This window comes from Psychroserpens sp. (assembly GCF_034670085.1).
GTDB lineage: Bacteria > Bacteroidota > Bacteroidia > Flavobacteriales > Flavobacteriaceae > Psychroserpens.
The window spans coordinates 57,672-115,342 of sequence record NZ_JAXMOD010000007.1; the positions used below are offsets into that span (position 1 = coordinate 57,672).

Consider the following 57,671-nt stretch of genomic DNA (forward strand, 5'->3'; position numbering starts at 1 on the left):
TAAAAGTTAGAAGTGATGGCTTGCTTTTAGTAGGTTTGGTGAAATTGCAAACATTAGAAATATGTGGTCTACTGTTTTCACCATTTTTGATATACTGTGATTTGTAAACCGTCATCCAAGCACCATTTCGTTTTCCTGGTCTTGGAAAGAAATCGGCATAAAATATAGAAACCAGGTTGCCTTTTAAATCTGTAACTTTATAAGTTAACACATCGTCATGATATTTGTCTATCGTATCAATTTCTTCAAATTTTAAATCATATAAACGTTCAGCAATAGTAAACACACCATTGATAACATTTTCTAATTTGAAATATGGTTTTAGTTGTTCGTCATCTAAACTGAATAATTTCTGTTTTAATTTTTCAGAGTAATACGATCCATCCCATTTTTCTAGGTGATCTATTCCATCTAATTCTTTCGCAAACGCTTCTAGGTTTTTAAATTCTCTTTCGGCAGCGGGTTTTGCCTTTTCTAATAATTCATTTAAAAAGTGTTCAACTGTTTTTGGAGTTTTTGCCATTCGCTCTTCTAGAACAAAATGGGCATGTGTTTGATAACCTAACAGATTTGCTCGTTCATGTCTTAGTTTGGCAATTTGTAACACGTTATCTTGATTATCATTTTCATTGCCTTTAAACGCTTTTGCTCCAGCAGCAATTGCTAGTTTTTTTCTAAGTTTACGATTGCTAGCGTAGGTCATAAACGGAATATAGCTTGGATAATCTAAAGTAATTAACCAGCCTTTCTTTTGTTTTGCTTCAGCCAATTGTTGCGCAGCTTCTTTTGCGCCTTCTGGTAAACCCTCTAAATCCCTTTCCTTAGTTAAATGCATTTCGAAGGCATTTGTTTCTGCTAAAACATTTTCACCAAACTTGAGTTTTAGCTGACTTAGATTTTTATCTATCTCACGAAGTCGTGTCTTTTTGTCTTCGGGAAGATTTGCTCCATTTCTTGAAAATCCTTTATATTTTTTATCAAGAAGTGTATGTTGTTCTGTAGTTAATTCTAAACTGTCTTTACTATTATAAACCGTTTTAACTCGTTTGAATAACATCTCATTTAAAGTAATGTCATTGCTAAATTCTGAAAGTAGAGGAGAGACGTCTTGAGCAATCTTTTGAATTTCATCATTGGTTTCAGCGCTATTCAAGTTAAAGAAAATACTAGAAATCCGATCTAATTGTTCACCTGAAAAATCTAAAGCTTCAATCGTGTTTTCAAAGGTTGGCGCTTCAGGATTATTTGAGATAGCATCTATTTCAGCTTTAGCTTCCTCTATGGCATGTAAAAAAGCAGGTAAAAAATCTTCATTTTTAATTTTTGAAAAGGGAGCAGTTTGATATGGTGTATCAAAAGAAGTATTTAGTATTGTCATTGAGTTTTGTTAATTATTTAAAATAAACAGGTAATTAGTAAAGGTTGTCTTGCAAAAAGGCAAATTGTGAATTACTTTGTTCATTAGTTCTCATAAGTTTTTGAAAATATGATAAAATATATTTTACATTTGTCAAGAATTATTTAAGAAGAGTTAACCAACTCTATACAAATAATTGATTAATAGCTCTAAAAACCTCGTTTATACACGAGGTTTTTTTTATTTTAAATCTTTAGAGGATTCAATCACTTTCGTTTTTAAATTGTCTTTATAAGCAATTATTGTATTTTGAATTGTTTTGTCTGATGCGCCAATTATTTGAGCAGCTAGTATGCCAGCATTTTTTGCACCATTTAAAGCTACTGTTGCCACTGGAACTCCACCAGGCATTTGTAAAATTGATAACACAGAATCCCATCCATCAATTGAATTACTACTTTTTACAGGAACACCAATAACTGGTAAAGGCGATAATGAAGCAACCATTCCTGGTAAATGTGCTGCACCACCTGCACCAGCAATGATAACATTAATACCACGTGAATGTGCATTTTTTCCAAAATCGAACATTTTTTCAGGTGTTCTGTGAGCCGAAACAATATCAACTTCGACGTCTATTTTGAATGCTTTTAAAATATCAATAGCATCTTGCATAACTGGAAGATCACTTTTGCTTCCCATAATAATTGCTACTTTACCCATAATTATTTACTTATAACGTTTATAGTATTCTTTACAATTTCAGCAATTTTTCTTGCTTCGCTTATATTTTCATTAACAATAGTAACATGTCCCATTTTTCGAAAAGGTCTAGTTTGCTTTTTTCCATAAATATGAGGTGTTACGCCTTCAAGTTTCATAATGTCTTCAATATGTTCATACACAACTTCTCCTGTATGACCTTCAGCACCAACAAGATTGACCATGATTCCACCAACTTTACTATCAGTTTGACCTAAAGGTAAATTTAAAATGGCACGAATATGTTGTTCAAATTGTGAGGTATAACTTGCTTCTATAGTTTGATGTCCAGAATTATGTGGTCTTGGTGCTACTTCATTTACTAATATCTGATCATCTTCAGTTTGAAACATTTCTACAGCTAAAAGTCCGATATGATTAAAAGCCTTAGACACCTTTAAGGCAACATCTGTAGCTTTTTTTGCAACAGAATCATCAATTCTAGCAGGACAAATTACATATTCTACTTGATTAGCTTCTGGATGAAATTCCATTTCAACAACAGGATAGGTTGTAATCTCTCCAGTTTCATTTCTTGCCACGATTACGGCTAATTCATTTTTAAAAGGAATTAAATCTTCTGCGATACATTCGCCTTTTGGCAAATCATTTAAATCTGAAAGTTGTCTAACAACTTTAACTCCATGACCATCATAGCCAAATTGAGCAGCTTTCCAAACAAACGGAAATTCTAATCCACCATTATCTACAGCATCTTCAATTTCAGATAAATAAGCAAATCGTGTAAAATCAGAAGTCGGAATTTGATGATCTCTGTAAAACAGTTTTTGGGTCGCTTTATTCTGAATAGTACGCAGTGTTTTAGAAGATGGAAAAACTTTTTTGCCCTCCTTTTCTAAAGCTTCTAAGGCGTCAACATTAACGTTTTCGATTTCAAAAGTTAAGATATCGACTTGTTTTCCAAAGTTGTAGACATCATCATAATTCATTAAATCTCCTTTAACAAATGTATCACAAGCAATCTTGCAAGGCGCTTCGTCGCTAGAGTCCATAACAAGAGTTGTAATATCAAACTTTCTAGTTGTATACAACATCATTTTGCCTAATTGTCCACCACCAAGAATACCGAGTTTGAAATTTGAAGAAAAATAGTTCATCAACTTTAGTTGTTTTCGTAAAAACGGAAATCGTTTTATAGGTTTAAATATCGCTTTCGTTTTACAAAAATACATTATAAAATAGAAAGCCATCGCAAAAATGGAATTCAAAAATCGGTAATCGACAATCTATTGATTATCTTTGCTTTTTTAAATTTAGAAACAAGTGATTAAGCTCAACGATTTATACTTTAAACCTTTTATTTCTGAAGCAGAAATAGATGTTGCTGTGCAGAAAATGGTTGATGAAATTGCAAATGACCTTCAGGACGAAGTACCAGTGTTTATAGGTATTTTAAACGGTTCGTTCATGTTTGTGAGTGATTTTGTTAAAAAATATCCTAAACCATGTGAAGTGACTTTTATTAAGTTGGCGTCGTATGAAGGCATAAAATCTTCTGAAGATATTCAAAGACTAATCGGCTTAACCCAGGATTTAACTGGAAGAACAGTTGTTATTCTAGAAGATATTATAGATTCTGGAAATACTCTTGAAGAAGTATATCGCATATTTGAAAATGAAAATGTAAAAGATCTTAAAATTGCGACATTATTTTACAAACCTGAAGCTTATAAAAAAGATTTTAAATTACATTATATAGGTCTCGAAATACCAAATAAATTTATAGTCGGTTACGGATTGGATTATAACGGATTAGGTCGAGATATACCAGAAATATATCAATTAAAAACAACACAACACATGACCAATTTAGTGCTATTTGGACCTCCAGGTGCAGGTAAAGGAACACAAGCAGAATTTTTAAAAGACAAGTACAATCTCGTGCACATTTCTACAGGAGACGTGTTCCGATTTAATATAAAAAATGAAACCGCTTTAGGTATGCTTGCCAAATCTTTTATGGATAAAGGTGAGTTAGTACCAGATCAAGTAACTATTGATATGCTTAATGCTGAAGTAGAAAAAAATGCAGATGCTGAAGGTTTTATTTTTGACGGTTTTCCTAGAACTAACGCACAAGCCGAAGCATTAGATAAATTGATGGATTCTAAAGATTCTCAGATTAATGCCATGATTGCTTTAGAAGTTGATGATGAAGTTTTAGTTGGACGTTTATTAGAACGCGGTAAAACAAGTGGAAGAAAAGATGATGCTGATGAATCAATTATTAGAAATAGAATTACAGAATACTACAAGAAAACAGCTATTTTAAAAGATTATTATTCAGCTCAAAATAAGTATTTTGGAGTTGATGGAGTTGGTAGTATTGCCGAAATTACAGTGCGACTTAATGCTGTAATTGATAAATTATAACAAGACTTAATCGGGTAAACGATTTTAGATAATATTTGAGAACATGACAGAAGGAAATTTCGTTGACTACGTAAAAATGCATGTATCTTCTGGTAAAGGAGGTCAAGGTTCTGCGCATTTACATCGTGAAAAGTATATAGAAAAAGGTGGTCCAGATGGAGGAGATGGTGGACGAGGAGGTCATATCATAATTCGTGGTAATGCTAATTTGTGGACTTTATTGCATCTCAAATTTAAACGTCACGCTAGAGCTGGACATGGATCACATGGTAGCAAAAGTAGAAGCACAGGAGCTGATGGTGAAGATGTTTATTTAGACGTGCCTTTGGGTACTGTTATAAAAGATACAGAAACTGATGAGGTTCTTTTTGAGATTACTGAAGATAATGAAGAACAAATCGTCGCTCAAGGAGGTCGAGGAGGTTTAGGGAATTGGCATTTTAAAAGTTCTACAAATCAAACGCCTCGCTATGCACAACCTGGTGAAGATTTAGAAGAAAAGTTTGTTACTTTAGAACTTAAAGTTCTAGCAGATGTTGGTTTGGTTGGTTTTCCAAATGCCGGAAAGTCTACCTTATTATCTGTAGTTAGTGCAGCTAAACCGAAAATTGCAGATTATGAGTTTACAACACTTAAACCGAATTTAGGAATTGTTGAATATCGTGATTTTCAAACGTTTGTAATGGCTGATATACCTGGAATTATTGAAGGTGCAGCTGAAGGAAAAGGACTTGGCCATTATTTCTTACGACATATCGAACGTAACTCTATCTTACTGTTTTTAATTCCTGCTGATGCTAAAGATATTCGCAAGCAATACGATATTTTATTAGATGAACTCAAGCGTTACAATCCGGAAATGCTAGATAAGGAGCGCATGATTGCGATTTCAAAAAGTGACATGCTTGATGATGAATTGGAAGCTGAAATGAAACAAGAATTAGATAAAACACTTCCAATAGATTACATGTTTATCTCGTCCGTAGCACAAAAAGGAATTACGCAATTAAAAGATAAGCTTTGGAAAATGCTTAATGATTAGTGTATTACACTTTTGATTTTTCATATCTTAACAGTTACATTTGAATTAACTAACCAAGTATATGATGAAGCATAAAATCAAAAGCATCGTAGAAATTAACGATAACAAACCGAGTCGTTATTTTGCATTTTTTATTCAGGCTTTAATTTTAGTATCTATTGTGACGTTTTCGGTTGAAACGATTCCAAACCTTACACCAGAAACCAAAAACTTACTATATGGTATAGAAGTATTTAGTGTTAGTGTATTTACACTAGAATATCTCTTGCGAATTTTTGTAGCAGATAGCAAGCCTAAATTTATTTTTAGTTTTTTTGGAATCATTGACCTACTCGCCATTCTACCATTTTATCTATCATTCGGAATAGATCTAAGGTCATTGAGAGCTTTACGTTTTTTGAGATTATTCAGAATCTTAAAATTAGTGCGATACAACAGAGCAATGAATCATTTTACACGTGCAATAAAATCGGCTAAAGAAGAAATTCTACTCTTTGTTTTTATTACACTCATTCTTATTTATTTTTCGGCAGTGGGTATTTATTATTTCGAAAATGAAGCGCAGCCAGAACATTTTACGTCTATTTTTGATAGCCTTTGGTGGGCAATTATTACGTTAACAACGGTTGGTTATGGTGATGTGTATCCAATAACTGTCGGTGGAAAAGTCTTCACATTTTTTATCCTAATGATCGGATTAGGAATTGTGGCAATTCCAACAGGAATTATTTCTTCAGCACTTACAAAGTCTGTTGATACGAAAGAAACGGAATAATTTTTGCTATCTTAGTCATGCATCAATTTGTTTAAATTGATAATGTAGAACTCATTCAAATTAGAAATGAAATATTTTTCAATCCTTTTCTTAATATTATTTATAACGTCTTGTGCGCCAGTTCGAGTGAACTACGATTACGAGAAAACCACAGATTTTAAAGCTTATAAAACGTATAATTATTACGCCGATTTAGATACAGGAATGAGCGACTTGGATACTAAGCGATTATTAAATGCACTTGATAATGCATTAGAAGCTAATGGATATTTATTATCTGAAGCTCCAGACTTTTTTATCGATATAAAAAGTAGTGAATACCAAGAAGCCGCTCGAAATAATGTAGGTGTCGGACTTGGAGGAACAGGCGGTAATATTGGAGGAGGCATTTCAATTGGAATTCCAGTAGGTCAAAACAAATTAAATAGACAAATCATTTTTGAGTTTGTTGATGAAAATAAAATTGGCTTGTTTTGGCAAGCGGTTTCTGAATCAAGTTTTTACCCAAACGCATCTCCAGAAAAGCGTGAAACTCAATTTATAGCTATTGTAACTAAAGTTCTTGAAGGGTTTCCTCCAGAAATAAAATAGAATGCTTTAAGCGTTAAGGTCCTGTTAAGGACAATAAATATTGGTTAGCAATGTTCTATTTTTAGTTAGAATAAAAAACTACAACCATGAAAAAACTATTAGTACTACTTCTGTTATTTGCTTTTAATTTTACAATTATTGCACAAAGTAAAATAAAAGTACCTAAAGGATATTCTAACGATATTGGTCAAATGATATCCATGTTAGATAACTTAAAATCACGAGTTGAACGTAATGTTGCCAATTTAGATCAAGAGGGAACAGATTATCTTTTAGACGAAAACGCCAATTCTCCGGGAGCCATAATTTATCATCTTGCTGCCACAGAAGTCTATTACCAAGTGTATACATTTGAGGGAAGAGGTTTTAATAAGGAAGAAGCTGAAAAATGGGAAACCGCTTTAAACCTGGGTGAAAAAGCCAGAAGAGAATTTAAAGGAAAACCATTATCATATTATTTAGAATTATATGATGAGGTCAGGAAAAAAACGAAGAAGTTACTTAAAACAAAAGATGATGAGTGGTTTAAAGAAATGAGCGGTAATATGAGTAATCATTGGTGTTGGTTTCATGTAATGGAGCATCAAGCAAATCATATGGGTCAATTGGCATTAATAACAAAACGAATCAAATAAAAAAAAGAGGTTTATTTAAGCCTCTTTTTTTATTGAAATTCTTCGCTTCATTGCATTACATTCAGAATGACAGATTAGATTTTTCGCTTAGTTCTCAATGCCATTTAGATTATTTTTGACTATCCACCAAAACTCTAACACCTTCGCTATGGCTACTAAATTCGGGAGCATACATGCTTTGAATGGTAGTAATCCCATTACTCATATTACCTGCATTATTAACTCTTAAATCGTATTCAAAGACATAAATTCCTTTTGGTAAGTAATCAAAAAAGAAATTTGTAGACGCATCTTTTGTGCTTTCGTAATAGCCTAAACCGTCTTGCCATTTGTATTGCGAAATCACATTAATAGGTTCTAAACCTGAAGCTCGCATATCCTTCATGTGAATGAATTCCATATGGCGATCACTTCTTAATTCTATTCGAACGCGAACTAAATCACCAATATGTAATTTAGTGTCTGAAGTGATTTCAGTAATCTGCTCTCCGGTATCAGTATTAGTTTTTTTAAAGAGTTTCTTCTTTAGTTTTAATGGTGTTTCTGCTGAAGTAATTTTATCCAAATCTTCAAAATATTGCCAGTATAAACTTCCCCAAGCAATACCTTCGCCTTTTTTAGTAAGCTCAACACTCGCCATAGAAGGATTGATGTCATCACTAGACCAAGACGTTTTGTAATACCCTGTTCCAGCTTCAACTTCAACATCTTTAAGTTGCGATGGAGCAATCACTTTTCCACCTATAACCACATCAACCATGTCTGTTACACTTAACCAATCGCTTCCTTGTAACAACAAGGCATAAACAGCTTCGGTTGTGGCTTTTGTTGTTTTCCATTGATTGGTTTGTTTGTTCTTCAATAACCAGATTTTTAAATTGTCTACAGTTTCAATATCGTTTGGATGAATTTCTGAAAAAGCTTCAATAAGCAAAGCTTGGGTTTCAATTGGTGCTTGATACCAATACCAAGAATTTGTGTTTTCTTTCCAATACATGCCTAATTCATCTGAAGTAATACTGTTTTCTTCTAAAGATTTTAAAATCTTATCAGCTGTCCCTTTTTCATTATGTCTATTCATCACTAAAGCCATTAGACCTTTAGAGTACAATGATTTATTTAGCCAATATGTTTTAATCTGATCTTGATAATAGTCTATAATGCCTGAAACTTCTTTAGACTTTTTAGTATCAGGAAGAAAGCTTCTTAAGTAGAGATATTGAAGCTGAGTATTTGTTAAATGATCTTTAGATAAGTCAGCTTTTGGATTGTATTTTCTGATGTCTTTATATTCCTTTACAAATTCGGCATCTAAATACTTGATGGCTTTATTTATCATAGATGCTTCGCTATCGCTCAACGTGACATTCAGTATGTCAAGATGAGCAAAACCTGTAATGATATGTTGAGTGATGTAACGATTTGGTTTTCCACCTTTAAACCAAGGCCATGCACCATTTGGCATTTGATTGTTTTGCAATTTGCGTTTTGCGGCATCTAATTCGTAATTCATTTTGTTTAAATCGAATAATAAAGCAATACGTTTTTTCTGTTCAGTTTCACTTTGAGCATCTCTCAACCAAGGTGTTTCTTGAATTAAGATGGACTTTAACTCTTCGTTTTTCTCTAAGTTTGACATTAAGGCATCCGTATTTTTCCATTGGTTAAAAACCGCTTGAATTTTCGGATTGCTATTCGCTATATGACTTGCCAACGCATTAGCGTAATAGCGACTAAAGGTTTGTTCGTTACACTCATATGGATATTCCATTAAATATGGCAACGCTTGAACAGCATACCAAGCAGGATTTGACGTCATCTCTAAAGTCAGTTTATGATGCTTAAGCGAAGTAGATGTATTTGTTCTCAATTTATCAAGTGTGAATGTTCTTGATTTGTTACTTTTAATCCACATTGGCAACGTTTCCGTAACCAACATTCTATTGGTTAGAACAGGTAATGCATTTTGCTCTCCATCACTAAAATCTCCAGCTATGGCTATGACTTTATATTGTACAGCTTGTAATCCTTCAGGAATTTTTAAAACCCAAGAGACTTGAGTGTTGCCTTTAGCATCTACAGAAAAAGCTTCATTGGCATGGTATTTTAGTGCCATAGCTTGAAATCCTATAGGCTTAACGACTAAGTCATAAGACAGATCTTCATTTGTAATCGGATTCGTTACAATTAATTCAGCCAGACCTTGTAATTTTTCATCTGTAAGGTTTGCAATTTTAGTACTTATTATAATTTGATCTCCTTCTCTTAGGAATCTAGGTGCATTTGGAATTACCATCAACTCTTTTTGAGTTACAGATTCTAATTGCGTTACAGCACTTTCCATGGTTTTGGTATGCGCTAACAATTGTAGTTTCCATTTGGTTAAGGCCTCTGGTGTAGTAAAATTGAAACTCACATGACCTTCGCTATCAGTTTGTAACTGTGGAAAGAAAAATGCAGTTTCTTGAAGGTTTTTACGGATTTGGATGGTTTCTAATTTTTGTTCCTCATCCTTTTCTTTTTCTGAAATTTCAGATAATATTGTTCCTCCACTTTGCTCTGTTGTAGAACTATAAAGCATTGCAGGTTTACCAACAGAATCCATAACCATAACAGCATCTACATTTTCATCTTCTAACATCATCATTGCTTCTTCTTGGACACTTTCATTAGATACAGAAGCATAGTTTTTTCTTAAGTACATTGTTCTTCCGTATTGAAAGAAAAACCCAAACCAATTAAATTGATCATATTGTTGATTATAATAACTAGGATAATTATAGTGTTGATTATGAACTCTAAATCCACCAACTCCAAAACTCTGTCTAGCATTAAGTCCGTATCTAGAATAATAGCTTGGCTTTTGTATCGGTTTGAAACTCCACGCATGTGGTTTAAATTGATCAAGCGACATGTCGTACATGCTTGCTAATATTTCGGCAGCGACTTTTTCACCTTTCGGACCTTTAATTTTAAAACTCCAAGTTTCATCTGCACCTGGTTGTAACTTATCTCGAAACGTGCTGGTTTCAATGTCTAAATCACTTTTTGGATAAGGCACATTAATTTGTAATGTGTTGCCAGAAAAACTATTGAAAGCTGCATAACTGTAATGAATTGAAAATCCACCAACATCGCCTTTGTTGACAGGGATACTCAGCGTTTTTTTGTTGTTATTTAAAGTGACACTATAGGTATTAATAATGTTTTGGTGTTTCTCAATATGTACACTTATTCTTAAATTTTTCATGGCAGAAGCTAACGTAATTACAACTGTATCACCTTCAGAATATTGATTTTTATTGGTCGAAATACTAAATAGTTGATGGTCTGATAATGTTTTATCATCAGTGCTAAATAAACTTGTTCTAATTTCATCTGTAACAGTTTGACCAAATTTATCTTTGCTTTCAAGAAGAATTATATAGTGACCAGAATCCCATTTTTTAATGGTTCCTAGTGCCAATTCTTTTGAATGTTCAGTATCAAATTCATCTTCAAAAACCAATTCGCCTTTTTTCCAATAGATTGGATTTTGCTCATTAGCATAGGCTTCATAAGGAAACTTTGAAATAAATTCTTCTAAAGGAATGACTTGATAATCTGGAGCATTCCATGGTCGTGGTCGCAACACACGATTAGGCGCTTTTAGTTTATAGATTTTGATGTGACCTTCAGCAGGTACAAATTCACCATTTAAGTTTTGGGTAGAAATTGATAGTTTATGATCTTTTTTTGTTTTATCTAAAAGGTTTGCAATAGACATTTTTGCATTTAATGCATGATAACCAACATTTATAATAGTTGTTGCACTTCGAGTTTCGCCATTAAGATCAGTAACGTCAGCCGTTATTTCATATTTAAATACAGGTAATGAGGTTTTGTCTACGCTTTCATCTGGAAGCGCTTTAAAGGTGATGTCAAATTCACCTTTGGCGTTTGTAGTGGTTTCTCCATGCGATATTTCTTGAGGTTCACTATTAAACCAAGGTCTATACCAATAATACCAACTTGGATATTGTACCTTTCGAACCACACGATATGTAACTTTAGCATCAGTAATATTACTTCCAGCAAAAGCTAAAGCAGTACCTTTTGCAACGACCGAATCATTAATTTTAAAGGTTTCAGTAACAGGTTTGAAATTGGTTTCAAACTTTGGTCGTTTGTAGTCTTCAACAGAAAAATAATGATTCTGACTTACAGAAGTTTTGGTTGTGGTGATTGCAATAAAATATTGACCATTAAGACCAGAACTTGGTAAGATAAATTCGCCAGCAACCGATCCATAGTCGTTAGATTTTAAATCTAATTTAGCAAGGTTTTCACCGTTTACGTTATATAAAGTAGCAACTATAGATTCATTTTCAAGAGGTTTAGATTTTCCTTTTTGACTTTCAAGATGAATGGCTTTAAAAAAAACAGTTTGTCCTGGTCTGTAGATACTTCGATCTGTAAAAACAAATGAATTGTAGCTAATCTCATCTTGATTTCGGTTATTACCTTTGTAAGCGTAATAACCATCATAATAAGCAGATTGGTTGTCTTTTGAAAGCTCAATACTTAAATTAAAATAGCGGTTTGAAGTTTTTTCTAAACGAATCTCACCATTGGCATTTGAAGTGAGCTTATGGGTGTGAAAACCATTTTTGTAATCGTTCTTAAACTTGATGATTGCAGAAACTCCAACGATTGGTTTTCCGTTTGTTCTATCAATTACTTGATAAATCATGTCGTTGTTTGTTGACCGATCAACAATAGCAAAATCGGTCACTTGAATGGTCTGTGTAGCAAAACTGTTGTCTTTGTTATTGGTTTCAGCAAGAATAATATAATGACCATTTTCTAATTTAGGAACACTAACTTCTGTAGAATGATTTTGATAATCATTTTCATTTTTCAGCGTTGTTTTCCATTCTGTAGCAATGGTTTTCTTTTTAAGGAAACCTAACTTTTCTTCTGGTCTGTAACGTTTTTCAAAGGCTTCTTTTTGAGAAACACTTACCTTATAAATCTTAAAGTTTAAAGCATCAACATTGGTATAGTTTACTAAAAATTTCGAAAAGCTGTTTACTGGAATTATAGTTTCGGCAGTTAATCCTAAACGACTTGATAATATTTGAGATTTAAGCGCTTCACATTGTTCTGAAGCTCTGCTTTTTGGGAACCGTTTGATAACAGAATTGCATAATTCAATAGCATCTTTAAGTTTCCAACGTACATCTGGATTCGTATTTTTATCATAGCCTTGAGCTTGTTGTTGCCAAAGTGATGCAATTTCAAAATCGTATAAACCAGAAACTTCCAGTGAAGACCATTTGTCGCTAGAAGATTGTAATGTGTTTAATAAAATAGTTTGCTTATTATCAAATGTGGCATGTTGAGCCACGTATTTTAAGCGTTCAATATCAACATCAACACGAGCCGTTGGATGCTCATCCTTTTCATGAAACTGAATTAAATCTTGATAAATTTTAAGCGCTTGTAATTGTAATGATGTAGAATCTTTTGAAACTAAATCTACAGCCATAAACGTTTGTGCAGGTCCTAATAAATTTGGATTTTCAACTTCAAATTTATAAGCAGGTTTAGTGATGTTATTTTCATTAGTTTTAAAAAATTCAAGTGCATTATGACTTAATAAATCATAAAGCGTAGGACGAAATGCTTTCGATCCGTTTTGATCTTGAATAATGTCTTTATAGTCTGAAAGTTGTGTTTGCTGAAGTATGAGTCCGTTTTGCAAGGACCTTTGATAATAGCTTTGGATTTCAGTAAATAGGGTTTGCAAATCCCAAGTTCTAAAGTCATCATCTACTTTTTCAGAGGTATTGGTACGATTATAAAACTGATAACGATGTTGCTGAAAGTATTGCCAATACATGGTCGCAAGCATATTCTCTAAAATATTTTTGGAAGGTGTTTTGCTTTTAGAGATTTCAGTTTTAAAATCCTCAACAATCTTGAGTTGCGCGTCTTCTTCAAGTGTTAAAATATACTTGCTTTTATGTAGTAAGGCTTTTATGTGTTGAGGCGCATTGTTTTTTGCTTTCGCCAATTCAGAAATAGTTTCGACAACTTTTAGGGCTGATTTGGGTAAACCATCAGATTCGTGCTTTGCTACGTCTTTCCATAGATTTTTAAAATCATCAGATTGAGCTGCAGAAAAGTTAGCGAAACATAAGATCATTATTATATTGGTAATTAATTTCATGGATACATTTTTAATTATCACGCAATTTAAACTCAAAAGCCCTTCTAAAACATAACAAATGAGTTATCAAACCGTTTGATTTAGTGAAGTTATCAATTTTAAGTGTAAACACGTTATCTTTGTATTCTCAAAATCAAAAATAATACCAAGAAACTCAAGGCATGGAATTTGAGTAGTTATACAATATGAAATATCTTTTTATTTTCCTTTTTATAATTCCGTTAAGCGGTTTTGGTCAAGTGACTTCACTAGAAAATGTTAAGCAATTACTTCAAGAAAAGAAATATGTTACAGCCGAACACTATCTGGAAACCTATCTTATAAAAAATCCAAATGATCTTGCAGGTATTGAATTACTTGGTGATGCCTATGGTCAGCAAGAAAAATGGGATGACGCCATTGATGCCTATGAGAAATTGGTTGATTTGAAACCTAATGTAGCAAATTTTCATTATAAATATGGAGGCGCTTTAGGCATGAAAGCATTAAACGTGAGCAAGATTAGAGCAGTTGCCTTTATTGGAGATGTAAAAGCAGCATTTTTGAAAGCAGCAGAATTAGATCCTAAACATATTAATACACGTTGGGCTTTAGTTGAATTATATATGCAATTGCCTGGCATTATTGGTGGAAGCAAAAGTAAATCACTTAAATATGCTGAAGAGTTAGAAGCACTGTCAAAAGTTGACGGTTATCTCGCTAAAGGCTATATCTATGAATATGATGATGAGCCAGAATTAGCAGAAACATTTTACAAAAAGGCTATTAAAATAGGAGGTTCATTGACCTGTTTTGAAAAGCTAACGAATTTGTATGAAACTCAAAAACAGCCAGAAAAAGCTATTGCGAATATTGAGCACGCACAAACGAAGCACAATCGAAATGCATTGCATTATCAAATAGGAAAGGTTGCAGCTGAGTATAATGTTCAATTAAATAAAGGCGAAAAATGTTTACAGACGTATATTAAAAATTATTCGGCTGCAGATGGTGTTCCAAAGGCTTGGGCAAATTATAGATTGGCACAAATACAAAAGCATAAGGGAAACAAATCTGAGGCTATTAAATACATAGATTTAGCCATTAATGCCTTGCCAAAGATTAAAGTGTTTCAAGAAGAGAAAACAGATATTTTAAAACTTTAGCTAAAGGTTACTAAGAGTTATTTACCTTTAAGGTCTTAATAGACATCATTCTTTATGGAGCTTCAAACTAGACTTCCGCTTAAATCACAACCATATAATCAACTAGATTATAATTCTAAAATTGGATTGTTTGGTTCTTGTTTTTCTGAACATATAGCTGAAAAATTTAAGTATTATAAATTTCAAAAATTTGATAATCCCTTCGGAATTTTATTTCATCCTCTTGCAATAGAAAAATTAATTGTAAATGCAATTAATGAAACGATATATACGGAAGACGACGTTTTTTTTCATAATGAACAATGGCATTGTTTTGATGCCCATTCAAGGTTAAGTAGAACGTCTAAAGATGCGCTATTATATGAATTAAATACGCAAATCAAAACGACTCATGCCTTTTTAAAAGAAGCCTCACACATAGTAATTACGGTCGGAACATCATGGGCTTATCGATTGATTGAAACCGATAATTTTGTAGCAAACTGTCATAAAGTGCAACAAAAGAAATTTTTAAAAGAATTATTGTCTGTTGACGCTATCCTTGAGTCTCTTGAAGCTATTGTGAGTTTAATTAAAAGTGTCAACCCTCAAGTATCCATGGTATTTACAGTGTCTCCAGTGCGACATATTAAAGATGGTTTTGTAGAAAACACACAAAGTAAGTCCCATTTAAATTCTGCTATTCACCAAATTGTTGATCCCAGAAAACAATTGTATTATTTTCCGTCTTACGAAATTATGTTAGACGAACTTCGAGACTATCGCTTTTATAAAGACGATATGTTGCATCCAAATGCTTTAGCCATTCACTATATTTGGCAACGGTTCAATGAGGTATGGATATCAAAGGAGGCAAATGATACGATGCAAGAGGTTGAGTACATTCAAAAAGGACTAGAGCATAGACCTTTTAATCCAAAATCTGAAGCGCATCAATTATTTCTTCAAAAATTGAAAAGTAAACAGGTAAATCTGCAATCGACTTTTAATCACATTCAATTTTAAAAGTACGTCAAAGCATCTCATTGAACCTTATATCTATGGTTTCAGTTAGTATAATACATTGATTTTCAACATGTTTTGAGAATATACGACATATGACGTATTGTCTAACCTTGTCTTATAATGCAAATTTGTATCATTATTAACCTCAAAAAACAATCAACAATGAGACATTTTAAAAACGTCATGATTTTAGTTATGACATTCACGGCAGTAACATTAACATCATGTTCAAATGATGATGATGCAGGAGATCCAGGGACTGGAGGAGGAGCTTCAGGAGTATTAGTAGCAAAGATAGATGGTACTAATTTTGAATCTTTAGAGATTTCATCTAGTGCTACAGTAGCAAACAATGGACAGAATTTAATTATTATCGCTTCTAGTAGTAGCGGAAAAGCATTTTCACTTTCAGTGTTTGGATTTGATGGTGCAGGAACGTACCCAATTGGTGGTGGAATTAATATTACCAACGTTGGTTCTTACTCTGAAACAGATGTAAGTAATCCTCAAAGCCCAAGTACCGAAATTTGGCAAGCACCTTTTGATGATATGGTAGCTGGAGAAATTGTAATTTCAGAAGTTACTGATGCTAAAGTAATAGGAACTTTTAACTTTTCATGTAAAAACGTTAATGGAGATCAATCTGTTAAAGTGGTTACTGACGGTTCTTTTGATTTGAACAAACAAGTTGTTAATTAAAAGCTATTCAAATGAAAACGCTATTAATTCAACTTAAGAGCTTAGTGATAGTTGCATTCCTTATGAATGCAACTTCACTACTTGCTCAAAAAGCAGAAGCACCAGATCATAGTTATGATTTTGGAGCTAAGATTAACGAAATGACCATTACAGAGGGAGGAACAGTAGTGGTTGCAACGAACGATGGATTGGTTGGTATCAAACCAGGACAAGACGGATTGTTATTCAACTTTACAGATTATGGACGCGTAAAACCTGAAGAATTAAACTTTATACCGAGAGCACCTTACGTAGTTGTTGGGCAAACAGGTTTTGGAGGTTTACAAACTAAAAGTGCTGTCATAGATTATATGTCTGGAAAAGTATTATTTAGTACTGAAAAAAATGGATGGAAAGCAATTGGCATGTCGCAGGTTCTTATGCCAGCCAATAAACTAATCGTAAGCGGACAACGTAGAGCGAGTGACAAATATGCACAGGCTGTTGCTATCTATGATTTAAATTCTGGAGAGCAAATTAGCTATTACGCATTTAAAGGGTCTAGACAAGCTATGGGAACACCTCTTGTTTTGTCTGATGGTGTTATAATTCCAACGACAAAAGGCTTAATGAAAATCGATATGAATTCAGGTAATGTACTTTGGGAAAATGATCTAAAATATATTGGTTGGATGGTAGCTGATGATACCGAAAAAGATATTTATGCATTTGCTTCAACGTCTAATAAAAAGAATACTAAAATTTATAAAATTGGTGCCAATGGTGCTTCAACTTGGGACGATGAACGTAAAGTGAAAGGAAGTGTATCTAACTTTCAAATTTTACCTCAAGGATTAGCGGTTGTAAGTGATGTTACTAGTGATGGCGGAACTTTTTCGGCAGCAGCAGAATCTAAAATCACTTTATTAAGTGCGGCAACTGGCGATGATTTATGGGACAAAGCACCAAAAACTAAAGGCTATGTTCAGCATTTTTATATCATGGATGATGGTATTCTCTTCGGAATTAAAGAAGGTGGAATTAATAAGGTTTCTTATGAAGGAAATACCTTATTTAAAAAGCCGCTTAAAACAGGAGAAAATATTCTTACGATGGCAACTACGCCTCAAGGTTTAATTTATATTACATCTGAAGATGCTAATATTGTAAACTTAGATACTGGAGAACAAGTTTGGAACAAGCCATTAAAGTTTAAAAGAGCAGATGTTGTAAGTTCCGATTACGATAAGAAAAATGATAGATATTTAATTACAGCAGATGAAAAATTATATAGTATAGACGCTAATTCTGGTACCTCTGAATTAATCTCAGAACCAGATTTTGAAGGTAAAGAAAATCCTACGTCTGTTGAAGTTCGTGATGGTGGAATTTTATTAGCTTCCGATCAAAATATGATGTACTTAGATTGGGAAGGAACAACGTCATGGCATGAATACCATAGAGCGCCAGGGAAAAGTGCATTTGGAGCTATTCTTGCCGGAGTAACTGCTGTTGCGGCTGCTACTGCATCGGCTTCAGCATCGTATCAGGCTAATATGCATGAACGAAATAGAATAGGTCAGTATACTGCTAGAGGAGATCGTTTAAATGATTTATCTCAAGGCATGGCTGCTGCTGCAGGAGCATCTGTTGCAGAAATGTTGAAACGATTTAAAGCGACTTCAGCAACTCAAAATGCTCAATTTATTCTAACAAAATTTGAAGATGGTGTTGGATTAGTAAAAGTGAATAAAGATGCAGGCACTGTAGAAAAAGAAATAGTCTTAAAAGATAAAAAGCCAGAATATCAAGTAGATGAATTTGGTGGTTACCTTTATTATAAAGCTAATGACAAGACTATTTATGCTTACAATCTTAATAATTAAATCTTGTTGTTGAGATTATGATTGGGCGTAATTTTGTAGGATTACGCTTAATCTTTTTTAATTGCAACTTGTCGAAAAAAAGATAAACCATTCTTATTATGTACTATATTCGTCTTGCTATTAATCAATTTTTTAAAAAGGCATCAGCTAATTATATGCTCCCAAAAGACATATCAATTCTGATGCTTTTTTTATTTCCTAATATGAAGTCAAAACTATTTTTCAGTTTTCTATTCTGTACGAGTATTTCTTTTTCCTATTCTCAAAACCTAGATAGTTTGCTAACGGTTGCTCGAACACAAAAGAATGATTCGGTAAAAATTAGGATGCTAAATAAAATAGGATTTCGCTATATTTTTAATGATTCTGATAAAGCTATTGCAGTTATTAAAGAAGGAAAGCAGCTGGCAATAGATAAAAATTTCAGTTTTGGTTTGGCAGAACTTACAAATACACATGGTGTTTTTATGGCTGTAAATGGTAAGTCAGATTCTGCAAACTATTATTACACTAAAGCACTTAAATTAAGTAAGGCGAATAACTTTAAGTCTATTGAAGTGATGTGCATTAATAATTTGGGCATGTTCAATTGGAATCTTGGAAAATTTGATGAAGCTTTACGTTACTTCTTTAATGCGCTTAAATTAAACGACACAGATGGTGATGAGCGTCAAAGTCAAATATATTTGAATAATATTGGACTCATTTACCAGGAAATGAATTTTAGTGAAAAAGCTTTAGAATATCATGAAAAAGCACTAAAAATTCGCAAAAAATACAATCTAGAATCAGATCAAGTTGCTTCTTACAATAACATTGGAATAAACCTTAAGGATCTAGGTCGTGTTGATGAAGCTATAGAAAATTATAATAAAGGACTTATCGTTGCAAAACGCTCAAATAATCTTTTAGACTATTATAGGTTACTTGATAATCTTGCTAATGCCTATAACGTAAAAGGAGATTTAAATTTAGCACTTAAAACTTATTTAAAAGCCTTAGATAAGCCTGAAGGTTTGGATATCGATAAAGAAGGGTTAATTTCTACGTATTCAAATATTACATCGCTTTATAATCAAATGAATAATCCGAGAATAGCCTTAAGTTATGCAAACAAAGGGTTTGATTTAATAGCAAAGCTTCCACAAATTGAAGCTATTTCGGCTGATTTAAATTTGCATACAGCAGAAAGCCATTATATGTTGGGTGATTTTAAAAAGGCTAGAGAGCACACAAAAAAGTTTGTTGCTTTAAAAGATTCTATTTTTTCAGAAAAGAATGCGCAAGCCATTGCAGATTTAGAGATAAAATATGAAACCGAAAAAAAAGAAAGGGAAATTTTAATACAACGTGCAGAATTGGCTGAACAAGAATTAACAATTCAACAAAAAAACTATCAGCTTTATGGCTTGATTGGATTGGCACTTATTTTTGGTTTAATTGGTTATTTGTTTTACAATCAGCAAAAATTGAAGAATAAGCAACTTCAAAAAGAAAATGAGCTTAAAGATGCCCTTATAAAGATTGAAACTCAAAACCGTTTACAAGAGCAACGATTAAGAATTTCGAGAGATTTACATGATAATATTGGAGCTCAGTTGACCTTTATAATATCCTCTATTGATAATTTGAAATATGGTTTTGACATAAAAGACCAAAAGTTAAATACTAAACTCAATAAAATAAGTGCATTTACTTCAGAAACCATATATGAGCTTCGTGATACAATTTGGGCCATGAATAAAAATGAAATTTCATTCGAAGATTTACAATCGCGAATTTCAAATTACATTGATAAAGCTCATCTCTATGATGGCAATATTGCCTTCTCATTTGATGTCGATTCAAGTGTGAATCAACAAAAAACGCTATCGTCAATAGAAGGTATGAATATTCATCGCATCATTCAAGAAGCCATTCATAATAGCTTAAAACATGCTTCTGCAACAGAAATTAAGGTTCGAGTTGCGCAACTTAAAGAACATCTAAAAATTACGATTTCTGATAATGGCAATGGATTTCATATACCAACTGTAGAAAAAGGAAGTGGTTTAACCAATATGAACAAGCGAGCTAAACATATTGGAGGAGAACTTGCCATAGTTTCAGAGCCAAATAAAGGCACTCAAATTATTCTGAAGGTATAAAAGCTTTAGTTGAAAATTTGTATCTTTTTTTTCTATTAACCAACCAACCCATGAAATATCTCTTTTTTGTTTTGTGTATTGTAACTACATATACTGTTGCAAATGCACAGCAAACTTCAGTCAAGCTTAATGATTCTGCAATGTCGTTGTACAAGAATGACCCTCAAAAAGCGCTAGTGGTTCTAGAAGAAGCACTTCAAATTTCTAATGAAAATAAAGACGAACTTCAGATCGCTAAATCAAAAAACAACTTAGCAATTGTCTATAGAGATTTGGGCAATTTTGAGAAAGCACTGCAATTGTCAACACAAGCTTTAAAAGCTAATGATTCTATGTTAAATGCATCCGCTTACAATAATATTGGAGTCGTTAATAGAAATTTAGCTAAGTATGATGAAGCGTTAATTAACTATCTGAAAGCTTTAGATATTTATCAGGCTAAACAGATGAAAAGTGAAATGGCAACGACCTATAATAGTATAGGTTTGGTGTACAGTTATAATGATATAAATGAAAAGGCTATAGAATACCATTTAAAAGCCAAAGACATTTTTGAAAGTATTGACAATAAGAAAGGAATATCTGAAGTGTATAACAATATAGCCATCATTTATGCGAATGATGGTGATTTAGGTAAAGCATTAGATTATTTTAAATACTCATTGAAGATAGAAGAAACCCTCAATGATAAAAAAGGTATGGCTGAATCTGTTAATAATGTAGGAGCTGTGTATTACTATTTAAATGAAATTGATTCTGCACTTGTGTATTTTAGAAAATCATTAGCCATAGAAAAGGCAATAGGAGATATGGCTGGAATTTCAGCTAGCTATAATAATATGGCAAATGTTTTAATTGAAGCAGGCCGACTTAATGGAACTAAAACCTATATTGATAGTGCTATGTACTTTGCTCAAAACTCTAAAATAGCCGTCGATATTGAATCTGCGCTTCATAATTACTCACAGTATTATGAAGCTAAAAATGACACGAAAACTGCGCTTAGTTATTTTAAAGAGCTGGTCGTTGTTAGAGATAGTTTATTAAGTATTAAAACCAATGAAAAAATAGCTGAGCTTGAAATAGAATACCAAACTGAAAAAAAAGAGAAGGAAATTTTATCGCAACGTGCTGATTTAGCTGAACAAAACCTGGAAATAAACGAAAAGAATACGCAATTATTAGGATTAGGAGTTTTGGCAGTGTTGCTAACCTTATTGGGTTATTTGTTTTACAATCAACAACGACTAAAAAACAGACAGCTTCAAAAAGAAAATGAGCTTAAAGATGCCCTTATAAAAATTGAAACTCAAAACAGACTTCAAGAACAGCGACTAAGAATCTCTAGAGATTTACACGATAACATTGGCGCACAATTGACCTTTATTATTTCGTCATTAGATAATCTCAAGTATGGCTTCAAATTACCAGAAAAATTATCTAATAAACTGAAAGGAATAAGTCAATTTACGTCAACAACTATCTATGAATTGCGAGATACAATTTGGGCAATGAACAAAAATGAGATAAGTGTAGAAGATCTACAATCGCGTATTTCAAACTTTATTGACAAAGCAGACCTTGCGTCTAATGACATTCAGTTTAATTATCATTCCAATACGTCAGATGATGAAAACTTAAAATTATCGTCTGTTCAAGGGATGAATGTGTACAGAATTATTCAGGAAGCCATCAACAACGCGTTAAAATATGCTCACCCGAAAACAATTACTGTAGATTTTAACTATTCTGAAAACACATTGAATATACAGGTGATTGATGATGGACAAGGTTTTGATTTAGATAACGTTCAATTAGGTAATGGCATAAATAATATGAAAAAACGAGCGCAAGAAATTAATGGAGAAATTAAGATGGTGTCGAAAGCTAACCAAGGAACAAGTATTCAGCTACATATTCATGACTTGAATAAATATACGCCAAATGACGTATAGTTGTTCTTATAGAATGTTGTAACTTTTTATTCTTAAAAAACCAGCCTTATGAGTATAAAAATTGGCATCGTAGACGACAACACATTCTTAATTAATACTGTAAAAGAAAAGCTTTCTTTTTTTGATGAATTTAAAATCAAATTTACAGCTATGAATGGCTCAGATTTGCTTTCACAAATTGAAGGCAATCACAATATAGATTTAATTTTAATGGATATTGAAATGCCCATTTTAAATGGTATTGAAACCACCGAAATTGTAAAACAGAAATATCCTCACATTAAGATTATTATGCTTACCGTTTTTGATAACGATGAAAATATATTTAATGCTATAAAAGCTGGAGCAGATGGCTATTTGCTCAAGGAAATTAACGCGAAAGATCTTCATGATGGAATTATAGATACCTTAAATGGAGGTGCTGCTATGAACCCTTCAATTGCTTTAAAAACCTTGAAATTACTCCGAAACCCTATGAGTATTGAAAATGAAAAAGACAAGGAGGATATTAAGTTAACCAATAGAGAAACTGAAGTTTTAGAACATTTGAGTAAAGGGCTGAATTACATTCAAATTGCTGAAAATTTAATCCTGTCAACAGGAACCGTTAGAAAGCATATCGAAAATATTTACAGAAAACTTCAGGTACATAATAAATTGGAAGCCGTTCAAAAAGCCAAGCGAAATAATCTTATTTAACTCTTACACTTTTAGGAACTAATTTGGTGTAATCTCCCTTATTTCTAATCACATCTCTCACAATTGAAGAGGAAATATAAGATGTGCTGGCAGCTGTTAAAAGAAACACAGTTTCAATAGGAGCAAGATCACGATTTGTGTGAGCGATTGCTTTTTCAAATTCAAAATCGGCAGGATTTCGTAAGCCTCTTAAAATAAACTCCACATTATTTTTTAAACAGAAATCAACAGTAAGGCCCTTGTAAGTGACAACAGTTACTTTTGGTTCATCTTTAAAAGCTTCTTCTATAAACTCCTGACGTTCTTCAATCGAAAACATATATTTTTTATCAGCATTAATGCCGATTGCAACTATAACTTCATCAAAAAGCGTTACGCTACGTTTGATAATATCGTAATGACCTAAAGTTAATGGATCAAAAGACCCTGGAAATATTGCTCGTTTCATAGTGTTGCTACTGTATAATCTAAATCAAATATAATTATTAATTATTTGAGGGCTTCTTCAATAGCATTTTCAAATAAATCACTCATGCTTATTCCAGCTTCTGCAGCTTGTTGCGGAAAAATACTAGCTTTTGTTAAACCAGGAACTGTATTCACTTCTAAAAGATGAGGTTCTCCATCTTTAAAAATATATTCACTTCTGCTAAATCCTTTTAAACGCAATACTTCATACACTTTTTTTGCCATGGAGCGCACCTTTTCTTCTTGTACTTCATTTAAACGAGCAGGTGTGATTTCTTGAGATTCTCCTAAGTATTTTGCTTTATAATCAAAGAAATCATTTTCAGAAACAATTTCTGTAATAGGTAATACGGTAATCGTTTCTTTGTAAGTAGTGACACCAACAGAGACTTCTACGCCATCTAAAAAAGATTCTATAATAACTTCGTCGTCTTCTTTGAATGCTACATCTAATGCCTTTTGAAGTTCTTCTTTTTTGTAAACTTTTGTAATTCCGAAACTACTACCAGCTCTATTCGCTTTTACAAAACATGGTAAACCCACTTTTTTTACAATGGCATCTTCATCAATTGTATCTCCTAAATTTACAAAATAGGACTCTGCAGTTCGTATTCCATAAGGTTTTAAAGCACTTAAGCAATCTCGTTTATTAAAGGTTAAAGCTGCTTGATACATGTTACAACTCGTATGAGGAATACTTAATAGTTCAAAATACCCTTGCATAAAACCGTCTTCACCTGGTGAACCATGAATGGCGTTAAAAACGCAATCAAAATTTATTTTTGCTCCATCAATTAAAACTGAAAAATCATTTTTGTCTATCTGAAATTCTTCACCAAAATCATTTACAAAAACCCACTTGGTTTTAAAAATATGAATGCGATAGGCATTGTATTTATTTTTGTTGAGAGATTCGTAAACTACTTGTCCACTTTTAAGAGAGATTTCGTACTCACTTGAATAGCCTCCCATGATGATGGCAATATTTTTTTTCATGGTACTTAATTAGTTTTAATAAACAATAAAACTTAACAATTTTCAGTTAAGCTAAAATACCAAATAAACCCTTAAGTAAACGCTTTCGTTTTTATATATTTGTCAACAGTTAAATTATGACATGAGTTTTATTCAATTTATAACTAGCAAAACATTTTTCAAGCAATTAGCACTGGCAATTGTTGCTTTAATCCTACTTATTTTTTTAATGATGTGGTGGTTAAGAAGCACTACCAATCATGGTGAGTTTATTCAAGTGCCTGATTTAAAAGGGAAAACGATTGAAACAGTTAAAATAGAATTGAACGATAATGATTTAGCGATGGAAATTCAAGATTCAGCTAATTTCAACCCTAAGTACCCAAAATATTCTGTCATTGAACAATATCCTGAAGCTGGAAGTCAAGTTAAAGAAGATCGCAAGATTTATCTAATTTTAAATCCGTCAGGCTATAGAAAAGTTGCAGTTCCTAATATCGTTCGACGTACATTTCGTCAAGCTAAACCTACCCTTGAAGCGCTTGGTTTTGAAGTTGGTAAAGTGACTTATGCAGATGATATTGGTAAAGATGAAGTGCTTTCTATACGACATAAAGGCGAAGCCATAAAAGCTGGTGACATGTTGCCATTAACGTCTAAAATAGATGTGGTGCTAGGGAACGGAAATCGATCTTCAAACTAAATGACGACTACAACACAACCAACCGACGAGAATGATGATGAGTTATACGAACATCATTCATTTGTAGCAGATAAAGGACAAGCACCTTTGCGTATCGATAAGTATTTGATGAATCGTATTGAAAATGCGACGCGCAATAAAATTCAAGCTGCAGCTAAAGATGGTAGTATTTACGTCAATGGAACTCCTGTAAAATCGAATTATAAAGTAAAGCCTCTAGATAAAATCCGAGTGCTTTTAGAGCATCCACCTTATGAATATTTGTTAACACCTGAAGATATTCCTTTAGATGTTGTTTATGAAGATGATCAACTATTGGTCGTTAATAAATCTGCTGGCATGGTAGTGCATCCTGGTCATGGTAATTATTCTGGAACGCTTATAAATGCACTTATTTTTCATTTTGAAAACTTACCAAATAACAGTAGTGAACGTCCAGGATTGGTACACAGAATTGATAAAGACACCAGTGGATTGCTAGTTATTGCAAAGACTGAACAAGCTATGACCCATTTGTCTAAACAGTTTTTTAATAAAACTAGTGAGCGTGAATATGTTGCCATTGTTTGGGGAAATATTGATAAAGACGAAGGCACAATTGAAGGTCACATTGGTCGTCATCCTAAAAATCGTTTACAGAATACTGTTTTTGAAGGTGATGATGAAGATAAAGGAAAACCAGCTGTAACCCATTATAAAGTGATAGAGCGTTTAGGCTATGTAACGTTGGTTTCTTGTATTCTTGAAACAGGTCGTACGCATCAAATTAGAGTGCACATGAAACATATTGGTCATACCCTTTTTAATGATGAACGTTATGGAGGTGAACGCATTTTAAAAGGTACCACGTTTTCTAAATACAAGCAATTCGTAGATAATTGTTTTAAAATATTACCAAGGCAAGCCTTACATGCCAAGACTTTAGGCTTTGTGCATCCAACATCTGGCGAGAATATGCGCTTCGATTCTCCAATTCCTGACGATATGCAACAATGTATTGAAAAATGGCGTCATTATTCTAAACATTCAGAAGCATAAATAAATTACTATAATTAAAATAAAATGTTATTTTTGTGTAAGAAAATATACTTTTAAAAGATGAAAAGAAGAGATTTTATAAAGAGAACGGGACAAACATTATTGATAACTTCGGTAGCAAGTATTGTAGGTGTTTCTTGTTCTTCAGATGATAGTAATGATAATGGTATGTTTGATGATGGCTATTACAATGATGGTTATTACGATGACGGTTATTATGATGATGGTTATTACAATGGAGGTTATTAAAACCTATCCTTTATAATAAAAAAATATTAAAATTTTAGTAAACTTCCTTTAAGCCCATAAGTGCAGAAAGGAAGTTTTTATTTATATACAATTTATGTCTGAAGACCGTTTAACAAAGAACACGTCAATTCTGGTTTATAAAAGTTATGGAGGAATAGGAGATATTTTTTTCACAATTCCTTCACTTTATTTGCTGAAACAAAAGTTCTCTAAAGTAACTTACGCAACACAGCCTAGACTAGTTGATTTATTCCAAAAGCATTTAAAAGGAATTATAGTGTTAAACGAAAATGATGTTAATGAAGAGGACTATAACGACATTATTGAACTTGGGAATTATCCTAAGTTTAGTAACGATTTAGAAAAGAAACCACAGATAACCTACCACACACATAAAAAAGTAAAACAACATTCTATTGAGCATTATAAGGATGGCATAATTGCGCAGTTTCCAGAAATTAAAAAAACAAATGAACCTTATCCTTTTTTTAAACAGACGAATTCCCAAGAACTATACTATACAGTTCATCCAGGAGCAGGATTTCTGTTGAAGGCTTGGCCAATTGACTATTATGCAAGGCTCATTGAACAAATACATGATCATTTTCCAGAATTAAAAGCCAAAATAATTATTGGTCCTAATGATCCAAATCCAGAAGCATATTTTAAAAACCCTAACATAAAATATGATCTTATTACAGGTGATATTGATGAGGTGGCAGAAACTGTTTCCGCTGCATTTTTTCATATTGGAAACGATGCCGGAATGACCCACTTAGCAGGTGCTTTTAATATACCTATTTTAACAATTTATGGCCCAACTGGTCCAGGTTCTTGGGGCGCATTTTCAGAACAAGTAGAACTTATTTGGGGAAAGCATGGCAATTGTAATTTAAAATGCAATTATGAGGTGATTTTAAGTTGTGAAGATCGTGTTTGCTTGAATAATGTTAAACCAAAAACCATGTTTTTTAAGTTGCTTAGGCTACTGAGTAAAATTACAGATTCAACTTCAAATCTATATCAATTGCATCCAGAATTTGAAATTATTATTGAGGATGATCATTACATATTTAAAGATAAAACTCAAGAATATTTATTAGAAATTAAAGATTTTGAAAGTCGAAAATTCTTAGCAAATAACTTGACAGATACTGATATTAATATTGAAAAAATGCCAACTCAGTTTCAAGAAACTTTTAACGCTTTGCAACAATTAGAAGTATTTGTGCAATACCCAAGTATAGATGTCAAGACTAATACACAAAGGCATGCTTAATTTAGATAATGTAACCTTATTAGGTATTGATTGTGTTGCCCTTGATCGGTTAATTTTTGCTGCAGATATTTCAGAAAAATTCATTCAGTTCAAGCAAGTAAAACTACTTACACATTTTGAGAGCAATGATCAGAGAATAGTAAAGATTCCTCAAATTAAGTCAATTGAAGCTTATAGTGAGTTTATGATTAAAGACCTCTATAAGTATGTTGAGACCGATTTTGTATTGATTATTCAACATGACGGGTTTGTGCTAAATCCAAACCGATGGTCTGATGCCTATTTGGACTATGATTATATAGGAGCTCCAGTATTCTGGGGAATGGGTAATGGTGGTTTTAGTTTGCGTTCAAAAAAATTATTGAACATTTTAGCTGAAGATGACTCGATTGTTGAGCATAATCCTGAAGATTTAAAAATATGTAAAACCTATAGACCGCAATTAGAAATTAAAGGGATCAAATTTGCTCCAAATGAAATTGCTCAACGGTTTAGCGTTGAAAATAATTCATGGAATGGTCAGTTCGGATTTCATAATGCCGATATTTCACTTTGGGATAGTTCAAAATTTATGGACGAATCAAAAGCAAGTCCTTTTACAAAGTCGCTTCAAATTGAAAATAAGAAAGAGGAAACCATTAAACTAACGTATGTAGTTCAGTTTTACGTTGAAGATGCTCAAAAAAATCCTTTACCCGAATTATTAGCCATTTATAATACCTATAGTAGAGATATTTTAAAGCATATCCATTTTGTGTTTGTCGATGATAATTCTAAAATTCCTATTGAGATACCTGAAACTATTATTTTAAACTATACGCTTTTAAAAATCACATCAGATATTCAATGGAATCAAGGAGGTGCTCGAAATTTGGGTGTTGAGCATGCTAAATCTGAAAACTTGATTCTAACAGATATCGATATTTTATTTCCTGAAAACTTATTGGGAAGACTTTTACACTACAAGCTGCCTAACCAATCTGTTTTTAAGTTTAAAACCATTTCTAGTTTAAAACCAATAAGAGCACATGATAATGTCTTTTTTATAACTAAATCTATTTTCATGAAAACTAATGGTGTCGATGAAGAATTTTGTGGCCACTATGGTTATGAAGATATTTTCTTTTACCACCAACAAAAAGCACTTGGTACAAAATTTTACATTTTTGGGTATTCAAATATTGTGCATAAAGAACATAAGAATTCTAAGGAAACAGAACATTATACTTTAGATAGAGATCTGAAAATCAATGAAACATTGATGGAAAATAAATTGGCGATAATAGCATCCTCAGATAATCCTTTAGATGCAAGAAGTGAATTATATCTCAATTTTGAATGGGTTTTAATTTCAGAACAATTATTTTACTAGAAGCTTATAGGTTTTATTTATCGTCATATTTATTTTTGTATTCAAAATTTAATACAAAACTAAGTTGACCGTTGTATCTTTAGGCAACAGAAAATAAATATTGTCATTCAACGAGTAAATAATAAATAGTTCATGAAATTAGTATTGTCTCCAGCAAAATCATTAGACTACGAAAGTAAATTACCTACAACTAAAACGACTGAAGCTTGTTTTTTAAGTGAAGCAGAGCGATTAAATAAATTGTTGAAAAAGAAATCTGCCAAGAGCTTATCTAAATTAATGCATATTTCAGATAATTTAGGACAGCTAAACTATGAACGAAATCAAGAGTGGAGTTTACCTTTTACTAAAGATAATGCCAGACCAGCAGTTTATGCTTTTAATGGAGATGTTTACAGAGGCTTAGATGCTTATACAATTGATACTAAGAAATTAGGTCAATTACAAGATACAGTTCGAATTCTCTCAGGATTATATGGCGTTTTAAAACCATTGGACTTAATGCAGCCTTACCGATTAGAAATGGGAACTAAATTTCCTGTAGGCAGAAAGAAAAATCTATATGAGTTTTGGAGAAAACAAGTTACTACAGCTTTAAATGATGAATTAAAGGATGACGAATTATTCTTAAATCTTGCTAGTAATGAATACTTCAAGGCTATAGATACTAAAGCTTTAAAAGTTCCTGTGATTGATGTTAAATTTCAAGAACTAAAAAACGGAAATTATAAAACCATTGCTATATTTTCAAAATTGGCAAGAGGTTTAATGGCTCGATATATTATCGATACAAATGCCAAAACTATAGATGATATAAAAGGATTTGATTACGATAATTACAGGTTTACAGAAGCTTTATCTTCAGAATCAGAATTAGTATTTACGAGATAATTACTTCCTTTTATTTGGGTTGATTTTATCTTCGGTTTTTGGTCGTTTTTTTATTCGTGGTCGTCTAGCACCAAAAGTACCTTTGTGTATTTTTCCTCGTTTAGATTTTTTATCACCTTTTCCCATGACTATATCTTTTATATCTTTATAAGATAACAAAACTATGTTTAAACACCAACATCCATACCAACCATTTATTAATTTAGATACAACCAAATTGATTGTTGGAACATTGCCTCCTCCACGTTTTTCTACAGGTGAACTGTTAGAGAAAGATGTCGATTTTTGCTATGGAAGCTACTACAATTCGTTATGGTTATTTATTGATAAGATTCATAACCTGAGACTGCGATATGACAAATCTCAAGACGCAATAAATGAGCGAAAAGAGTTTTTAATTACACATAAAATTGGTGTTTGTGATATTGTTGAAAGTGCAGAGCGTGAAAAAATTGACGCGTCAGATTTAGGTATGAAACATATTAAACTTCGAAATATAATTGGTTATTTAAAAACCTATCCAAACATAGATACCTTGTTATTTACTGGTGGAAATAGTAAAAACGGTCCTGAATATTTTTTTAGAAGACATATCAAGGATTATAAAATCAAATTTGAGGTTGTTTCAAATGAAGTGCCTAGAATTCATCGATTTGCTATGCCTAAGGAAAAGAATGAAGCACATCTGGTGCGAACAATCAAAACTGTCTCACTAACTTCGGGATCTGGTGCAGCAAATATTTCAATAAGTAGATTGCCATTGTACAAACAATTGAAAGCTAAAAATCCAGATTTTAATACCTTTGATTTTCGAGTGCTGCAGTATCGCGAGTTTTTTTAGAATGAGACTAATAATTGCTATCCTTTTTCATTATCTTTATTTTGTTTATTCATGGTGAGACTAAGTCCAGCACCAATTGCAACACCAACACCAAGCCATAAGCCTAAATTATTTGTTGCAACTCCAACAGCGGTACCTATAGCTATACCTAAAACGATTCCCATTGATTGTTTTCTTCCTTTTTTCATAGTTTACTTAATTTCATTAACCATTTTTTTAATCAAAGAGAGCTGACCAAAATGGTAATATCCATGTTCGATTAATCCTTCAATATTTCGTCTATAAGAACCAAATTTCTCGTCGACAAAAGTTGATTCTAATTGGTCTTCAGACATGGATTCAATGTAATCAGCAAATATTTCAGCATTTTTAAGAAGTTTTGATTTTAGGGAGTCCCAATCCTCTTTCGAATTAATTTCTGGAGCATCAAAACTGTATTTATCTCTAATATCTAAAGTGCCTCCTTCAAAAACTTGCAAAACACCAGCGAGATAATAATTGATATGAAACGTTAATATTTCAATGGTGTTAAGTGACCTAACTTTTTGATTCGCTTGTTGCCAATTCACATCAGAAAGAAGTTCTTTATAATTTGTATTTGCAATCCATTTTCCATTTAAGAACAAGGCTCTAAACCGATGAGCTAACTGTGTTGATGATTCCATATTGTTACTATTTACGATTCAACTTTTGGGTATCCCATTATGTAGTAACCCAAGTTTTTTCCAGTTGATTTTTTAGCGTCTTCAATAACCCAAATATAAGTATTGTCTACTGCTTTTGGCAGTAAACTTTCGACGTCTTCAAAAGTATAAGTCCGCATTAAAGAGGCTTGTCCGTCCCAAGCATAAACCAAAGGAATTATTGGGATGAAATACGTAAAAAGTATTTGTGTAAGCGATAATGGTCTTACAAATAGGGTCATAAACAAAGACATTATGATTAATATAACTAGTGAAATAGGAAGAAGTAACCACCAGATCAAAGTTGGGATGGTATTCTTTGCAATTTCGTAAATGAGTATAGGACTTTTATTATCTTGAGCAGATTGAAGGATTTTTTTGGCGACATCAGGTTTCATATGATGAAAACTTGCAATCATAGTTTTTAATCCTTCAGGAGCATTGTCAAAATTTGTTGCATTTAAAGGTGTCTCTTGATAGTGGATATGTTCGAGTTTCTTATCGTTAATTTTATGAACAGTTTTTTGATGTGGATACAAGTCTGTTAATACCAATTGTAAGCTATGTCCTTTTAAGTTTAAACGATGTATAACATCTAACATTGGACCACCAGATCCAGATCCTAAATCAATAATTTGTGAAAATTCACTTTTCTTTTTTATTTCTAAAATTAGACTGGCAATCACTTCAGATGTTCCCATAAACCGATGGAGTATAAGAATGAGATTGGTTATGCTCGACCTTACAAATTTAGGGAGCCAACTATAATCTTCAAACTCAAATAATTCTAGTCGTTTCATAATATCTGTTAATTGATTTATAATATATTAATTATTTTTTATGTGACTATAAAATTGGAGTTTTGTTTTGGCAATTTAGATGGTTTCAAGGTTGGGTTTTAGACATAAAAAAAGCGCAAGTATTTTTACTTGCGCTTTTTTAGCTATTAATCATAGGGATGTATAAAGGTAATATATATATCTAATAAGGCTGCAAATATATGGTAGTCAGTAGTTAAAAAAATTGATGTATGATAAGAAATTTAATTTTGTGATAAATCTTTTCTTATTCTACTAAGACTTTCTGTTGTAATTCCTAAATAAGATGCAATATGATAGTTTTTTATAGATTTTTCTATGTTAGGATAAGTCTCTATAAAATTTAAATAACGTTCAGTTGCTGTTTGTGATAAATTAGATAATATTCGCTTTTGGAAGGCAGCAAATGCACGCTCAAGCTTTTTTCTAAAAAAAGTCTCGATTTTTGGGATTTTCAAATAGAGTTTTTCTTTATCCTCATTAGAAATACGATACATTATTGCATTTTGAATAACTTCAATGGTCATTATGGCTTTAGATGCTGAAAAAAATGCTGTGTAGTCACTTATCCACCAATCTTTAATTCCGAATTGAATGGTATGCTCTTTACCAAGTTTATCGATGTGATAACTTCTTAGACAGCCTTCTAAAATATAATATTGATGATCTACTCTATCATTCGCTTTTAAGATGGTATCGCCCTTTTTAAATTTAACATGATAAAATACAGATTCTATCATCTTAATCTGCTCTTCAGAAAAAGATAAATCCTTAAAAATCTCCTTGATTTTTGAATTATCAGAACGCATTTTTAAAATAGCTAATTTCATCTTTAAGATACGAAAAAGCTTTCAAAAGAACATACAAGTGCCGACGTTCTCAATAAAAACTAGTTTATCTGACACTTTTAGTAAGAAAAAAATTGAACACGAGTAAGCCTAGGTTTATTTATTCTTTTTGTTGAGAGATATCAATTAGTTGTCCAGCTACTGTTGACACTGCAGTTCCTGATCCTGAGGTGTTAGACATTACTGCAATTACAGTTTTTAAACTAGGGACTACAAACAGTTGGGTAGAAGATCCGGTTTGTGCTCCACCATGCCCAAAAATAGAACCTTCGTTAGGTTGTTTTCCATACAGGAAGAAACCAAAGCCATAACTATTATTTACTTTTTCTAAGCTGTGATGTTGTGTCATAAGACCTAAGGATTCTTCACTAATTAGAGTATTGTTAAGTAAAGCATTACCAAAAAGCAATACATCTGTTGTTGTGCTGTAAAAACCACCACCAGGTATTCTGTTACTAAGGTTATTAGGTGTCGCTTTTTTTAATTTTCCCTTGTTTTGTTTGTGATATAACGCTGAAGCATTTTCTCGAGTTACATCAAATTTTTCAACACCTGTATTGATCATGCCAGCTGTGTCCCAAATATTCTTTTGCATATAGGTTTCGTAAGGCATGCCAGAAACGTTTTCAATTAACAATCCGAGTACAACATAACCATAACTTGTATAGAAAAATTCTGTTCCTGGTTCAAAACGTAATTTTCTATCCTTAAAAACATCATAAGCCTCTTTAAGCGAATTAAAGTCAGTTTTGTTTTCAACTTCTTTACTATTTTTATAAGCACTAATTCCTGAGGTATGAGATAAAACATGTTTAGTGGTTATTTTGATATCTCCTTTCTGAATAAATTCTGGAATGTACGTGGCAATAGGTTTGTCAAGATCTATTAGTCCTTTTGCAACAAGTTGCATAACCGCTACAGCTGTCATAGATTTTGCAATAGAAGCCGTTCGTACTTGAGTATCTAAATTGAATTTTTGTTTTTCATCTTTGTTTGCATAACCAATAGCAGACTCCCATAAAATCTCTCCATCAACCAAATATCCAGCCGATGCTCCTATAACATGTCCATCATTATAGAGACTATCTAATAATACCTTTGAATTTTCAGTTCTGGTTTGCGCAACAACAACTATTGAAAAAAGAAAAAGAAAGATTCTACTAAAAACGGACTTGCTCATTGTAAATTTTTTTAAATTGACTAAAGGAAACAAGTTAAGTTTTTTATTATTAAGGTTAAAGCAAGCTGAGATATTAATTATGGAATGTGATGATCTAAATTTTAGTAACATCAATAGTATAGGTTGCAACAATATCATTATTAATTTTTAAATGAACATCTTGTAGGCCCTTCTGTTTAAATTGATGTTTAAATTTTATCACTCCATTTTCAGTTTTAAAATCATAAATTTTTAAAATGGTTTGATTTTTCTTTGAAAGCTTGACTAACGAAATTTTGTCGGTAGATATTTGTTTTGAAGATTTAAAGCTAAATACTACTTCAGTATTTTTCATGGCTTTAGTTTTCATTTTTTCTGGGAATACAGGTATAATTTGATGTTTGAAAGTGTCATCATAAACTAGTGGGCCTGAAACAAATTCTTCTTCTGTCAATACATCATGTAGTAACCATTTTTTACGCAATGGATAATGATTTTTTGCAAATAAAATTGGATCGGCTAAAAAATAGCCCTTGTTGAAATCTTTTACAAACGTTGTTCCTGATAACATATAGCCACTAGACCATGTAGCATCACTTAAATACCATTTATTATTTAATTTCACGGCATTCCATGAGTGGTTTGGAGCTTCAAGTTCATCAACGTTTGAATCTACAGATCTCGCATATCCATCTACAATTACACATTCTAAGTTCGCTAAAAAACATAACTCCTTAATTAAATAGGCATAGCCCGTACACATTGTTTTTTTGTGCTTTAATAAGGTCTTAAAAGCAACTCTTTTGAAACTCTCATTCCAAGCCATAAAAGCTATGCTATCATTTAGAAGTTTTCTTCTCATGAGACCAACTTTATTATACTGATTTACATCTCCAGTTACATTATTGCAAACCCAATTGTAAATTGCTCTAAATTTCTCTACATCTGTTGAAAGTTTTGAAGTGAGATTATGGGCAAGTGCAGGTAGATTATTTAGACTAGCATCAGTATTAAGACTAGCAATATTATCTGCTCTGGTAAAATCTAAACTTTTAAAATCTGATAGTTGAGCAAAGGATATGTGACAAACGAAAACTAGAAACATTGTAATTTTGTTCATGGTAATCTAGTTTGGATTATTTGTTCTTTTTAGATGTATATACTTCTTTTACCGCTACTTTACCCATGACTATGCATGCGTCAAATTCCATATCTACTTGTAGTTGGATTTTTGTTGCTGAATGGTCATTATCTATCACTAATTTTTGGGATTTAAATCCGAGATAACTAAAAATTAAGACATCACCTTTTTTAAGTTTTTTTGGAAACTCAAAATTACCATCAAAATCTGTTTGAGTTCCTAATGTTGTCCCTTCTAAAATGATATTAACTCCAGCTAGTGGAAGTGAGGCTTCAGATACATTTCCTTTAACAAGAACATCTGTTTCGTTTGTTTTAATAGTAAATTTAGAAGCCTCATTTTCTGAATCTTTCGTTTGTTGTTTAGCGTCTTGTGCTTGCATTGAACCCAAAGAAAAAAGTGAGATACAAGCTAATCCAATACCACCAAAAAAGCTAAGTTTTTTAACGTGTTTTGGTTGGCTATTAAGGGATGCTAATTGGCTGCTTTTAAACCTTCCACAAGTGTTTTTGTTTGTTCTGTTTTTAAAGTAGTTAATAGTTTCTTGTGCATTCATTTTTGTGAAATCAATGACCTCTTTTTCACAAGAGGAGCAAAATCCACCTTTTGCAGTAGACTTAAATTGGTTGAAGTTTTCTGAACAAGGTGTTTGAATTTCTAAATTGAGTTGGTTTTTCATGATATCATGGTTTACATATTATTATACATCAAACCTAGATATCTAAAAGCTTCTATGAAATGAATAATTAGTAAACCAGACTTTTCAATGAGTAAAGTTAAACTGTCAATGAGGTAAAAAAAAACCACCTTGATTCAACAAAGTGGTTATGGGATAAGTATTGAAATTATATGAATAATAGCTGAGTACTATCACCTTCTGCTCGCGTATAGAAATCGCCAACTGTTAATACACCATCTAAATCATCAATTAATTTGTTTTCATCTAAATGGAACATATCCATTGCCAATTTACAAGCCCAAAGTTTAGTGCCAGAAGCAGATAAAATCTCTAAAAATTCACCAACAGGTGGAATATCAAGTTTTTCCATCTCAGATTTCATCATTTTAGTCGCTAAGGCTTCCATACCAGGTAATCCACCAAGCATTGTAGGAATATGCATTCCTGGATTGCCAACAGTGGCTACATGTAAATTCTCTAATTTCTTTTTGGTGATGGCTTCGAGACCAAAAAACGTAAAGAAAATTTCAGATTCTATGCCTTCCATTCTGGCACCATTTGCCAGTATAAAGCAAGCATAAACATTGTCTATTGTTGCTTTAGAAAGAATAAGCATCATTTTTTTTATTGGTTTTTTCTCGTCTTTTTTATTCGTTCTTGGACTTTCAACAGTATTTTCCATGAGATTGTTATTTTAAATATTCAAAAGGATTAATAATTAAATGCAACTAACAGGTTTTGGAATACCAGCAATTCTACTAGATATTTTTAAAGGTCCTTTTGGGAACAGTTGATAAAATTCTTTAATACTAACCACGCCACTTTTACCTATTTTTCTAATACTTAAAGGAACTTCCTTTCTACATTGGTCTTGTAAATAAGTTATGACATCCCAATGTTTGTCGGTCATCACAATACCTTCTTCTTGAGCAATTTCTGCTCCTACATCTTTTGTCCATTGATTTAAATCGGTTAAATAACCTTGCTCGTTGCAGGTGACACAGAGTTCACCATATATTTTTTCTACTACCATTACTTTTGTTTTTAGTTATTATTAAGTTGTTTTTTCTATTTGCTTACCTGCGTTTGACATGGTTGCCGAAACAAATGGGATATGTTTTCCTTTAATAAGCATATTCCAATAAATCCATTTGAACGCTAATTTCCCCATATGATTCATGTGAGTTTCTTTTAATAAACTCAATGGTCCAACTCCAGGAAATGGGAAGGTTCCTTTTACTGGTTCTTGATTGTAATTAAAATCTATGAGTAGTGCTTTACCATGACCAGTTTCAATAAAACAATTAGCATGACCATCAAATTCTTGTTTGAGTGCTTTGCCCTCGATGAAGCGCAAAATGTTTTCAGTTAATATTTCTGCCTCAAAGTGTGCTACTGAGCCAGCCTTAGATGCTGGAAGATTTGTGGCATCACCAATAGCAAATATGTTTTCTTTTACTGTAGTTTGAAGTGTCGTTTTATCTGTTGGAACATAATTGAGTTCATCTCCAAATCCAGAGCGTTCAATCATGTCATCTCCCATATTTGTGGGAACTGTCACCAGAAGATCATATTCTATTTCTTCTTCGGCATAATCAACAATCTTTTTGTTTTCGCCATCCACGTGTTCAATATTAAAATCTGAAACTACTTTTATGTTTTTTTGTTCTAATAAATAATTTAGAGCTTCTGTTGCCTTTGGCTTTGTAAATGCGCCAGACATAGGTGTAACATAAGTGATTTCTACTTTGTCACGCATACCTTTATTAATAAAATAGGAATCGGCTAAAAATGCAAATTCTAAGGGCGCTACTGGACATTTTATGGGCATTTCAGAAATGTGAACAACCAGTTTGCCACCTTCCCAATTTCGGAGTTTGTTACGCAAATTCTTCGCGCCTTCATAGGTGTAAAAATCAAAAACTGAATTGTGCCAATGATCTCCTAACATACCTTCAATTTCTTGAGGTGCTATGTTTGTACCTGTTGCAATGATGAGGATATCATAATGAAGTAGGTTACCATTTTTAAGTTGTACAAGATCATTTTCCTTATCAATCTTATCTATTTTTTCCTGAATTAAATGAACTCCTTTTGGTATGAACTTATCTATTCTCTTTTTGACGTCTTTAGTTTTGTATAGGTCAAAAGGCAGAAACAAAAAACCAGGCTGATAATAATGCGTTTCTTCTTGATCAACAATGGTAATATTCCAGTCTTTTTTTGGAAGTGTTTTTCGAAGATGATTCGCCATCATTGTTCCCGATGTTCCTGCGCCTAATATGAGTAACTCTTTCATTGGTATTGTTTTATGATATAAAGTTACATACATGTACCGATTATAAATATGACATTTGTCATGATGGTATGTAACTAATGTTACATAATACAAGCCTTCCCGAAGGTTTGGGGTATAAAAAAACCACTTCAATTAGAAGTGGTTTTAAGATATAAATAGATGTTTTGTACCTTCAGAAAAGACAACTTACTTAATCATGTCGTAACTACGCTTGATGAAGTTTGTCAATTCTTCACCTTTTAGTAAACCTTGAGATAAACGAGCCAAGTCTAAACTTTGAGAGATTAATCGTTCTTGTTTCTTTTTTGTTTTGGTGTTAAGTATTTCGCTAACTAACTCAGAGTTCGTATTCACGACGAGATTATACATCTCTGGCATATTGCCCATACCAAACATTCCACCTCCACCACCAGTTTGTTGCATCTCTTTCATACGACGCATAAACTCAGGTTGTGTAATAATAAATGGTGACGCATCACTATCCATAGCTTCTAATTGTACCATGAATTTTTCAGAAGGTACAACCTCTTTTAACAACGTATCTAAAGCTGTTTTTTCTTCATCTGAAAGTTTAGAAATGGCAGTGTCATCTTTCTTGATTAAGTTATCAATATGATCACCATCAACACGTGCGAATGAAATATTCTCTTTTGTCGTTTCTAATTTTTGAATTAAATGCGATACAATTGGAGAATCTAATAGTAATACTTCGTAACCTTTAGCTTTCGCTGATTCAATATAAGAGTGTTGCGTATCTTTGTTAGAAGCATACAAAATAACAAGTTTATCATCTTTATCTGTTTGCTTCGCTTTTATCTTGTTGAATAATTCTTCATACGTATAGAATTTGCCATCAACTGTTGGGTATAAGGCAAAAGCATCTGCTTTTTCAAAGAATTTTTCTTCCGAAAGCATTCCATATTCAATAACGATTTTAATATCATCCCATTTTGCTTCAAAATCTTCACGATTAGAATTGAATAACGACTTCAATTTATCGGCTACTTTACGAGTAATGTATGATGAAATCTTCTTCACTGCTCCATCAGCTTGTAAATAACTACGAGATACATTTAATGGAATGTCAGGCGAATCAATAACACCTCTTAACATGGTTAAGAATTCTGGAACGATGCCTTCTACATTATCCGTAACAAATACTTGATTTTGGTAAAGCTGAATTTTATCCTTCTGAATGTTTAAATCATTCGTCATCTTAGGGAAATATAAAATTCCAGTCAGGTTAAACGGATAATCAACATTTAAGTGAATATTGAATAATGGCTCTTCAAACTGCATTGGATACAGCTCTCTGTAGAAATTTTTATAATCATCACCTTCGAGTTCTGTAGGTTGTTTTGTCCATGCAGGATCAGGATTGTTGATGATATTATCTACTGTAATTTGTTTGTGAGGTTCCGTAGTTTCTTTACCGTCTTTATCTTTTGTTGTTTTAGGAGTAAAGTCAGGATCATTAACTTCTTTGGTTCCAAATTTAATTGGAACTGGCATAAACTTGTTATACTTAAGTAATAGTTCTCTAATACGAGCTTCTTCTAAAAACTCAGTTGAATCTTCAGCAATATGAAGAATGATTTCAGTACCTCTTTCAGTTTTTTCTGAAGCTTCCAAGGTGAATTCTGGCGAACCATCACACATCCAATGTGCAGCAGGTTCATCTTTATGAGATTTTGTAATGATCTCAACTTTTTCAGCAACCATAAAAGCAGAATAGAATCCTAATCCGAAATGTCCAATAATTCCAGAATCTTTAGCGGCATCTTTATACTGGTCTAAAAATTCTTCAGCTCCAGAAAAAGCTACTTGGTTAATGTACTTTTCAACTTCTTCGGCTGTCATTCCTAATCCTTGATCGATGATATGGAGTTTTTTACCTTCCTTATCAATTTTTACTTCAATTATCGGATTGCCGTATTCGGTTTTAGATTCACCAATACTAGTTAAGTGTTTTAATTTTAGTGTTGCATCTGTGGCATTACTAATTAGCTCACGTAAAAATATTTCGTGGTCGCTGTACAAGAATTTTTTAATGAGCGGAAAAATATTTTCTACCGAGACATTAATGTTTCCTTTTGTCATAATTTAATTTATTTGTCATTCCTGAACTGGCAGGAATCTTATTAATGATAATTTCATTTTACGTTAATAGAGTAGACAAAAAAAGTACCAAGACCAATAAAGTGACAAACTGACACAATTTTTTTCTTTGGAAATTGAGATTTATATTTTGTACTTTGCTTATTCATAAATTAAAGAGAAAAATGTACAATTCTAAGATAATAGGCTTAGGACATTATGTTCCTGACAATGTGGTTACTAATGACGATTTATCCAAAATGATGGATACCAATGACGAATGGATTCAAGAACGTACAGGAATTCAAGAACGTCGTTGGGCTATAAAAGGTAGTGAAGATACCACAGCAGGAATGGGAGTGAAGGCGGCTAAAATTGCTATTAAGCGTTCTGGTATTGATAAAGATGATATCGATTTTATCATTTTTGCCACCTTGAGTCCAGATATGTATTTTCCTGGTCCTGGAGTACAAGTACAACATGCTTTAGATATAAAAACCGTTGGCGCTTTAGATGTGCGTAATCAATGTTCGGGTTTTGTATATGCCCTTTCTGTGGCAGATAATTTTATCAAAACAGGAATGTATAAAAACATTTTGGTGATTGGGAGCGAATTACATTCTCATGGATTAGATAAAACTACAAGAGGAAGAGGAGTGACTGTCATATTTGGAGATGGAGCAGGAGCAGCAGTATTGAGTAGAGAAGAAGACACCTCAAAAGGTATATTATCGACACATTTACATTCACAAGGAGAACATGCTGAAGAATTGGTATTGATAGCTCCAGGAATGGGAAAACGTTGGGTAAATGACATTATTGCTGAAAATGATCCTAATGACGAAAGTTATTTTCCATATATGAACGGACAATTTGTATTTAAAAATGCAGTCGTTCGTTTTAGTGAAGTCATTATGGAAGGTTTAGAGAAAAATAAGTTACAAGTTGAAGACATAGATATGCTAATCCCGCATCAAGCCAATTTGCGAATTGCACAGTTTATTCAGCGTCGATTTAAATTGGAAGACCATCAAGTCTTTAATAATATTCAGAAATACGGAAACACAACTGCAGCCTCTATTCCTATTGCATTAACTGAAGCTTGGGAAGAAGGGAAAATAAAAGAAGGTGATACCGTTGTCTTGGCTGCTTTCGGTAGTGGATTTACTTGGGGAAGTGTGATTATGAAGTGGTAACGACACATATTGTCGAGGTTACTTACTTAATATAAATATATTGTTTTATAATATGTTTGTATTAGGGTTGTTGCTAGGAAATCCAGAAGTAATAAATTATAAAAGTTTTTGACAGTAAAGTAAATTATTAAATTAAAGATTTTAAACTATTTATTTACAATAAGTTTCTTTGTAAAAAAACTATTTTCATATTTAAATTTTAAGAAATAGATGCCATAATCTAGATCATTGAGTATAAGTTTTGCAACATTTGTTGTATCTATATTATTGTAATCAAAGATTAATTTACCCGTTAAATCAACTAAGGAAACAGATTCAAATATTGTTGGCTGATTTGTTTCAATAAATATTTGATTGTTAGCTGGGTTAGGATAAATCTTAATCCCAAAAGGATCATACATTATTTGGCTAACACCTAAGGTTTCAGAAGTATACTGGTAGGTTTCAGAAAAAACGGTTGTACCATTATTATCAGCAACTAACCTATAGTAATATGTTGTATTTGGGATAATGCTATTTACTGTAGCACTAATTAGGTTTGTAAAACTTCCTGAAACATAAGATGGATTTCCTGGAATTGATGATCCAAAAGTATCTGTTAAACCATATTCAAAATTAATATTATTCAAATAAGCTCCATTACTATTAATGAAACCTCTTAACTCTAAACCACCTATTCCACTTTCAATTATTGTTCCTGATACCATCATTACACCTCCGGAAATTTGAAAAGCGTTTTCTTCGCTATAGATTTCTTCAGTACCATGTAATGCTTTTAATCTATAAAAATAAACTAGATTAGGATCTAAATCTGTTAAAATTGTACTCACATACTGAATAGTACCTGCGTTAACAAGATTAGGAGTTGTATTTGAAGAATTTTCATAATTTAGTGTGCCATATTCGAAAACTATATCAGTTAAATCTAAGCTGTTTGACCGCACATTCGCAGATAAAGTCGCATTTACCCCACTAATAAACGGATTGTATAGATTAAACTCAAATAAAGGTTTAGTTGTGAAGTTTTTATGATTACTAAATATTTCTACTCCATTATGTATTGCTTTTAGTTTAACATAATACAATGTTTCAGGTTCTAGATTAGTTGGAGTTGCTGAAAAATATTCAGTAGTTTCTCCAGAGACAGTGTCTGGATTAACACTCATGCTTAAATTAAGATTGTTAAAATCTGTACCGTATATGAATTCGACATTGGTAATTTCATTTTGATTTGATGTTATTTCTCCATTGAATTGAGCAGAAGTAGCCCCAGGATAATTCACATTATCCATTTGCATAGAATAATCTGGTAAAGTATGAAAGATTTCTTGATAGCTTAAATGTTCTTCAGAATCATAGGTAGCTTTTATACGATAATAAAATGAGGTATTTGATGGTAAGTTTGTCAAATCTACAGAGATGTCATAAGATTCATTCGCATTAACAGAATTTAAAGGAACAATTGTACTATCATTGAATGAGAAATTAGTACTGTATTCTAATTGAACATTTGAAATTTGCCCCTCATTAGAAGTAACATTTCCGGTGATAGTTGCACTAGTATTAGATGGATTTTCAACGGGATTTACCGTAACAATTATTGGGTCATATTCTATATTGCTCTTAATTAATACTCCAAAATAACCTGTAGCAAAAATATTATCAGAAATTAGCTCAACTGAGTATACTGAATCAGAAGGATTAGAATTTCCCCAGCTAACTCCACCATTCATGGTTTTAAAAACACTACCATTTTCGGCAACTATGTAACCTACATTGGGTGAATGGAATTTAACAAATACCGAGTAGTATGATGGGCAATCAAATTCTTGCCAACTCATTCCTCCATCAGAAGTTTTATAGGATAAATATCCATCACCAACAATATAACCTGTGTTTTCATTTATAAAATGCATAGATGTAAGATCTTGATCAAATGTTGGAGAAGAAATTTCCCAATTATTTCCACCATCAGTTGTTTTATATACTATTCTATTATCAATTGCAAAACCAATTTGAGAATCCAAAATTTGAATATCACTGAAATTTGTAGAGCTTACTTGAATCCAAGAATCACCTCCATTAATAGTTTTAAATGTTTTTAGTTGGTTAAAACCTCCACTGGTAAACCCAATGTTTTCGTCTAAAAAGTCAATGGAAAATAAACTACTTTCATTAATTAATTGATATCCATTATTAGTTTGTGTCCAAGAAACACCTCCATCTATAGTTTTATAAACTCTTGTATAAGAACTATTTGAACCTACTATTGCATATCCTATATTTTCATTAACCATATCATATTTATATATATATAAATTTTCAGGAGCGCCTTTTTCCACCCATGAAATACCTCCATCTATAGTTTTATAAAGAATCCCTCTAATACTTGCATGGCCAATATTGTTTTCAATAAATTTTAATTGAGCAATTGCGTCATACGAAAATGAATGACCATCCCAAGTACTTCCACCGTCAGTGGTTTTAATAATTCGCCCTCTAGAGCCTGTTGCATAACCATGGTTGATGTCAGTAAAATGCAACCCATTAAGGCCTGAATAATCGTAAACGGGACTATTTTCGAAGCTTGAGAAACTCCATGTATTTCCTCCATCTATTGTTTTGATGAAAACACCATCATTTCCACAAGCAAAACCGATATTATCATCAATAAATTGAAATGATGCAATTTCATATGATGGAATGTTAATTTCTATCCAAGTTTCACCAGCATCCACTGTTTTAAACATTTCATAATGCTGTCTGGTAGCAAAACCTACATTTTCATTTACAAAATAGACTGTAAAAAAATTGGATGGAATTGTATTTGTACTCATTGTAGTATACCATGAAACTCCACCATCTATAGTTTTTAACATAGTTCCTCCACCACAAGCTGCATGTCCAACTAAAGGCGAAGTGAAAAAAGTTTTTACTACTGCTCCAGGTACATCAAAACTTTCCCAGGTTAGACCTCCATCAACTGATTTTACTATACTATAACTACTAGAAATTATTATATTATTGTCGTCAAGAATGGAAATAGTATTGAATATAGTTTGGTCAAAACCAGTTGATATTTGATTCCAAGTCGCACCATTGTCAATAGATTTCAAGACATATCCATAATTCCCTACAATGTAACCTACCGAATTGTAAAATTCTATATCATTACCAGATGAAATATCTTGTTTTACTTGCCAAGATAAACCAGCGTCAGATGTTACAAGTAGTTCATAATCATTTATTATATAGCCTATATTATTAGTCGCAAAAGCAATATCGTTGCTGGTTTTAGTCGTGGGTTTTGGGTTTAATAATTCCCAATTTGTTTGAGATTGGGTGATTAAAACTGAAAGTAATAGAATTATAAGTGGTAGATGCTTTTTCATATAGATTTAAAATTTTGTAAAGTGACAATTATATTTTATTCAAAATTACAATAGTAAATATAAATGTTTTAGTTGAAAATTAGTTTGAAATTGGGATATATTAATAAAGAATATTAGCTGTAATAATTTGCTTATCAATTTTTTAGGTTGAGATTTGGTTTTTCTCTATTGTGAAGCTTCGATTGTTTTTTTTTTTCACAATTAAAAAAATAAAAAAATCCGAAACTTTTCAGTTCCGGATTTCTTCGCTATTAACCAATTCTCACTAACACTAAAACTATAAAACTAGTGATACGTTAAACTGATTAACTATAAAACTTATCACATATACTTAGACGAAAAAATTTCACTTTTATTATATTAAAATTCACAATTAACTTTTATTAACATAAAAAAAGTCCGTAAGATAATCTTACGGACAATTTGCTATTAATCAATTTTAAAAACTTTGTATGTATATAGGACTAACTTTAATAAACCTCAATGGTAATATTGGGTTTTAGTCGTACCAAAATCAATTGCATTACACTGTGTATCAAACTTTAACATAATTCTAAAAAAACCCGAAGCTTTTGGGCTTCGGGCCGTAACATTTAATAACCAAACTTAACACTAACCATCAACTATTATGCAGGCTATTAAATGTACTTTTATTTAGATTTGAGATTTATAAAAATCCTCCACTTCCAGATGTTTCGTTATCATCTCTGTTTTTACGTTGTAGTGCTCTGTATTTTCCACCACCAAATCGATAAGATAAACCAACATTCCAAGTGTTACTTTCCCAATTAAATTCTCCAATAGATGGATAAGGTCGATCTCCTTCAAATTCAAATTTCATAGTGTTTAAAATATCACTGTAGTTAAAACTAAACGTTGCTCTATTGTCTTCTAAGAAACTATAACGTAAACCTGTATTAACCATAAACATTGGTTTTCTTGTGAATTGTAATCCTTTTTCTTCACCTCGATACATTGAGAATAGCGATAGATTTAATCGTTTTGTAACTTTAAAATTATTAAATAACCTAAAGTTGTATACAATATTGTCGGCTTCAACAGTGCTTCGAACAATATCATCAGCGGTTGCAATGTCTAAGGGCTGAGTTAATGTTTCAGCAATTCCTTTTTGTTTTCTTGAGAATAAATCAAAACTCGCATTTAAACTCCACCATTTTGTTGGTCTGTAGTTACTACTTAGTTCTAATCCGAAAGCCGTTGTATTTTCAAAATTATCGTAAGTCAAAATATTCTTATTGATGTCTAAGCGATCAATAAAAACGGCTCTGTTAATTTCATCTTCTACCAGTCTAAAAAAGACACCTCCTGTAATACTTCCTTTTTCTAGTTTTCTCGTATAATTAAATTCAGCTGAATTTGTAAACTGTGGCTCTAGATTAGTATTTCCAAAAGAGGAAATTAAAGGCGTACTCCATTCTCTAATAGGATTTACTTGTTGTAATCCTGGTCTATCTACACGACGACTAACACTCATTTGATAACTGTTCTTTTCACTAGGAGAATACGTAACAAAAGCTGAAGGATATACTTGGAAATAATCATTTTCAAAAAGGTTATTTTCAAGACCATTTGTAGACTGACTTAAAGCCGACGCATTTTCTGTAACTGTTTCTGCTCTGGCACCAACTTGGTAACTCCATTTGTCAAACGTTTTTCCGTAAGTGACATACATAGAATAAATGTCTCGTTTATAGGTAAAATCAGTGCTAGGTGTAGAAATAAACTCGTCACCATTATTTGGAATTGCATCTTGTAATGGATTTACCGAAAGTCCAGTAGAATTATAATCTATATTAGTTTCAAATAGTCGTGCTTCAACACCAATTTCTAATTTTGTGTTTTCATTTAATGGATTCGTATAATCTAGGTTAGCAACTGTTTGGTCTCTATTTGTATCAACAAAATCTATATAGTTGGGAGGAAACGGAATATTTGTGAATCTAAAATTTGCAATTTCATCTTGACTAAATTTGCTATAGTCTACTTCTAAATCTAATTTTTCACCTTCTTTTTTAAATTTATGATTGAAAATACCATTGTATTGAGCAACAACATTTTCTACGTCATTATTAAAGTTTTGAAGTTGTAATGGTTGATTTACATATTGCACACCAGTTGATCCACCACCTTTTCCGTTATAGAGGTTTTGATTTGTGAAAAATGAAACGGTATTGTTGTCATTCATATAAAAATCGACTCCAACTTTATACAGATGCGATTTGTTATTATTTCCAAAATCGAAAGATTGAAGAGATCCATCATCAGTACGTTCAATGAAACCATAGTTTGCATTCTGACCAATATTGTTTCCGTAGTTACCAAAGAAATTGAATTTTCCATTTCGGTAATTCATATCTATTGAGCTATTAAACTTTGCGAAAATCTCTTTTGTCAGTCCAACATTAACGTTTCCATTGAAACCAATAGTCGTGTTTTTGTGTAGGATAATATTAATAATTCCACTCATACCTTCAGGATTGTATTTTGCAGAAGGATTGGTAATTAATTCAATTTGCTTGATAGAAGCTGACGGAATCTGTTTTAGTAACTGTGCAATTGGCACATTTGATAATTTGCCATCAACCATAACTCTTACATTTTCATTACCACGTAAGCTAATGTTACCTGTTTGCTGATCGACGTTTACAGATGGAAGATTATTCATAATATCACTAGCTGTTGGTCCAGAAGTGGTTAAATCTTTTCCTATAGTAATAACTTTTCTGTCTACTTTTTGTTGAATGGTTGTAACTTCTGCAACAACAGTAACTTCGTCTAAGCTTTCAATATCTTCTTCAAGATAAATATCACCAATATTAATATTGTAATTACCTTTTTCTAAGGTTATTACTTTTGAAGTTGTCTTAAATCCAATGTATTGAATGCTAAGGGTAACAGTGCCTTCTGGAATGTTTTCGATTTCGAAAGTTCCATCGTCTTGGGTTATGCCACCAGTAATGGTTTTGTTTTCAGAATCCTTTATAATAACATTTACATAAGGTAAGGGTTGATTAAGTGAAGCGTCGATAACACGACCGGAAACCGAGCCTTCTCTAGCTGCTAAATTTTCTGATGAGTTCGCATATGCTAATGCGGAAAGTAAGAGCATACACAGCAATGTGATTTTTTTCATTTTTGATTGATTGAGTTATAAAATTATCCTTTTCAGAATTGGTTGTTACCTCATAGACGTTTATTTTTGGATTCTGTTACTTCTTTTAACATTACTTAACAACTTTTTAACAAAACCCTAATGCATGAATAAAAAGACCTTAGTTATTGGAGCATCGCTAAAACCACAGCGATATTCGAATATTGCCATTAAAAAATTAGTGAATCACAATTATGAAGTAGTGGCTTTTGGTTTAAGAGAAGGATCGGTTTCAGGTGTTGAAATAGAAACGAAGTTAATGCCTTACAATGATGTACATACAGTAACACTATATTTAAATCCTGAGCGTCAAAAAGCTGTTTACGATTATATTATTTCCTTACGGCCAGAACGCGTAATTTTCAATCCAGGTACAGAAAATTCAGAATTTCAAAAGGTATTACAGCAGAACAATATCTTTTTTGAGGAAGCTTGCACCTTAGTCTTGTTGTCTACGAATCAATACTAGAGGTTGTCTTTTTTGAAATTAAAAACAAACAAAGCATAGTTATTAGTCCATTGATGGGCAGTATTTCCCATTGAAATTTGTATTGCCCAATAATGCTTTCAGGTAACGATGTAATACCATAGGTTAGTAGTATAGCAATCAAGCCAACAATCCATGCATATTGATCTTTAATTGCTCGTTTGGTTAACACTCCAAAGGCAAATAGACCTAACAACGGACCATAAGTAAACGTGGCAAATTTAAATAGATTACTAACAACGCTTCCATCTAAGCTGTTGAAAATAATGACTACTATTATAAGGACTAAAGAAACTCCAATATGGACTTTTTTACGTAATGGTTTTTGTTCTGAAATTTCTTTTTTCTCAATATTTAAAAAATCTACGGAAAATGAAGTCGTTAATGAGGTTAAGGCAGAATCGGCACTTGAGTAGGCAGCAGCAATTAATCCTATAATGAAGGTTACCGCTAATCCTGTCCCTAATCCTTGATTCATGGCTATTTCAGGAAATAAGAGGTCTGTTCTAGTTTTTCCATCGACTACAGGGATATCTACACCAAATTTTTCAGCATATATGAAAAGTAAAGCCCCTAAACTTAGAAAAATAAAGTTGACGATTACCAACAAAACAGACATAGAAAACATGTTTTTTTGAGCCTCATTTTTATTTTTACAAGTCAGATTTTTTTGCATCATATCCTGATCTAAGCCTGTCATAGCAATGGTAATGAAAATTCCACCAATAAAATATTTCCAAAAATATACAGAGGAATTAAAATCATCAAAAAAGAATATTTGGTTTTTTGAATTGAAAGTATCCTGATTCATAATTTCAGTTACTGACCATTCCAATTTATTTGCAATTAAAAAGATGGCAACACCAACACAAGTTAGCATAGCCAGTGTTTGTAAAGTATCTGTCCATATGATAGTCTTTATGCCACCTCTTTTAGTATAAATCCATATTAAGAGGATAGAAATAACAACAGTTATCCAGAACGGCACGCCTAACTGTTCAAAAACAATATATTGCATTGCAAGGGCAACTAGATATAATCTAAATGAAGCACCAGTGACTCTTGAAAGTAAAAAGAAAAACGCACCAGTTTTATAGCTCACTTTACCAAACCTGTATTCTAAATACTGATAAATTGAAGTAACATTTAATTTGTAATACATTGGTAGCAAGATAAATAATACAATTAAATAGCCCACAAAAAAACCAAAAACGCCTTGCATATAGGCAAATTGTTGACCTTCTACTAAGCCTGGAACCGAAATAAATGTCACACCAGAAAGAGAGGCGCCAATCATTCCGAAAGCAACAAGGTACCATGGAGCAGATTTATTGGCTTTGAAAAAAGCATCGTTAGAATCTTCTTTTCCTGTGAAATATGAAATTAAAATAAGAACACCAAAATAGGCTAAGATTAGTAGAATAATGGCGTTTGTCGACATAATTAGTATTTAACAGTTGTTTTTTCTTGAAAACCGTATATTTACAAAAAAAGAATTGTAAACAATATTAAGTAATTTATTATAAAAAATCTGTTTTCTGTTTTATAGAATTAGGGTTGTTTGTTCTAGCTTACTCAAATTTATTTAAAATGAAAAATTACTATCTCCTCCTCGCATTTTTAGTTACGCTTAATTTCTCTTGGTCTCAAGAATACAGACAAATGATTGCTAAAGGCACCTATACTGTGCAGGAAATTCAACAAAGTGCAGAGTCCTATTTTGCAGAAGTAGGAACAGAACGCGGGAAAGGATACAAACCCTATAAACGTTGGGAATATCAGGCATTGCAAGATATGGATGAGAACGGAATGCTTCCTACTCCAGAGTTTTATTTCAACGAGTTAGAAAATTACAATGCGTATATTAATGAAAATATAGGAGAAGCACGAACTACAGTTGGTGCTTGGCAGCCTTTAGGTCCAGACTATTGGAATCAAACTTCTGGATGGAATCCAGGTGTTGGTCGTGTAACTTCAATAGCAGTGGAACCTGCTAATCCTAATCATATGATTGTTGGTGCGAATACTGGCGGAGTTTGGAGATCAATTGATGGAGGTGCAAATTGGACAGTCCTTACAGATAATTTATCAACACTAACTGTGAGTGCTTTAGCTATGGATCCTACAACTACAACAACTTATTTTTGGGGTTCTACAGGTGGAACAATTTTAAAATCAACCGATTCAGGAACGACTTGGAATTTTTATTCAGATACAGGAGGTGGCACAGTTAATAAAATCCTGATTGATCCAACCAACACAAATAAAATGTATTGTTCAGTTGAAGGTGGAGGGATTTTTAAATCTGTTGATGCTGGATTAAATTGGACGATAATTAATACTAGTGCAACTAATGGTTATGATATTGAATTCAAACCTGGTGATACTAACACTATTTATGCATCTGGCAATGAATTTTTTATCTCTACTGATGGAGGTGTAACATTCGAAGCTCCAAACACATTGACACAATGGACACAAGATTTTATTGTAGGTTCAAATAGTTGGTCTACAACGGACTCTAATCAAAATAATACAGTTTTCCCCAGAACAGGTAGTCGTATGGCATTTTGCTATGTTGGAGATTTTACATCACCAATTACAAATTTATCGACACCATCGTTAAACCTTTCTGGAGCTAGTAATCCAGTAGTGAATTTTTCATATACTAATGTAGATTGGTCGGGAGATATTGATGCTTTAAGAGTATTATATAAAACTTCTGCAGGTGGTACTTGGATTGAATTGGCTAATTATACTTTAGAATCATCAACTTGGACTGATATTTCATTAAGTCTTCCAAATCCAACTTCAGACTATTACGTAGCTTTTGAAGGTACTGCTAATTATGGTAGAGGATTAACCCTTGATGATGTATCTATAGAAGATCCATCTTTAGGTGTAGTTTTTGAAGATGGTTTTGAAAATGCGTCAAATTCATTTTCAAGTGGACCAAAAATGATAGGTGTTTCAGCTAATGATCCTACTATTGTTTATGTACTTGAAGCTTCTGGTGGTGTTTTTGGTGGATTTCATAAATCTACAGATAATGGAAACACATTTGCAAAATTAGATCATACAGGAAAAAATTATTTTGGCTATAGTTCTTTTGCTGATGATGATTCTGGTCAAGCACCTCGAGATATGGATATTGTTGTGAATCCTGAAAATGCTCAGGATGTTCATATTGCTGGTGTTTTATCGTGGCGATCTACAGATGGTGGTGTTAATTTTAATATCACATCACAATGGGTGCCTCAAAATGCAGCAAGCGAAGGAATTGGATATAATCATGCAGATATTGATATCATGGAATTTGTTGGAAATGCAACTGACGGATATAAGTTATATACCGGAACTGATGGAGGGATTTTTGTAGCCGATGATCCTCTCAATGTAACAAGTTCTTATTACAGAGATTTAACTCCTGGACTTGCAATTAGACAGTTTTATAAAATTGGAATTAGCCAAACTGATCCCGTAGTGGTTTCTGGTGGTTCTCAGGATAACGGAACTTCTGTTTTGGGTTCTGATGGTATTTGGAGAGATTGGCTAGGAGCAGATGGAATGGAATCTTTTGTTGATAAAAATAATAGTAATCTTCTGTATGGAACATCACAAGGAGGTACGCTTTATAAGTCTACTAGTGGAGGAAATGGTAGAAATTGGATTCCGTCTCCTGAAAATAAATCGGGTAACTGGATAACACCATTTGAACAAGATCCAATTCTAACAAATGTTATTTATACAGGTTATGATGAAGTGTATAAGTCGATAAATGGAGGTGATGATTGGGTTTCAATTTCACAAAATTTTGGAGGTAACCTGAATCATTTAAAAATCGCACCTAGTAGTAGCTTACATATGTATGCAGCACGTGGAGGAAATTTATATAAGACGGAAACTGGAGGTGTTTTTGGTAATTGGGATCAATTATCTGGATTTAGTGGCTCCATAAATTCGATTGCAATTCATCCTTCAGATCCTGATAAAATTGCAATAGCTACTACAGACGCATCTAAAGTTTACGTGTCTTCTAATGGAGGAAGTACTTGGAGTTCTTATGTATTAAATCTGCCTAATTTTAGTGCACGCGCTTTAGTTTGGGCAAATAATGCTAATGATGGCTTGTATTTAGGAATGAACTATGGTGTGTTTTATATCGACAATACCTATAGTGAATGGCAACCCTTTAGTAATAACCTTCCTAATGTAATTATAAGTGAACTTGAAATCAACACAGCAGATAATAAGATTTATGCTGGAACTTATGGTCGTGGACTTTGGAGTTCGGATCTTTTTGATGATACGCTAAGTACCCAAGACTTTGAACTAAATAGTATTGCTATGTTTCCTAATCCTGCTAAAAATCAAGTCAGTTTATCTTGGAATAAAGGTGAGCAAGTATCAATCAAAGTTTACAACTCATTGGGCAAAATGATGTATTATACTAAAAAACAAACCTTATTAGATCCTTTAAAAATTAATACATCTCAATATAATTCAGGCTTATATTTCGTTTCAATTAATACTATAAATGGTGTGGTCACTAAAAAACTAATTATAGAGTAATCTGATATTAACAAAATAATGAAGCCATTTTCAATTTGAAAGTGGCTTTTTTAGCTACATATTATATTGTAATTTCGCAACTATGGAATTTTCATCAAAATTACTTGAAAATGCAGTTAACGAAATGTCTCAATTGCCAGGTGTTGGTAAACGAACAGCTTTGCGTTTAGTACTTCATTTATTACGACAGCCAGAATCTCAAACCTTGAATCTTGCTGCAGCTTTAAGTGCCATGCGAAGTAAAATCAAATTTTGTGAAAGTTGCCATAATATTAGTGATACAGACCTATGTGAAATTTGTGCCAATCCGCATCGAGTAGACGACACGATTTGTGTTGTTGAAGATATTAGAGATGTAATGGCCATTGAAAACACAAGTTCGTTTCGTGGTTTATATCATGTTTTGGGTGGAAAAATTTCGCCAATGGATGGCATTGGTCCAAATGAACTTAATATTAAATCATTGGTAGAAAAAGTAAAACAAGGACATGTGAAAGAGCTTATTTTTGCTCTCGGATCTACGATGGAAGGCGATACAACTAATTTTTATATTTATAAGCAGATTCAAGGTTTCGATGTGATTACTTCAACCATTTCTAGAGGAATTTCTGTTGGAAATGAACTAGAGTATACAGATGAACTGACTTTAGGTCGAAGTATTATTAATAGAATCCCATTTGAGACCTCACTAAAATCTTAACATATATTTGAAGTTGTCCGTTATCATATTAAACTATAATGTTCGTCATTTTTTGGAGTTATGTCTAAAAAGTGTTGAAGCTGCTTTAGTTAATATTGATTCCGAAATTATAGTGATTGACAACCATTCTTCAGATGATAGCTGTGACATGGTAAAAACTATGTTTCCGAAGGTTAAACTCATTGAGAATAAAGATAATTACGGGTTTTCAAAAGGAAATAATATAGGTGTAAAAGAAGCTAAAGGTGACTACCTGTGTATTTTAAATCCGGATACAGTCGTAGCTGAAAACACCTTTGAATACTTACTTAAATTTGCAGACCAACAATCAAACCTTGGAATTTTGGGATGTAGACTCATTGACGGTCAAGGCCGATTTTTACCAGAAAGTAAGCGGAATGTCCCACGTCCAATAGTCGCTATTAAAAAGATTTTAGGATTTCCAAAATCATACTATGTCTCTAATTTGGAAGAAAAAGATTGTGGTAGTTCTCCAGTCTTTGTTGGTGCATTCATGATATTAAAACGATCTATATATAATCAAGTTGAAGGCTTTGATGAAGACTATTTTATGTACGGAGAAGATATCGATATATCTTATAAAGTATTAAAAGAAGGATATAATAACACCTATAATGGAGGTGCAACCATAATTCATTACAAAGGAGAAAGTACGCTTAAAGATCAAATCTATGCTAACCGATTTTATGGTGCCATGCAGATTTTTTATGACAAGCATTTTAAGTCTAATATGGTGTTTGATACTTTAGTTTGGCTAGGTATTAAATTAGGACCTATAGTATTAAAAGCACCTGAAACAATTCAAGCTTACCCAAAACATTATGTCTTAATTGCAGCAGAACCTAACACTTCAATTGAAAACGGTATAAAGCAAGATTTGATTTGTCGAACACATTTTGATTCATATGAGGATGATACCGAGTATATTTTAGACAATAATCACCTTAGTTTTAAGTCAATCATCGAAATCTTATCCAATACACCTAAAAATTGTACTGCGACATTCAAAATTCTACCAAAAAATTCTAACTTTATCATCGGAAGTAATAGCTCTAAAAGCAGAGGAGCTATTATACAACTCAACAATAATTAATTGAAAAAATCGCAACAATTGTATTGGTTTTTCATTAATTTTGCAATCGTTAAACCAATAATTGACGCTAGATTACAGATATGGCAAAATTTGAACTAAAACTTCCTAAAATGGGAGAGAGTGTTGCTGAGGCAACCATAACATCTTGGTTAAAAGAAGTAGGTGATACTATTGAAGCTGATGAAGCAGTATTAGAAATTGCAACAGATAAAGTAGATAGTGAAGTGCCTAGTGAAGTTGATGGTGTCCTAATCGAGAAATTGTTTGATGTAGATGATGTCGTGCAAGTTGGTCAAACAATAGCAGTTATCGAAATTGCTGGTGGTGATAGTGGTTCAAGTGAAGCTCCTAAATCGGAATCTGCAAAAGTGGAAGAGACTCAAGTAGTTCCTGCTGTTGCTGAGGTAGCTAAAACAGTTGTTGCTGCAAAAGAAACTACGACGTCAATTGTAAATTCTGGAGAACGTTTTTATTCACCTTTAGTGAAGAATATGGCAAAAGAGGAAGGGATTTCTCAAGCCGAATTAGATGGTATTCCAGGAACTGGCAAAGAAGGACGTGTTACTAAAAACGACATGTTAACCTATATAGAAAGTAGAGGTTCTCAACCTCAACCTGAAGCGGTGAAAAGCGAGGATGCTCCTAAACTTGCACCCGTAAAGGCTGCAGAATCAAAACCAACTGTTGCTCCTGTAGTTGCAAGTGGTGATGATGAAATTGTTGAAATGACTAGAATGGGCAAATTGATTGCACATCATATGGTTGAGTCTGTGCAAACATCTGCTCATGTACAAAGTTTTATTGAAGCAGATGTAACTAAAATATGGAATTGGCGTAAAAAAGTTAAAGATGAGTTCTTTAAACGTGAAGGTGAGAACTTAACCTTTACTCCAATATTTATGGAAGCTGTAGCGAAAGCTTTGCGTGACTTTCCAATGATGAATATATCCCTTCAAGGAGATACTATCATTAAGAAAAAGCATATCAATCTTGGAATGGCTGCTGCTTTAGGTGATGGTAATTTAATTGTTCCTGTAATTAAAGATGCAGATCAATTGAACTTAGTTGGTATGACCAAAAAAGTGAATGATTTAGCTACTCGTGCTAGAGACAATCAATTAAAACCAGACGATATTCAGGGAGGAACATACACAGTAACAAATGTTGGTACTTTCGGAAGCATAATGGGAACACCAATTATAAATCAGCCACAAGTTGGAATATTAGCACTTGGTGCGATTAGAAAAGTACCAGCTGTAGTCGAAACTGCTGAAGGTGACTTTATTGGTATTCGTTACAGAATGTTCTTGTCACACTCTTATGATCATCGTGTTGTAAATGGTGCACTTGGCGGACAATTTGTTAAGGCTGTAAAAGAGTATTTAGAATCTTGGGATTCTAATAGAGAAATCTAAAATTCTTGCGAATGCAGGAAGCATATAACTAAAATAAAAAGCACAATTTGTAGATTGTGCTTTTTTGTTTATTCTATCTATCTTTACCTAAAAATTAACCTAATGCAACTCAATCTCTCAAAACCAATCTGTTTTTTCGATTTAGAAACCACAGGAATTAATATCTCAAAAGACAGAATTGTTGAAATTTCCATTCTTAAAGTCCATCCTGACGGAAAGGAGGAAACGTATACACAACGTGTCAATCCAACCATTCCAATTCCCTTTTTAGTGACTCAGGTTCATGGAATATCTGATGCAGATGTTGCAGATAAGCCAACCTTTAAAGAAATTTCGAAAGAGGTTCATAATATGATTAAGGATTGTGATTTAGGCGGTTTCAATTCAAATCGTTTTGATATTCCGTTACTGGCTGAAGAAATGCTTCGTGCTGAGGTTGATTTTGATATGAAAAACACACAATCCATTGATGTACAAACCATTTTTCATAAAATGGAACAACGCACACTTAGTGCAGCATATAAATTTTATTGTGATAAAAATCTTGATAATGCACATAGTGCAGAAGCAGATACTATAGCAACCTACGAGGTTTTAAAAGCGCAGTTAGATAGGTATGACGAACTAGAAAACAATGCTAATTTTTTAGCTGAGTTTAGTTCGCGAAAAAAGTATGCCGATTTTGCAGGTTTTATTGGTTACACAAAAGAAGGATTAGAATGTTTCTCTTTTGGGAAGCACAAAGGGAAATTAGTTACAGATGTTCTCGAAAGTGAACCAGGTTATTTTGGCTGGTTG

General features: G+C 32.6%; 47 protein-coding genes (2 of these 47 cut by a window edge). 26 read left to right on the forward strand and 21 right to left on the reverse strand.

Annotated elements, in window-relative coordinates; all coding sequences use genetic code 11:
• The 3 genes from VOI25_RS12160 to VOI25_RS12170 form a co-directional block, all read right to left on the reverse strand.
• Positions 1 to 1,378 carry the 5' portion of a M3 family metallopeptidase gene (locus VOI25_RS12160; RefSeq protein ID WP_323789354.1) on the reverse strand. Its footprint begins 656 nt before the window's first position, so 1,378 of the gene's 2,034 nt are visible here — the first part of the coding sequence; it begins with the start codon at positions 1,376 to 1,378; its stop codon lies off the left edge, out of view.
• Between the two features lie 219 nt (positions 1,379 to 1,597).
• Positions 1,598 to 2,080, reverse strand: a complete 483-nt coding sequence (purE, locus tag VOI25_RS12165) for a 5-(carboxyamino)imidazole ribonucleotide mutase (RefSeq protein ID WP_323789355.1) — start codon at positions 2,078 to 2,080, stop codon at positions 1,598 to 1,600.
• 2 nt (positions 2,081 to 2,082) lie between these two features.
• The gene (locus VOI25_RS12170; protein WP_323789356.1) at positions 2,083 to 3,237 is read right to left on the reverse strand and encodes a 5-(carboxyamino)imidazole ribonucleotide synthase; all 1,155 of its coding nucleotides are present in this window, start codon (positions 3,235 to 3,237) and stop codon (positions 2,083 to 2,085) included.
• 166 nt (positions 3,238 to 3,403) lie between these two features.
• Between VOI25_RS12170 and VOI25_RS12175 the strand changes: the two genes are divergently transcribed.
• From VOI25_RS12175 to VOI25_RS12195, 5 genes are all read left to right on the forward strand, one after another.
• Complete coding sequence (locus VOI25_RS12175) at positions 3,404 to 4,513, forward strand: adenylate kinase (RefSeq protein ID WP_323789357.1); 1,110 nt, start codon at positions 3,404 to 3,406, stop codon at positions 4,511 to 4,513.
• Positions 4,514 to 4,556: 43 nt separating this feature from the next.
• Entirely contained in the window at positions 4,557 to 5,555 is a 999-nt protein-coding gene (gene obgE, locus VOI25_RS12180) for a GTPase ObgE (RefSeq protein ID WP_323789358.1), read from the forward strand.
• A 64-nt stretch (positions 5,556 to 5,619) separates the two neighbouring features.
• Complete coding sequence (locus VOI25_RS12185) at positions 5,620 to 6,330, forward strand: ion transporter (protein WP_323789359.1); 711 nt, start codon at positions 5,620 to 5,622, stop codon at positions 6,328 to 6,330.
• A gap of 66 nt (positions 6,331 to 6,396) precedes the next feature.
• On the forward strand, positions 6,397 to 6,921 hold the full coding sequence (locus tag VOI25_RS12190; RefSeq protein WP_323789360.1) for a DUF4136 domain-containing protein: 525 nt from the start codon (positions 6,397 to 6,399) through the stop codon (positions 6,919 to 6,921).
• A gap of 86 nt (positions 6,922 to 7,007) precedes the next feature.
• Positions 7,008 to 7,556 (forward strand): DUF664 domain-containing protein, encoded by a 549-nt coding sequence (locus VOI25_RS12195; RefSeq protein ID WP_323789361.1) that lies wholly within the window; start codon positions 7,008 to 7,010, stop codon positions 7,554 to 7,556.
• A 109-nt stretch (positions 7,557 to 7,665) separates the two neighbouring features.
• Here the strand turns inward: VOI25_RS12195 and VOI25_RS12200 are convergent, their stop codons facing one another.
• A complete protein-coding gene (locus VOI25_RS12200) occupies positions 7,666 to 13,770 on the reverse strand; it encodes an alpha-2-macroglobulin family protein (RefSeq protein WP_323789362.1) in 6,105 nt (2,034 codons plus the stop codon).
• 185 nt (positions 13,771 to 13,955) lie between these two features.
• Between VOI25_RS12200 and VOI25_RS12205 the strand changes: the two genes are divergently transcribed.
• The 7 genes from VOI25_RS12205 (at position 13,956) to VOI25_RS12235 (ending at position 23,285) form a co-directional block, all read left to right on the forward strand.
• Positions 13,956 to 14,915: a tetratricopeptide repeat protein gene (locus VOI25_RS12205; RefSeq protein WP_323789363.1), complete on the forward strand. Its 960-nt coding sequence runs from the start codon at positions 13,956 to 13,958 to the stop codon at positions 14,913 to 14,915.
• A gap of 54 nt (positions 14,916 to 14,969) precedes the next feature.
• On the forward strand, positions 14,970 to 15,920 hold the full coding sequence (locus VOI25_RS12210; protein ID WP_323789364.1) for a GSCFA domain-containing protein: 951 nt from the start codon (positions 14,970 to 14,972) through the stop codon (positions 15,918 to 15,920).
• 162 nt (positions 15,921 to 16,082) lie between these two features.
• Positions 16,083 to 16,619 (forward strand): DUF6252 family protein, encoded by a 537-nt coding sequence (locus tag VOI25_RS12215; RefSeq protein ID WP_323789365.1) that lies wholly within the window; start codon positions 16,083 to 16,085, stop codon positions 16,617 to 16,619.
• Positions 16,620 to 16,630: 11 nt separating this feature from the next.
• Positions 16,631 to 18,484: a PQQ-binding-like beta-propeller repeat protein gene (locus tag VOI25_RS12220; protein WP_323789366.1), complete on the forward strand. Its 1,854-nt coding sequence runs from the start codon at positions 16,631 to 16,633 to the stop codon at positions 18,482 to 18,484.
• A gap of 98 nt (positions 18,485 to 18,582) precedes the next feature.
• A complete protein-coding gene (locus VOI25_RS12225) occupies positions 18,583 to 20,631 on the forward strand; it encodes a tetratricopeptide repeat-containing sensor histidine kinase (RefSeq protein WP_323789367.1) in 2,049 nt (682 codons plus the stop codon).
• A 50-nt stretch (positions 20,632 to 20,681) separates the two neighbouring features.
• A complete protein-coding gene (locus VOI25_RS12230) occupies positions 20,682 to 22,586 on the forward strand; it encodes a sensor histidine kinase (RefSeq protein ID WP_323789368.1) in 1,905 nt (634 codons plus the stop codon).
• 48 nt (positions 22,587 to 22,634) lie between these two features.
• The gene (locus VOI25_RS12235; RefSeq protein ID WP_323789369.1) at positions 22,635 to 23,285 is read left to right on the forward strand and encodes a response regulator transcription factor; all 651 of its coding nucleotides are present in this window, start codon (positions 22,635 to 22,637) and stop codon (positions 23,283 to 23,285) included.
• Here the strand turns inward: VOI25_RS12235 and coaD are convergent.
• Entirely contained in the window at positions 23,278 to 23,733 is a 456-nt protein-coding gene (gene coaD / locus VOI25_RS12240; protein ID WP_323789370.1) for a pantetheine-phosphate adenylyltransferase, read from the reverse strand. The two genes, VOI25_RS12235 and coaD, sit on opposite strands and share 8 nt — an antisense overlap.
• Positions 23,734 to 23,774: 41 nt before the next feature.
• Positions 23,775 to 24,749, reverse strand: a complete 975-nt coding sequence (locus VOI25_RS12245; protein ID WP_323789371.1) for a D-alanine--D-alanine ligase — start codon at positions 24,747 to 24,749, stop codon at positions 23,775 to 23,777.
• A gap of 121 nt (positions 24,750 to 24,870) precedes the next feature.
• On the opposite strand from VOI25_RS12245, the gene VOI25_RS12250 reads away from it, so the two are divergent.
• The 6 genes from VOI25_RS12250 to yaaA all read left to right on the forward strand — a co-directional run bounded on the left by VOI25_RS12250 (position 24,871) and on the right by yaaA (position 30,260).
• Positions 24,871 to 25,431: a PASTA domain-containing protein gene (locus VOI25_RS12250; RefSeq protein ID WP_323789372.1), complete on the forward strand. Its 561-nt coding sequence runs from the start codon at positions 24,871 to 24,873 to the stop codon at positions 25,429 to 25,431.
• Positions 25,432 to 26,469, forward strand: coding sequence for an RluA family pseudouridine synthase (locus VOI25_RS12255; protein ID WP_323789373.1), 1,038 nt, complete (start codon positions 25,432 to 25,434; stop codon positions 26,467 to 26,469).
• 60 nt (positions 26,470 to 26,529) lie between these two features.
• Positions 26,530 to 26,718 carry a hypothetical protein gene (locus tag VOI25_RS12260; protein ID WP_323789374.1) on the forward strand — a complete coding sequence of 63 codons (189 nt, stop codon included), beginning with the start codon at positions 26,530 to 26,532 and terminating at the stop codon, positions 26,716 to 26,718.
• 94 nt (positions 26,719 to 26,812) lie between these two features.
• On the forward strand, positions 26,813 to 27,997 hold the full coding sequence (locus VOI25_RS12265; RefSeq protein ID WP_323789375.1) for a glycosyltransferase family 9 protein: 1,185 nt from the start codon (positions 26,813 to 26,815) through the stop codon (positions 27,995 to 27,997).
• The gene (locus VOI25_RS12270) at positions 27,966 to 29,369 is read left to right on the forward strand and encodes a DUF5672 family protein (RefSeq protein ID WP_323789376.1); all 1,404 of its coding nucleotides are present in this window, start codon (positions 27,966 to 27,968) and stop codon (positions 29,367 to 29,369) included. The genes VOI25_RS12265 and VOI25_RS12270 overlap by 32 nt, the downstream gene beginning before the upstream one ends.
• Before the next feature lie 132 nt (positions 29,370 to 29,501).
• On the forward strand, positions 29,502 to 30,260 hold the full coding sequence (yaaA, locus tag VOI25_RS12275; protein ID WP_323789377.1) for a peroxide stress protein YaaA: 759 nt from the start codon (positions 29,502 to 29,504) through the stop codon (positions 30,258 to 30,260).
• Here the strand turns inward: yaaA and VOI25_RS12280 are convergent, their stop codons facing one another.
• Positions 30,261 to 30,386 (reverse strand): 30S ribosomal protein THX, encoded by a 126-nt coding sequence (locus VOI25_RS12280; RefSeq protein ID WP_323789518.1) that lies wholly within the window; start codon positions 30,384 to 30,386, stop codon positions 30,261 to 30,263. It abuts the gene before it with no gap.
• Between the two features lie 37 nt (positions 30,387 to 30,423).
• Here VOI25_RS12280 and VOI25_RS12285 point away from each other — a divergent pair, with 37 nt between their 5' ends.
• Positions 30,424 to 31,101, forward strand: coding sequence for a uracil-DNA glycosylase family protein (locus VOI25_RS12285; RefSeq protein WP_323789378.1), 678 nt, complete (start codon positions 30,424 to 30,426; stop codon positions 31,099 to 31,101).
• Positions 31,102 to 31,118: 17 nt separating this feature from the next.
• On the opposite strand, the gene VOI25_RS12290 is transcribed toward VOI25_RS12285, so the two are convergent.
• The 11 genes from VOI25_RS12290 to htpG form a co-directional block, all read right to left on the reverse strand.
• Entirely contained in the window at positions 31,119 to 31,289 is a 171-nt protein-coding gene (locus VOI25_RS12290) for a hypothetical protein (RefSeq protein WP_323789379.1), read from the reverse strand.
• A 3-nt stretch (positions 31,290 to 31,292) separates the two neighbouring features.
• On the reverse strand, positions 31,293 to 31,766 hold the full coding sequence (locus tag VOI25_RS12295; protein ID WP_323789380.1) for a DUF1572 domain-containing protein: 474 nt from the start codon (positions 31,764 to 31,766) through the stop codon (positions 31,293 to 31,295).
• 11 nt (positions 31,767 to 31,777) lie between these two features.
• Complete coding sequence (locus VOI25_RS12300) at positions 31,778 to 32,584, reverse strand: hypothetical protein (RefSeq protein ID WP_323789381.1); 807 nt, start codon at positions 32,582 to 32,584, stop codon at positions 31,778 to 31,780.
• A gap of 242 nt (positions 32,585 to 32,826) precedes the next feature.
• Positions 32,827 to 33,432: a Crp/Fnr family transcriptional regulator gene (locus tag VOI25_RS12305; protein ID WP_323789382.1), complete on the reverse strand. Its 606-nt coding sequence runs from the start codon at positions 33,430 to 33,432 to the stop codon at positions 32,827 to 32,829.
• 118 nt (positions 33,433 to 33,550) lie between these two features.
• On the reverse strand, positions 33,551 to 34,630 hold the full coding sequence (locus VOI25_RS12310; RefSeq protein ID WP_323789383.1) for a serine hydrolase domain-containing protein: 1,080 nt from the start codon (positions 34,628 to 34,630) through the stop codon (positions 33,551 to 33,553).
• A gap of 94 nt (positions 34,631 to 34,724) precedes the next feature.
• A complete protein-coding gene (locus tag VOI25_RS12315) occupies positions 34,725 to 35,729 on the reverse strand; it encodes a transglutaminase domain-containing protein (RefSeq protein WP_323789384.1) in 1,005 nt (334 codons plus the stop codon).
• A 16-nt stretch (positions 35,730 to 35,745) separates the two neighbouring features.
• A complete protein-coding gene (locus VOI25_RS12320) occupies positions 35,746 to 36,429 on the reverse strand; it encodes a carboxypeptidase-like regulatory domain-containing protein (protein ID WP_323789385.1) in 684 nt (227 codons plus the stop codon).
• A 166-nt stretch (positions 36,430 to 36,595) separates the two neighbouring features.
• The gene (locus tag VOI25_RS12325; RefSeq protein ID WP_323789386.1) at positions 36,596 to 37,111 is read right to left on the reverse strand and encodes a DsrE/DsrF/DrsH-like family protein; all 516 of its coding nucleotides are present in this window, start codon (positions 37,109 to 37,111) and stop codon (positions 36,596 to 36,598) included.
• Between the two features lie 36 nt (positions 37,112 to 37,147).
• Positions 37,148 to 37,462, reverse strand: coding sequence for a TusE/DsrC/DsvC family sulfur relay protein (locus tag VOI25_RS12330; protein WP_323789387.1), 315 nt, complete (start codon positions 37,460 to 37,462; stop codon positions 37,148 to 37,150).
• Positions 37,463 to 37,483: 21 nt separating this feature from the next.
• Complete coding sequence (locus tag VOI25_RS12335; protein WP_323789388.1) at positions 37,484 to 38,728, reverse strand: FAD/NAD(P)-binding oxidoreductase; 1,245 nt, start codon at positions 38,726 to 38,728, stop codon at positions 37,484 to 37,486.
• A 186-nt stretch (positions 38,729 to 38,914) separates the two neighbouring features.
• Positions 38,915 to 40,828, reverse strand: coding sequence for a molecular chaperone HtpG (htpG, locus tag VOI25_RS12340; RefSeq protein ID WP_323789389.1), 1,914 nt, complete (start codon positions 40,826 to 40,828; stop codon positions 38,915 to 38,917).
• Between the two features lie 182 nt (positions 40,829 to 41,010).
• Between htpG and VOI25_RS12345 the strand changes: the two genes are divergently transcribed.
• Positions 41,011 to 42,021 (forward strand): beta-ketoacyl-ACP synthase III, encoded by a 1,011-nt coding sequence (locus VOI25_RS12345; RefSeq protein WP_323789390.1) that lies wholly within the window; start codon positions 41,011 to 41,013, stop codon positions 42,019 to 42,021.
• Positions 42,022 to 42,167: 146 nt separating this feature from the next.
• Here the strand turns inward: VOI25_RS12345 and VOI25_RS12350 are convergent, their stop codons facing one another.
• Together VOI25_RS12350 and VOI25_RS12355 are read right to left on the reverse strand one after the other, a co-directional pair.
• Complete coding sequence (locus tag VOI25_RS12350) at positions 42,168 to 45,413, reverse strand: YCF48-related protein (RefSeq protein WP_323789391.1); 3,246 nt, start codon at positions 45,411 to 45,413, stop codon at positions 42,168 to 42,170.
• Positions 45,414 to 46,080: 667 nt separating this feature from the next.
• Positions 46,081 to 48,567, reverse strand: coding sequence for a TonB-dependent receptor domain-containing protein (locus tag VOI25_RS12355; RefSeq protein ID WP_323789392.1), 2,487 nt, complete (start codon positions 48,565 to 48,567; stop codon positions 46,081 to 46,083).
• A 124-nt stretch (positions 48,568 to 48,691) separates the two neighbouring features.
• Between VOI25_RS12355 and VOI25_RS12360 the strand changes: the two genes are divergently transcribed.
• Complete coding sequence (locus VOI25_RS12360) at positions 48,692 to 49,054, forward strand: CoA-binding protein (protein WP_323789393.1); 363 nt, start codon at positions 48,692 to 48,694, stop codon at positions 49,052 to 49,054.
• Here the strand turns inward: VOI25_RS12360 and VOI25_RS12365 are convergent.
• Positions 49,038 to 50,513, reverse strand: a complete 1,476-nt coding sequence (locus VOI25_RS12365; RefSeq protein ID WP_323789394.1) for a sodium:solute symporter — start codon at positions 50,511 to 50,513, stop codon at positions 49,038 to 49,040. The two genes, VOI25_RS12360 and VOI25_RS12365, sit on opposite strands and share 17 nt — an antisense overlap.
• 149 nt (positions 50,514 to 50,662) lie before the next feature.
• Here VOI25_RS12365 and VOI25_RS12370 point away from each other — a divergent pair, with 149 nt between their 5' ends.
• The 5 genes from VOI25_RS12370 to VOI25_RS12390 all read left to right on the forward strand — a co-directional run.
• Positions 50,663 to 53,644 (forward strand): T9SS type A sorting domain-containing protein, encoded by a 2,982-nt coding sequence (locus VOI25_RS12370; protein ID WP_323789395.1) that lies wholly within the window; start codon positions 50,663 to 50,665, stop codon positions 53,642 to 53,644.
• Positions 53,645 to 53,726: 82 nt separating this feature from the next.
• A complete protein-coding gene (gene recR, locus VOI25_RS12375; protein ID WP_323789396.1) occupies positions 53,727 to 54,344 on the forward strand; it encodes a recombination mediator RecR in 618 nt (205 codons plus the stop codon).
• Positions 54,345 to 54,357: 13 nt separating this feature from the next.
• Positions 54,358 to 55,458, forward strand: coding sequence for a glycosyltransferase family 2 protein (locus VOI25_RS12380; protein WP_323789397.1), 1,101 nt, complete (start codon positions 54,358 to 54,360; stop codon positions 55,456 to 55,458).
• A gap of 80 nt (positions 55,459 to 55,538) precedes the next feature.
• On the forward strand, positions 55,539 to 56,873 hold the full coding sequence (locus tag VOI25_RS12385; RefSeq protein WP_323789398.1) for a dihydrolipoamide acetyltransferase family protein: 1,335 nt from the start codon (positions 55,539 to 55,541) through the stop codon (positions 56,871 to 56,873).
• Positions 56,874 to 56,975: 102 nt separating this feature from the next.
• Positions 56,976 to 57,671: the 5' portion of an exonuclease domain-containing protein gene (locus VOI25_RS12390; protein ID WP_323789399.1), read on the forward strand. 81 nt of this gene lie beyond the right edge of the window; the window shows 696 of its 777 coding nt (coding positions 1–696); its start codon is at positions 56,976 to 56,978; its stop codon lies beyond the right edge, outside the window.

Coding starts and splice junctions, on each gene's coding strand:
- purE (WP_323789355.1), bottom strand. CDS start 2,080: ATGGGTAAAGTAGCAATTATTATGGGAAGCAAAAGTGATCTTCCAGTT.
- VOI25_RS12170 (WP_323789356.1), bottom strand. CDS start 3,237: ATGAACTATTTTTCTTCAAATTTCAAACTCGGTATTCTTGGTGGTGGA.
- obgE (WP_323789358.1), top strand. CDS start 4,557: ATGACAGAAGGAAATTTCGTTGACTACGTAAAAATGCATGTATCTTCT.
- VOI25_RS12185 (WP_323789359.1), top strand. CDS start 5,620: ATGAAGCATAAAATCAAAAGCATCGTAGAAATTAACGATAACAAACCG.
- VOI25_RS12190 (WP_323789360.1), top strand. CDS start 6,397: ATGAAATATTTTTCAATCCTTTTCTTAATATTATTTATAACGTCTTGT.
- VOI25_RS12195 (WP_323789361.1), top strand. CDS start 7,008: ATGAAAAAACTATTAGTACTACTTCTGTTATTTGCTTTTAATTTTACA.
- VOI25_RS12200 (WP_323789362.1), bottom strand. CDS start 13,770: ATGAAATTAATTACCAATATAATAATGATCTTATGTTTCGCTAACTTT.
- VOI25_RS12205 (WP_323789363.1), top strand. CDS start 13,956: ATGAAATATCTTTTTATTTTCCTTTTTATAATTCCGTTAAGCGGTTTT.
- VOI25_RS12210 (WP_323789364.1), top strand. CDS start 14,970: ATGGAGCTTCAAACTAGACTTCCGCTTAAATCACAACCATATAATCAA.
- VOI25_RS12215 (WP_323789365.1), top strand. CDS start 16,083: ATGAGACATTTTAAAAACGTCATGATTTTAGTTATGACATTCACGGCA.
- VOI25_RS12220 (WP_323789366.1), top strand. CDS start 16,631: ATGAAAACGCTATTAATTCAACTTAAGAGCTTAGTGATAGTTGCATTC.
- VOI25_RS12225 (WP_323789367.1), top strand. CDS start 18,583: ATGTACTATATTCGTCTTGCTATTAATCAATTTTTTAAAAAGGCATCA.
- VOI25_RS12230 (WP_323789368.1), top strand. CDS start 20,682: ATGAAATATCTCTTTTTTGTTTTGTGTATTGTAACTACATATACTGTT.
- VOI25_RS12235 (WP_323789369.1), top strand. CDS start 22,635: ATGAGTATAAAAATTGGCATCGTAGACGACAACACATTCTTAATTAAT.
- coaD (WP_323789370.1), bottom strand. CDS start 23,733: ATGAAACGAGCAATATTTCCAGGGTCTTTTGATCCATTAACTTTAGGT.
- VOI25_RS12245 (WP_323789371.1), bottom strand. CDS start 24,749: ATGAAAAAAAATATTGCCATCATCATGGGAGGCTATTCAAGTGAGTAC.
- VOI25_RS12250 (WP_323789372.1), top strand. CDS start 24,871: ATGAGTTTTATTCAATTTATAACTAGCAAAACATTTTTCAAGCAATTA.
- VOI25_RS12255 (WP_323789373.1), top strand. CDS start 25,432: ATGACGACTACAACACAACCAACCGACGAGAATGATGATGAGTTATAC.
- VOI25_RS12260 (WP_323789374.1), top strand. CDS start 26,530: ATGAAAAGAAGAGATTTTATAAAGAGAACGGGACAAACATTATTGATA.
- VOI25_RS12265 (WP_323789375.1), top strand. CDS start 26,813: ATGTCTGAAGACCGTTTAACAAAGAACACGTCAATTCTGGTTTATAAA.
- VOI25_RS12270 (WP_323789376.1), top strand. CDS start 27,966: ATGTCAAGACTAATACACAAAGGCATGCTTAATTTAGATAATGTAACC.
- yaaA (WP_323789377.1), top strand. CDS start 29,502: ATGAAATTAGTATTGTCTCCAGCAAAATCATTAGACTACGAAAGTAAA.
- VOI25_RS12280 (WP_323789518.1), bottom strand. CDS start 30,386: ATGGGAAAAGGTGATAAAAAATCTAAACGAGGAAAAATACACAAAGGT.
- VOI25_RS12285 (WP_323789378.1), top strand. CDS start 30,424: ATGTTTAAACACCAACATCCATACCAACCATTTATTAATTTAGATACA.
- VOI25_RS12290 (WP_323789379.1), bottom strand. CDS start 31,289: ATGAAAAAAGGAAGAAAACAATCAATGGGAATCGTTTTAGGTATAGCT.
- VOI25_RS12295 (WP_323789380.1), bottom strand. CDS start 31,766: ATGGAATCATCAACACAGTTAGCTCATCGGTTTAGAGCCTTGTTCTTA.
- VOI25_RS12300 (WP_323789381.1), bottom strand. CDS start 32,584: ATGAAACGACTAGAATTATTTGAGTTTGAAGATTATAGTTGGCTCCCT.
- VOI25_RS12305 (WP_323789382.1), bottom strand. CDS start 33,432: ATGAAATTAGCTATTTTAAAAATGCGTTCTGATAATTCAAAAATCAAG.
- VOI25_RS12310 (WP_323789383.1), bottom strand. CDS start 34,630: ATGAGCAAGTCCGTTTTTAGTAGAATCTTTCTTTTTCTTTTTTCAATA.
- VOI25_RS12315 (WP_323789384.1), bottom strand. CDS start 35,729: ATGAACAAAATTACAATGTTTCTAGTTTTCGTTTGTCACATATCCTTT.
- VOI25_RS12320 (WP_323789385.1), bottom strand. CDS start 36,429: ATGAAAAACCAACTCAATTTAGAAATTCAAACACCTTGTTCAGAAAAC.
- VOI25_RS12325 (WP_323789386.1), bottom strand. CDS start 37,111: ATGGAAAATACTGTTGAAAGTCCAAGAACGAATAAAAAAGACGAGAAA.
- VOI25_RS12330 (WP_323789387.1), bottom strand. CDS start 37,462: ATGGTAGTAGAAAAAATATATGGTGAACTCTGTGTCACCTGCAACGAG.
- VOI25_RS12335 (WP_323789388.1), bottom strand. CDS start 38,728: ATGAAAGAGTTACTCATATTAGGCGCAGGAACATCGGGAACAATGATG.
- htpG (WP_323789389.1), bottom strand. CDS start 40,828: ATGACAAAAGGAAACATTAATGTCTCGGTAGAAAATATTTTTCCGCTC.
- VOI25_RS12345 (WP_323789390.1), top strand. CDS start 41,011: ATGTACAATTCTAAGATAATAGGCTTAGGACATTATGTTCCTGACAAT.
- VOI25_RS12350 (WP_323789391.1), bottom strand. CDS start 45,413: ATGAAAAAGCATCTACCACTTATAATTCTATTACTTTCAGTTTTAATC.
- VOI25_RS12355 (WP_323789392.1), bottom strand. CDS start 48,567: ATGAAAAAAATCACATTGCTGTGTATGCTCTTACTTTCCGCATTAGCA.
- VOI25_RS12360 (WP_323789393.1), top strand. CDS start 48,692: ATGAATAAAAAGACCTTAGTTATTGGAGCATCGCTAAAACCACAGCGA.
- VOI25_RS12365 (WP_323789394.1), bottom strand. CDS start 50,513: ATGTCGACAAACGCCATTATTCTACTAATCTTAGCCTATTTTGGTGTT.
- VOI25_RS12370 (WP_323789395.1), top strand. CDS start 50,663: ATGAAAAATTACTATCTCCTCCTCGCATTTTTAGTTACGCTTAATTTC.
- recR (WP_323789396.1), top strand. CDS start 53,727: ATGGAATTTTCATCAAAATTACTTGAAAATGCAGTTAACGAAATGTCT.
- VOI25_RS12385 (WP_323789398.1), top strand. CDS start 55,539: ATGGCAAAATTTGAACTAAAACTTCCTAAAATGGGAGAGAGTGTTGCT.